Genomic DNA, 50,235 nt, shown 5'->3' with positions numbered 1-50,235 from the left:
GGACCACGTCGGCGCCGACATCATGGACGCCAGCCCGCAAATGGCCTTGGCGGCGGAGTAGGGAGAGCCCTCATCCGGCCTTCGGCCACCTTCTCCCATCCTTCGGACGGGAGAAGGCAAAACCTTTAGAAATTATCGCCTTCTCCCGTGGCTCTTGGGCCATGGGAGAAGGTGCCCGACAGGGCGGATGAGGGCATCTTAACTGTGCGCGATGCAGATCAGCTGCAACTCGGCGCTCGATAGTCCCGCATCAAAATATGTGCAGCCGTGTGGACCCCGCACATCACCTTCGCGGAAATAGCGGCAGGTGGGGCAGGTGCCGAAGCTCGGCTGCTCGCGCCGTTTCAGCTCTGTTTCCAGCAGGTCGGCCAGGCCCTTCGCCAGCCGCCGCCGGTTCTTACCGCTCAAATCATCCAGCGATTTGGAAAACTCCGCCAATGGATCATTCTTTAACGCCTCGCTGCCCTTGGGCGTCAGGCTGAGATTGATCGAGCGCCCCTCATTTTCCCGCGGGGCCTTGGCGATGAAGCCCTTGCGCTCCAGCGCTTTGATGGTTTGCGAAATCGTGCCCTTGGTGGAGCCGAGAAAGCGCGTGAGCGCGATGGGGGAATTGGAAAAGCGGTTGGCCCGCGAGAGATAGCGCAGCGCCTCCCACTGCGCCGGGTTCAAGCCGCCCTCGTGTTCGCCCGCCCGCATCAACCGTGTGAGTCGCTCAAGGGGCCATGCAATGCTCGCGTTATCTATCTTGTCCTTTGCCATTGCCCCGCCTAATGCGCCTCGTCCCAGTTCATCGCGGCCAGCGCATCGACCTGCAGGGGAACTGTCAGCTTCACCGCCGGCTCCGGCGCCTTTTCCATGACGTGCTTCACCACCTTCATCGTCGCCTCGATTTCCGCATCGCGGGTTTCGAAAATCAATTCGTCATGCACCTGCAGCAGCATCTTGGCCGAAAGCTTCGCTGTATCAAGGGCCTCCTGCATGCGGATCATGGCGCGGCGGATAATGTCGGCCGCCGCCCCTTGGATGGGCGCGTTGATGGCGGCCCGCTCCATGAAGGCGCGCTCCGAGGCGTTGGGAGAATTGATCCGGGCGAAATGGCAGCGCCTGCCGAAGATGGTTTCCACATAGCCCTTGTCGCGGGCAAATTTCTTGGTTTCATCCATATAGGTTTTGATGCCAGGGAATCGGCTGAAATAGGTCTTGATATAGTCGCCCGCTTCCTCGCGGCTGATCGACAATTGGTTGGCCAGGCCAAAGGCCGAAATGCCATAGATGATACCGAAATTGATCGCCTTGGCCCGCCGCCGCACGGCGGGATCCATGCCTTTGACCGGCACGCCGAACATTTCGCTTGCCGTCATTGCATGAATATCAAGCCCGTCGGCAAAGGCCTTTTTGAGTTGCGGAATATCCGCCACATGGGCCAGCACGCGAAGCTCGATCTGGCTGTAGTCGGCGCTGATCAGCTTGGTGCCGGGCGGGGCGATGAAGGCAGTGCGGATGCGGCGGCCTTCCTCGGTGCGCACCGGAATATTCTGCAAATTGGGATCGGACGATGAGAGCCGCCCCGTGGAGGTGGCCGCCATCGCATAGCTCGTGTGCACCCGGCCTGTGGTGGGGTTGATGTAGTTGGGCAGCGCATCGGTGTAGGTGGAACGCAACTTGGCAAGCTGCCGCCAGTCCACCACGCGACGCGCCAGCTCAATGCCCTGCGCCGCCAGGTCCTCCAACGCATCTGAATCCGTGCTCCACGCGCCCGTGGCCGTCTTGCGCCCGCCCGGCAGGGCCATCTTGCCAAACAGGATATCACCCAACTGCTTGGGCGAGCCGATGTTGAACGGCCCGCCGGCCTCCTGGAAAATCTGCGCCTCCAGCTCCGTGATGTAGCCCTGCAGCTCGGCCGAGTACTCGTTCATGGCCCCCGAGTCGATGCGCACACCCTCGTACTCAATGCTGCTCAGCACCGGCACCAGCGGGTTTTCCACATCATTCAGCAGGCCCAGCAGGCCCAGCTCTTGCAGCATGGGCTCGAAGACGTGCTTGAGCTGCAGGGTCACGTCGGCGTCCTCGCAGGCGTAGTCCTTCACCTCGGCGGGCGGCACGTCGGCCATCGTAATCTGCTTCTTGCCCTTGGGACCGATGAGGTCCAGAATCGACACCGGCGAGTAGTGCAGGTAGGTTTCGGCCAGCACGTCCATGTTGTGGCGCATGTCGGGCTCGATGAGGTAGTGGGCCAGCATGGTGTCGAACAGCGGCCCGCCCACCTCCACCCCGTAGTGGCGCAGAATGGTGAGGTCGTACTTCACGTTCTGGCCGATTTTCAGGATGCCTTCGGCTTCGAAAAACGGGCAGAACTCGTCCACGATGGCCTGGGTGGCGGCCTGGTCGTCGGCCGGTACGGGCACGTAGTAGGCCTCGCCGGGCAGCCAGCAGAAGCTCAGCCCCACCAGCCGCGCCGTCATGATGTCCAGGCCCGTGGTTTCGGTGTCGAAGCTGACCTCGGCCTGCTGTACCAGGAACGAGAGCAGCGCCTGGCGCAGCGCCGGCGTGTCCATCAGGTGGTACTGGTAGGGCACGTCGGCTAGGCGCTTGCGCGGGCCGGCCGGAGCGCCGTACTGCCCATTTTCCCCCTCTTCAGCGCCGCTGGCCACGGCCCCGTCGCCGGGGTTGCCGAAGAGCGAGGCCTGGCCGCCGGCCGCCGCGCGGGGCCGCCGCGCGCCGGTGGTGCCGGGCTTGGCCACGCCGGCGGGCGTGCGCGCGGGGCCGCCGCTCAGCACGCGGGCCGCCAGCTGCCGGAACTCCAGCTCGTCGAACAGCGCGCGCAGGGTGGCCTCGTCGGGGGCGTCGAGCACCAGCTGGTCGGCCTCAAAGTCCAGCGGCACGTTCACGTGGATGGTGGCCAGCTCCTTGCTCATCAGGCCCTGCTCGGCAAAATTGCGCACGTTTTCCTGCTGCTTGCCCTTGAGCTGGTCAGCGTTGGCAATCAGGTTCTCCACCGAGCCGAACTGCTTAATCAGCGCCTTGGCCGTCTTGTCGCCGATGCCGGGGATGCCGGGAATGTTGTCGGAAGCGTCGCCCTGCAGCCCCAGGATGTCAATCACCTGCTCCACCCGCTCAATCTCGAAGCGGGCCAGCACGTGGGCCACGTCCAGAATTTCGGCCGCGTTTCCCATGAAGGCGGGGCGGTAGATTTTGATGTTTTCCGTCACCAGCTGGCAGTAGTCCTTGTCCGGCGTCATCATGAACACCTCGAAGCCTTCCTTCTCCGCCTTCTGGGCCAGCGTCCCAATCACGTCGTCGGCCTCGAAGCCGTCCATCATCAAAATGGGGATGTGGAAACCCTGGATGATTTTCTTAATGTAGGGAATGGCCACGCCGATGTCCTCCGGCATGGCCTGGCGCTGGGCCTTATAGGCCGCAAACTGCTCGTGCCGGAACGTCTTCTTCGGTCCATCGAAGCACACGCCGATGTGCGTCGGCTTTTCCTTTTGCAGCACCTCCACCAGCGTGTTGGTGAAGCCGAGCACGGCCCCGGTGTTCATGCCCTTGGAGTTGATGCGCGGGTTTTTGCTGAAGGCGAAGTGCGAGCGGTAAATCAGGGCAAAGGCGTCGAGCAGGAAGAGCTTCTTCGCGGGAGCGGTGGGCGCGGTGGTGTCGGTCATGATGGGCGAAAGTACGGTAGCGGAGGATACGTCAACTACCCGCTCACCGCCGGGCGGTTCGGTTGCCGATTGGCTGTTGGCGCCATTGACCCGTTGGGTGGGTTCGCGCTAGGAATGCCCTCTGGCGGTCCAGCATTCTCGGCACCCCGCTTCTGCGTACACCCGGCCATGCGCTACGTCTCCCTCGACCTCGAAACCTCCGGCCCCAACCCGCACCGCCACCAAGTGCTGGAGCTGGCCGCCGTGATTGAAGACTCGCGCCGCCCGCTGCCGCTGGCCGAGCTGCCCGCCTTCCGGCGCGTGGTGCGCCACCCCGAGTACGTGGGCACGGCCGGCGCGCTGGCCCTCAACGCCCGTCTGCTGCAAGAGCTGGCCCTCAAAGAGCCCAACCCCGAGCTGTGCGCCCCCGACGAGCTGGTGCCCCAGCTCCGCGAGTTTTTGCTGGCCCACGGCTTTCGCCTCAACCCCAAGGGTTGCGTGGCCGTGACCATGGCCGGCAAAAACATTGCCTCCTACGACCTCGGCTTTCTCAAGGAACTGCCCGGCTACGGCACCCTGGTGCGCGCCGAGCCCGCCATGCTCGACCCGGCCGCCTTCTACCTCAACTGGCACAAGGACTCGCGCCTCCCCAGCATGAGCATCTGCAAGGCCCGCGCCCGCTTTGCCGATCGCGACGTGGCCCACGAAGCCCTGGCCGACGCCCTGGACGTGGTACGCCTGCTGCGCCCGTTCTACGAGCTGCCGGCCTACCAGCAGGTCCGCGCAGCCTCCCCCGGTTCCTAAATTCGCTGCAAGCTTTTGTAAAAGCCTTCCTGGTACGACTTGCCGATGGGCACGAAGTGGCCGCCGTGCAGGTTGGCCGTGTTGTCCTCAATGGACTCGATGTGCTGGGTGTTGAGCAGGTAGCTGCGGTGCACCCGGATGAAGTTCGGAAACGGCCCCAGGCGGGTTTCCAGCGCTTTGAGCGTGGTGTACACGATGTACTTGTGCTTGGGCGTGACGATGTTCACGTAGTCGGACAGGGCCTCCACGTATAGCACGTCGTCGAAATTGATGCGCACCATGCGGCTGTTGACCTTCACGAACAGGTCGGCGTTGACGGGGCCTTCGGCGGGGGCCGGGGCGCCCGGGGCGGGGCGGGGGCGGGGCTGCACCCGCTGCACGGCCTGCGTGAAACGGGCAAAGTCGAAGGGCTTCACCAAGTAGTCGGTCACGCGCAGCTCAAACGCATCAACGGCAAAATCCTGGCGGGCGGTGGTGATGATGACCTCGGGCGGGTCGGTGAGCACCCGCAGCAGCTCCAGGCCGCTCAGGTGGGGCATCTCAATGTCCAGAAACAGCACGTCAACCTTGTGGCCTTCGCGGAAGAACGTGAGCCCGGCAATGCCATCGGCCAGTGAGGCCACGAGCTTGAGGTTGGGGCTCAGCCCAACGTAGTGTTCGAGGGTCAACCGATTAATCTCGTCGTCGTCAATAATGGCACAAGTCATCATGGGAAAGAAGGACACAAGGTAGAGCGCAAAGATGGTGACCAGCGGGTTTATTCATTCACCGACATAAAGTAACTACCCGCGCAGCAAAAGGCGACAACCACGCGCCGGCAGAAAATAAATAAACAGCCAACGCAGAGCGGTTCGGTGGGGTGCGGGGATGGCCCCGCACCCCCCAAGCGGCCCGGACACCAACCGGCAACCGCTCTAATAAACTTGGAGCGGTGCAAGTGCGCCGCCAGCGGGGCCGCTTTGGTCGGCTCCCCTTGCTTTTTTGGGTGTACGGTGTCGGCCCGTCTTCTCTCCGTGGGGGTGCTTGTGCTGGTGGCCAGTTCGGCGGCGCAGGCCAGCCTCCCCAGTCCCCGCCGCCCCCGGCTTCTCCGGGCCAGTGCGCGAAGCCTCCTGCCGGTCGGCAGCTCGCCGCCCCCGTTCGGTCCTCCACGGCACCGCGCTGACCGTTTAGTGCTAGCGGCCAGCGCTGCGCGGGAAGTTGCTGATGCACAGGTCTCCCATTGCTGACAGCTGACAACTAAAAATCAGCCATTTCCCGCTGCACCAGCGCCTGTACGGCCGGCTGGTCAAAATCGGCTTCGGCGCGGATGTGGGGCATGAGGCGGGCCATGATGGCATCCTGCCGCTGGCCGGCGGCCCAGGCCTCGGCGTAGGGCGTGTGCGAAAACGTGACCTGGGAGTAGAGCGGCGTCCAGCGGCCGGGGAACTGGGCGGCAAGTTTGCCCTCGATTTTCTTTTGCAGCAGGAAGCGCGGGTCGGCCACCCGGTCGCGCATTTCGGTGAAGTTGTACAGGGCCAGGTCGGCCATGGCGTCGGCGTTGGGCTTGCGCTGGGCCTGAAAGGCGCCGAAAATGGCGGGCCAGGCGGCGTCGCCGTGCTGGTCCAGCAGCTCGTTGAGCACGCGGCAATCTTCGAAGCCGGCATTCATGCCCTGGCCGTAAAAAGGCACGATGGCGTGGGAGGCATCCCCGAGCAGCAGCACGTCGTCGGCGTGCTTCCACGGGTAGCAGCGGATGGTCACCAGCGAGCTGGTGGGGTTGTGGAAGTACTCAGTGGCCAGCTGCGGCATCAGGGGCAGGGCATCGGGGAAAACCCGCCCGAAAAAAGCCACCACCTCCGCGGGGGTCCGCAGGGCGGCAAAGCTTTCGGCCCCCTCAAAGGGAAAGTACAGCGTGCCGTTGAACGAGCCGTCGAGGTTGGGCAGCGCAATCATCATGAACTGCCCGCGGGGCCAGATGTGCAGCGCATTTTTTTCCAGCTGCCAGGCGCCCGCGGGGCCGGCCGCAATGGTCAGCTCCTTGTAGCCGTATTCGAGGTAGTCCTGCGAGTAGTCGTAGCGGTCGGTGCGCTGCAAGGCCCCGCGCACCGCCGAAAAAGCGCCGTCGGTGCCAAACAGGCGGGTGTAGGGCTCGCTGTGCGCGTGCTGGGTGGCCGTGTCGAGCAGGTCGAGGCGCTGGTTCTTCAAGTCGATGCCCAGGCACTGCTGGCCGAAGCGCAGGCGCACGTTGGGCCGGGCCTCGGCCAGGTCGAGCAGCCGGCGGTTGAGGTGGCCGCGGTTCACGGAGTAGATGGCCTGGCCATCCTGCCCGTAAGGCTGCCGCGTAAGGGCACCGTGCGCGTCGTGCATCACGCGGCCAGTCATCGGAATGCCCACCTGGCGGATGTCATCGGCCACGCCCACGCCCTCCAGAGCGCGCCAGCCGCGGTCCGAAAGCGCCAGGTTGATGGACCGGCCTTCCTGAAAGCCCGCCCGGCGCGGGTCGGCCCGCCGCTCAAACACCTGCACGGGATGCCCCCGCCGGGCCAGGTACAGGGACAACAAGGAGCCCACCAGCCCGGCGCCCATCACGGTAAGGGGCTCGGCGGGGGAAAATGCGGGGGCAGCGGACGACATAAACGGCGTGGAAAAGGGTGGGGTGGCACCGCGAAGCTACTGCCAGCGCCGCGCCGGGCCCGGAGGCATCCGGGGCGGCGCCGGTAGCAGAACAATCGAACGGGCCTTTGCTACAGTTGAACCGGAAAGCAGTCAAGTTGGTCGGAAAATTCTGGGGCCGCTCAACTGCCGCATGAAAGTTGAGCAATTCCAATCAGTAGAATTAAACTACTTTTCGGTATGATGCATTTTCGTTTTTGGCATAAGCGCATGGGCTACTTTAGGTGGCGCTGCCGCGCGGCTCGCCGCCGGGCGCTCTTTTTGGCTGCTCGCGCGCAGGCCGCGGCCGGGCGCATGCCAGGCGTGGCCGGGCGGCGGCGCCGCAGGGCCGCGGCCGCAACGCCGCCCGCGGCTACGGCCTTGCGCGTGGGAGAGTACCTCGTGAGCGCGGAGGGCGACCCGCAGCTGTTGGGGCACCCCGGCATCAGATACTAGCTGATTTTTACCGGAATAATTTGAATTATAAATTTATAGCAGGCATACCCCATTGATAATGCGCAAAGTGCAAAAAGAAAATGGTAGGTTTACGGCCTCATTTCTTTAATTCCCCTATATGCGTCGAATTTACTTTTACATTGTTTTATGCCTGTTGCTGCCGCTTAGCGGGTGGTCCCAAGCCTCAAGCATCGGCGGTACTGTGCAAACGGAAGCCGGCACGCCCCTGCCCGGGGCGACGGTTATTTTCAAAGGCACCTACACGGGCGGCAGCACCAACGAAGAAGGCCTGTTTCAGCTGAAAGCCGACTTTTCCAAAGGGCCTTTGACGTTGTCGGTGTCCTTCATCGGGTACGAAACCCAGGAGTTGCCGCTGAGCGAGTCTGACAACGCCCTGACGGTCATTCTGCGGCCCAGCGCCGTGCTCGACCAGGTGGTGGTGGCCGCGTCCCGCGTGGAAGAAAGCATTGGCCAGGTGCCGGTGACGGTGGAAAAGCTCGACCAGCGCCAGGTGGAGCAAATCACCACCCCCGACCTGGTGGCCGGCCTGGGCCGCTTCAAGGGCATCGACGTGAGCAGCTCCAGCCTGCTCACCACCAGCTTCAGCACCCGGGGCTTCAACTCCTCTCGCGCCGAGCGGGTCATTCAGCTGGCCGACTACATGGACACCCAGATACCAAGTCTGAGCTCCAACTTCGGCAACCTGCTGGGTATGCCGGTGCTGGACGTGGCCAGCGTGGAAATCGTGCACGGCCCGGCTTCGGCCCTCTACGGTGCCAACGCCTTCAATGGCGTGCTGCTCACCAACTCCAAAGACCCCTTCCTGGACCCCGGCCTGACGGTGCGCGTGCGCGGCGGCACCCGCAACCTGCTCGACGGCCAGTTGCGCTACGCCGTGAAGCTGGGCGAGCGGGTGGCCTTTAAAATCTCGGGGGGGGCCACGGTGGCTGACGACTTTATTGCCAACAACCAAGAAGCCACTTCCGCTTTAATTGAGCCCAGCAACAACCCCGTCGGTTCGGCCGCCGGTTACGATGCGGTGAACCGCTACGGCGACGTGGGCGCCATCACCTTCGGGTCGACGCTTATCAATCCGGCCACTGGGGTGTCGTATAAGGACCGGAACGGCGCGCCCATTGCGACGCCGGCCGCTTTAGTGGGCAAAACCCTATTCTTGCCCGGCTATTCGGAGCGTGAGCTGTTAGCGGGCGACGAGAAAACAAATTCATACAAAGTGGCTCCCAGCCTGGCCGTGTTGCTCAGCAACCGGGTAAAAGCCACACTCGATTACAAGTACACCCAAGCCAACACCACTTACCAGAGTGCCAGCCGCTACCGCTTTTTGAACGGCGGCGCCCACCAAGGCCGTGTGCAGCTGGAAGGCCGCAACTGGTTTGTGCGGGCCTTTAGCACGCACGACCTTTCGGGAAAGCGTGACGCGCAAGGGGACGGCTCTTACAACTTGGGTTTCCTGGGAGGCTTTCTGCAAAACCAGTTGGTGCCCGGCTCCGCCGTCACTTACGGCCAGCGCTACGTGGGCACCTACCTGGGTACCCTAGCCAATGGCCTGAGGGATGGCCAAGGCGCCGACGCCTCGATTCAGGCTGCGGTCAACGCCGCGGCGCCAACTCAACTGCAGCCCGGCACCCCGGAGTTTAACGACGCCCGCAACCGCATCATCCACGACCCGACGCCCGGCCAGGGCGCCCGGCTGGTCATCCGCTCCGTGCTCAACGAGGGCAGCGGGCAGTACACGCTTAAAAACAGTTTCGCCGACCTGACCGTGGGCGGGGCCTACCGGCAGTTTTTGCTGGGCTCCGACGGCAGCTTGTTCGAGGACACGAAGGACGGCGAGCGGATTACCAACTACGAGTTCGGCGCCTACGCCCAGGCCAGCAAAACCCTGTTTGACGAGCACCTGAAGCTGGCCGCCGCCGGCCGCGTCGACCGGTTCCAGAACTTCGGCACGGCGTTTTCGCCCCGCGCCTCGGCGGTGTACTCGCTGGGGTCGGACAAGCTGCAGAACTTCCGCGTCAGCTACAGCCGCGCCTTCCGCGCGCCCACCCAGAACGACCAGTACATCAAGCTCGACGTGGGCCGGGCCATTTTGCTGGGCAACGTGCGCAACGGCTTCGAGGGCTACACCACCGGGCTGACGAGGCAGCTGCCGGGCATCCTGGCCCCCGCCCGCGCCGCCGAGCTGGCCGCTTTCGAGTACAGCGGCCCGGCGCTCAAGCTCGAAGAAGTGAACAGCTACGAAGTGGGCTACCGCGCCCAGCTAGCCAAGAAGCTGTACGTCGACGTGGATTATTTCTACAACACGTACAATGACTTCATCGCCACCCAAAACTTCATCGGCAACACCGACGGCAGCCGGCCCACCGCGGCCCAAATAGCCACCGGGGCCAGTGTGCGCTTCCAGAGCCCGGTGCTGGCCAGCGGTGCGGCCAACGACACCCGCATCATCCAGATTGCGGCCAACGTGGACCAGCGCGTGGAGAGCCAGGGCGCGGGCCTCACGCTGAGCTACGCCTTCGCCCCGGCCCTGACCCTGAGCGGCAACTACAGTTACAACGACCTTATCACCAAGGATTTCAAAGCGGGGACGCAGTCGTTTTTCAACACGCCGCGCCACAAGTTCAACCTGGGCCTGGATGGCCAGGCCCTGGACCGCCAGCTGAGCTACAACGTCAACTACCGCTGGGCCGACGCCTACCTGTACGAGTCGACTTTTGCCACCGGGACCGTGCCCGTGGCCCAGACCCTGGACGCGCAGGTGGGCTACACCATTAAGAGCCTGCGCACGACTTTGCAAGCCGGCGGCTCCAACCTGCTGGCTGCGCCCAACCTGCAGGTGTACGGCGCGCCCAGCATCGGCCGCATCGGCTACGTTGGGCTGCTGTTTGACCTTTAGTAGCTGGCGGAATTACGCGCAAAAAGCCCCACCCTGTGCAGAAACGGTTGGGGCTTTTTTGCGCGGCTGTCCCGGCTTCCTAGCCGTTTCCCAAAATGGGTAAAAAAGGGTGGTGGGAGGCCGCAGAATAGGCCGAGAGTGCCGTAAGAAAGCCGTTTTTCAGCTTGGTACACTCCTTGATACGCGGCGGCAGCGCCTGATTAAATTGCGCTGGTTAGCGTCCAATTATTCTGTTATTGATTACTCTCTACTCGGATGTCCCGTTCCACTTCTGCCCGGCGCCCCAAGCGGCTGCCTGTTCTACCGTTGGCCAGCCCTTTCGCGGCGGCCCTCTCTAATCTCACCGAGGCATTGCCGCCCGGGCCGGAGCCCGTTCCCCCGGGAGCTTTGCGGCTGGGCGACTACGTGATAGGCGAAGGGCTGTACGCCAACGTGAGCGGCCACCCCGGAATTCGCTACTAGCCCGGGGCCCGCGGCGTTTCCGGGCCCGCCACCCACCGAAAGGTCAGGTTGAGGCGCGAGCCCAGCGCGCGGGCCGTCTTGGGCAACGTGTGCTGCCAGCGCTGCTGGGTGGGGCCGCGCATGAGCAGCAAGCTGCCGCTGGGCAAGTCGAGGCCAATGGGGGCGTGGGCCAGTCCGGGCCGGGCCCGCAGGCGGAAGCGGCGCGTGGCTCCCAGGCTCAGGGACGCGATGGCCGGGGCCGGGCCCAGCTCGGGCTCGTCGTCCGAATGCCAGCCCATGCTGTCGCGGCCGTCGCGGTACAGGTTGAGCAGCACGCTGTTGAAGCGGGTCGCGGTGGCGGCTTCCACGCGCCCGCGCAGGGCCAGCAGGGCGGCGGTCCAGGGCCGGGGCTCCCAGGTCAGGCCCGAGTAGGTGTAGCGCGCGGCCGGGTCGCCGTACCAGGCCGTAAGCCGGGGCTGGGGCACCTGCTGCCCAAACAGGCGAATGGACCGCTGCTCCCAGGCCACTTCGGCGGTGAGCTGCGCCAGCAAAGTGGCGGCCTCGGCCGCCGGGAGAAAGGCAGCGTCAAAAAACAGTTCGGCGTCGGGTAGCAGCAGTGGCGACAACGGCATGGGCAGGCAGAAGGAGCAGGTGAGGGCCGGGTGGCTCGGCTCGGCAAGCGGTGAGGGTTAAACTGGCTACTTCGGCATCATGCGTTCCAGCTGCTGCTGCACTTCTTTGGGTTGCTTTTGGATGAGGTAGTTGTTCAGCCTCTGCAAGCCAAAGACCACCGCAAAACACACCGCCAACGGCACCAGCCAGCCCCGGCTCCGGTAGTTCACCACCCCCACGTGCCGCGGCCAAAACCACAGCACGTACGCCAGCACGGCGGGCAGGTTGAACAGGGGCCCGTACCACGGGCTCAGCCCGTAGCGGGGCAGGGCCCAGCTCAAAGCCACCGCTCCCGCCGCACAGTATGCCAACACGAAGAGCACCAGCCCGAGCAGCGCCCGCTTGCGGTCGAGCCGCCACAGGTTGATGCCCAGCAAAGTGCCGCCGGCCAGCAGCGTGAAGGGTATCGAAAACAAGACGATGGTAACCGGCGAGTACAGCGCCGGGCTGGCGGGGTCGTCGTCCGCCGCCGCCGCGGTGGGGTTGGCCGCTGCGGTGGCTTGCCAGCGCTGGGCTTCGGCGGCCTCGTCGACGGTTTGCTGGGCGGCGGCGGCCACTTCCAGGCCGGGGCGCAGGGCCGCTTCTTCGGGGGCCGGCTGCCCGCGGCGGCGCAACTCGGCCAGGGCGGCCAGCACGGCGGCCTCCCGGTACTGGGCATGGCCGGTCACGTACTCGCGCAGGGCCGCGTCGGTTTTGAGCAGCATCTTGGCGGCGTAATCTTCCATGGGAATCAATGAGCAGTTAACAATGAGCAGTTAACAATAAGTAATGAACAATTTGTGATGAACCACGGGCAACCGCCAACGAAGTTTCGGCCAGCAATTGCTCACTGTTCATTGTTCATTGTGAATTGCCTTATCGCAACCCCCGCCCGGTGCACATCGGCAAACGAATTATACAGCGGTACGGGAGCCAGGCGGATGACGTTGGGCTCGCGCCAGTCGGCGATGATGCCCCGCGCCGCCAGGTAGTCGAACAGCTCGCGCCCGTGCTCGGGCACCAGCACCGAAAGCTGGCAGCCGCGCTGGGCCGGGTCGGCCGGGGTGATAATTTCAAGCTGCGACCCGGGCAGTTCCAACTCCTGAATCAGGCGTTCGAGGTAACCGGTGAGCTGCTCGCTCTTGCGGCGCAGCGCGGCCATGCCGCCGGCCCGGTCCACGAGGTCGAGGCTGGCGCGGTGGATGGCCATCGGGAAAATCTGGGCGTTGGAGAGCTGCCAGCCGGCGGCCCCGGGCATGGGCCGGAAGCCTTTCTTCATCTCGAACCGGTCGGCCGGGTCGTGGCCCCACCAGCCGGCCAGGCGCACGAGGTCGGGCCGGTGGGCAAACCGCTCGTGCACGAACACGCCCGAGGTGCCGCCGGGCCCCGAGTTGAGGTACTTATAGGTGCACCAGCAGGCGAAGTCCACGTCCCAGTCGTGCAGGTGCATCTCCAGGTTGCCGGCCGCATGGGCCAGGTCGAAGCCCACGAGGGCGCCCACGGCGTGGCCGGCCCGCGTGATGGCGGCCATATCGAAGGCCTGCCCGGTGTAGTAGTTCACGCCCCCGATGAGCACGGTGGCCAGCGAGGTGCCCAGCTCCTGGATTTTGGCCTCGATGTCGGCGGTGCGCAGGGTGTGCTCGCCGGGCCGGGGCAGCAGCTCCACGATGACGTCGGCGGGGTCAAGGCCGTGCAGGCGGGCCTGGCTTTCGATAGCGTACTGGTCGGAGGGGAAGGCGCCGCCTTCCATCAGAATCTTGTAGCGAGTGGCCGTGGGGCGGTAGAACGACACCAGCAGCAGGTGCAGGTTCACGGTCAGGTTGTTCATCACCACCACTTCCAAGGGCCGGGCGCCCACCAGGCGGGCGGTGGCGGCCGTCAGGGTTTCGTGATAGTGCAGCCAGGGCGCGGTGCCGTGGAAGTGGCCCTCCACGCCCCGCTGCTCCCAGGCCGCAAACTCCTGCTCCACGGCGGCGCGGGCGGCCTTAGGCTGCAGGCCCAGCGAGTTGCCGCACAGGTAGGCGCAGGGCCGCCCGTCGGGGCCGGGCGGCAGGTGAAACTCCCGGCGGAAAGCGGCCAGCGGGTCGGCCGCGTCGAGGGCGGCGGCAGAAAGTGAGGCAGTGACGTAGGTCATGGAAGGGCAAATATCAGGCACCGGGCGCGGGCTTAGCGCCGGGCTTGTGCGGCGGGCGCGGCCACGAACTGCTCGCGGGCCAGCCCCAGCCAGTCCAGCGCGTTCTGGCCCAGCATCTGGGCCTTGACCTCGGCGGGGTACGGCATGGAATTGATGAGCTGGCCCGGCGCCAGCTCGCCCAGCGGGAAGGGGTAGTCGGAGCCGAGGGTGATTTTGTCGGCCCCGAGCGTCTTCACCAGGTAGTCCAGCATCAGCGGGTCGTGCACCAGGGAGTCAACCCAAAACCTGCCCAGGTAGTTGCGCGGGTTGTGGGGGTTGTCGACGGCGCACAGGTCGGGCCGCACCTGCCAGCCGTGCTCGATGCGGCCAATGGTGCTGGCGAAGGTGCCCCCGCCGTGGGCCACGGCCACGCGCAGGTGCGGCAGGCGCTCCAACACGCCACCGAATACCAGGGAGCAGAGCGCCAGGGTGCTTTCGGCGGGCATGCCCACCAGCCAGGGCAGCCAGTATTTGGGCATTTTCTGCTGGGCCATCATGTCCCAGGGGTGCACGAACACGCAGGCGCCCAGCTCGGCCGCGGCGGCAAACACCTCGAACAGCTCCGGGGCGTCGAGGTTCCAGTCGTTGACGTGCGAGCCAATCTGCACGCCGGCCAAGCCGAGGCTCAGGCACCGCTCCAGTTCCTTCACGGCCAGGCCCGGCGCCTGCATCGGCAGGGTGCCCAGGCCCACGTAGCGGGTGGGGTAGCGCCGCACCACGTCGGCGATGTGGTCGTTGAGCCGCTGGCTCAGGTCGAGGCAGTCCAGCGGCTGGGCCCAGTAGCTGAACATCACCGGCACGGTGCTCAGCACCTGCACCTGCACCCCAAATTGGTCGTACTCGCGCAGGCGCACGGCGGGGTCCCAGCAGTTGTCCTGCACCTCGCGGAAGAACTTGTCGTCCTGCATCATGCGGGCGCAGCAGAGCTTGTGGTGCTCCAACCGAATGAACCCGCCGTAGCCGTAGCGCTCCGCCAAATCGGGCCAGCGCTCGGGCAGAATGTGGGTGTGAATGTCGATGGAAAGCATGTTTCTTGAGCTGTTAGCTGCTGGCTATTCGCTGTTAGCTGTCGTTCAATAAAAGCTAACAGCCAGCAGCTAATAGCTAACGGCTACTTAGCTGGGGCTTCCATGTAGGTGCCGCAGTTGGCGCAGGTGCGCAGCGCCTCCGAGGCCCAGAACCGGTTCATGATGGGCGGGAGCTGGGCCACGATGTCGGTGATGGCGGCAAACTCCTCGTGCAGCTTGGTGCCGCAGTTTTCGCAGTACCACTGGAAGCCGTCGAGCTCGCCGGCCTCGCGGTAGCGCTCCAGCACGAGGCCCACCGTGCCGGCCGGGCGGCGCGGCGAGTGGGGCACGTTGGGCGGCAGCAGAAACATCTCGCCGGGCCCGATGGTGATGTCGACCGGCTGTCCGTCCTCCATAATCTTGACGGTCATCGTGCCTTCCACCTGCCAAAACAGCTCCTCGCCGGCGTCGACGTGGTAGTCTTTGCGGGCGTTGGGGCCGCCCACCACCATCACGATAAAGTCTTTGTTGTCCTTGAATACCTGCTGGTTGCCCACCGGGGGCTTGAGCAGGTGGCGGTGTTCATCAATCCAGAGCTGAACGTTGAAGGGGCGGGCTACCATTGCTAATAAAAAGATTAAAAATTTAATAATGCGCTGGGTCGCGGCCAGCCGTTACGCTTGCTGCTGTGGCATCGCCGCGGCTGGCTGCTCCGTTGGGTAGGCGATGAAATAATAGTTTAGCCCCTGCTCAAACTGCTGCACCAGCTCGGCGCGACCGAACGGGGGCCGGCCCACCAGCCAGCGGGCCATGGTGGAGATGTGCATGTTTTGCGGGGCGCTGGTCAGCAGGTCGTAGAGGTGCTCCGGGCGGGTGCCGTAGTAGTCCGAAGCGCCCAGCCCGTGCTCGAACACGATGACCGGGCGGCTAGCCGCAATGAGGGCCGTGGCCCCTCGCAGCACCTCCAGCTCGGCTCCTTCCACGTCAATCTTAATCAGGGCGACGGGGGTGCCGGCGGGCAGCACGGCATCGAGGCGCTCCTTGCGCACGGTGATGAGCGTGTCCTGCTCGTCGGCCCGGTCGTACTTGCGCTTCACGAAGCCGCTGTAGGCCGGGTTGCTCACCACGTAGTTGAAGGAGGCTTCGCCGGGAGCGTCGCTCAGGCCCAGCTGGTAGAAGTGACAGTTGGGCCGGTCGGCGAAGGTCGTTGTGAGATGTTCAAACAGCGCCGGGATGGGCTCGAAGCCGTAGTGCTGGCCCTGCGGCGCGTAGCGGAGCATCAGCTCCAGCACCTCGCCCTTGTGGCAGCCCACGTCCACGCAACTAGCGCCGGGGCGTAGCACCCGTTGCAGCACCCGCCGGGTATCGCGGTCGTACTGCTGGTTCTTGGTGAAGGCAACGGGCAGGCGCTTGAGCAATTTTTTGAGGAGTTCCTTCATGCAATTTTTGGGCGTGTATTGATTCGGTTGAGCAGCACTAAGCTTCACGCGCTGGTTCGTGCAGCGGTACCGCGCCCGGTTTGCCCACCGAGCAGCGCCAAGCGAAAAAAGCTCGTGGGCCACTTGGAGCGCAGGCATTTGGCTTCGCGCACCCACGCTGGGCGGCTCACGTGTTTCATAACGGGTTGATTACGCGCTTCATCTTCACACTTCTTGTTCTAGCTTTCCGTATCCTTAACAAACACACGACCCAAATCTTAAACTAGGCCGCCCGGAGCGCGACTGGCGGGATGGCACGGCACCCCGCGAACGGACCCAACAAGGCCGGCAAATATACCAACCGCCCCCGCCCGTGGCCTGCCCCGGCCCGCCGCTCTTGAACGGGGCGGCTACTTTTAGCCCATGAACCTTTCCCTCGCTCCCTACCGCGCCCTGGTGGGCGGCAGCACCCAGGGCATCGGCCGTGCCGTGGCCCAGGCCCTGGCCGAAGACGGCTGCGCCGTCACGCTGCTGGCCCGCAACGAACCCCGCTTGCGCGAAACCGCCGCCGCCCTGCCCGCGCCCACCAACCACACGCACGACTACCTGGTGGCCGATTTCGACGACCCGGACCACCTGGCACAAGTGGTGCGCAATTACTTGAGCCAGCATCCCGGCGGCTTCCATATTTTGGTCAATAACACCGGCGGCCCCCCCAGCGGCCCGTTGCTGGATGCGCCGGTGGCCGCGCTGCAGCTCGCCTTCAACCAGCACGTGGTGTGCAACCACCTGCTGGCCCAGGCCGTGGTGCCGGCCATGCGGGCCGCCGGCTTCGGGCGCATCATCAATGTGGTGAGCACGTCGGTCAAAATCCCGCTGCCGGGCCTGGGCGTGAGCAACACCGTCCGCGGGGCCGTGGCCAGCTGGGCCAAAACCCTGGCCACCGAGTTGGGCCCGCACGGCATCACGGTGAACAACGTGCTGCCCGGCGCCACCCTCACCCGGCGCCACGCCTCGCTCATCGAGAAAACGGCCGCCCAAACCGGCCGGTCCGCCGAAGCCATCGAGGCCGAGATGCTCCAACTGATTCCGGCCCGGCGCTTCGGGCTGGCGGCGGAAGTGGCCGCCGCCGTGGCCTTCCTGGCCTCGCCGGCCGCGGGCTACATCACCGGCACCAGCGTGCCCGTGGACGGTGGCCGTACGGGCAGCCTGTGAGGTGCTACTAGTTGTCAGTTGTTCGTTGGCAGTTGTCAGCAATGTTCTGGAATCAATGCCGGCTGGTCGGCCAGCCGACTGCCAACTGCCGACTGCCGACTGCCGACTAACAACTAAATTTGCCCGCCCTAAGCCCTTCTTGTATTTTGGTAAAATTCGACACGCTCTCCATCGTTATTCCGGTCTACAACGAAGCCCGCACCATCCACCAGATTCTGGATTTGCTGCGCGAGCTGAAGCTGGTCAACAACATCGGCAAGGAAATTATCCTCGTCAACGACTGCTCCACCGACGGCTCGGCCGACACCATCCGGGCCTACGCGGCCCGTTACCCGGAGCTGGGCCTGCGCCTGCTGGAGCACGCCGTGAACCAGGGCAAAGGCGCCGCCCTGCACACCGGCATCCGCGAGGCCACCGGCGACTACGTCATCATTCAGGACGCCGACCTGGAGTACGACCCCGAAGAATACAACCTGCTGATCAAGCCTATTCTCAAGGGCTTTGCCGACGTCGTGTTTGGCTCGCGCTTCATGGGCGGCAACCCCCACCGCATCCTGTTCTTCTGGCACAGCATCGGCAACTCGGTGCTCACCTTTCTCTCCAACATGTGCACCGACCTGAACCTGACGGACATGGAGACGTGCTACAAGCTGTTCCGGCGCGACATCATCCAAGGCCTGATGCTGGAGGAAAACCGCTTCGGCTTCGAGCCCGAGGTAACGGCCAAAGTAGCCCGCGTGAAGGACGTGCGCATCTACGAAGTGGGCATCAGCTACTACGGCCGCACCTACGCCGAGGGCAAGAAAATCGGCTGGCGCGACGGGTTTCGGGCCATCTTCTGCATCGTGAAGTACGGGCTGCTGGGACAGTAGATGAAAAGCGCTACTCCGAGGGCACCGTGCGGAATGCTACGTTGGCGCGCCTGAACAGTGACCGAGCTATGGTAGGGCCTTCGTTGATAGCGGCCAGAACGGCCATAAATGGCAATAACCAAGCTACTCGTCCTTGCAGCCGGTCCAGTACGTTGGCCAACGCTCCAGTGACGAAGGCATTTGCTACTAAATATAATCCGACTATCAGCAGCAGGAGTACGAATTTATCATCACCGTATAGGACTAGTGATGTAGAATTGGCCGCACCCGTCGAGTTTGGTTTCCAGAACCGCATCATTAAGCTGCCTAGTACCAGCAGCGCCAGCAGTTGAGCCCCGTACGTACGTTCGTTGAGTGAAGCAAAGGAAAGCTGTCCCCGGTTTTGCTGTGACGATAGGTACTCCTTCAATTCGTACCCGGCAAAGTTCTGCACTTTCCAATACGGGTTGGTATTTTCGCGAAATGGAACCAGTCCGTCGCCATGTCCGACGTGCGTTAACTGCCGCAAAGTAGCCTGCACACTTTCACTAACCAAGTAAGGATAGTAGCGGGGAGTGGTTAAGATATTGCTGATAATCTGCCGGTATTCTGTCAAATTAGCTTCCAGGCCACCCGTCTGGTTATACGGGCTGTTGCCATCCCACATGAACCCGATGGCATCGTTTGGCAATTTATCCCGAAACGCACAAAGCTTATAATTCGTCTCGGGGTTGCAGTTGCGGGCCAGATAATTGTCGAGCACTCCCATTTCGCAAAGTCGGGCCATCAAAAAAGCGGGCGAGGCCCTCGAAATTGTGAACCCACCCCCAAACCCTGCGTGGATGGCGGGAAGCACCAGCCAACTGCTCAGTACCACGGCCGTGACCGCTAGCCACTGGCCCCGGCCCACCAGTCCCCGGCTGAACAAGCGCTGCCTGAAGGCGACGAGCCCGAACCCCAACACCACCATCGTATGAATGAGTGGGTGTGAGTTGTGGACCAGCGAAGCCAGCAGCAATAAGGCCAACAGCCCCAGTTGCTCACTCCGTGACCGAAACCGGCCCAGCAGCAGCAAGCCCAAGCACAGCATGCCAATGGCAGCAAAGATATCCGGCATGAGTTGGCTGCAGTACCAAGACAGGCCCGTGAGCCAGGTCGTAAACCCCACCACGGCCAATCTCCCAAAGTTAGATGCAACGCGAGGCGCAAACACCGCCACGTAGCGCAATAGTAGCCAGGCCAGCAGTATGCCTTGAACGAAAATGACCAACCACAGCGAAAATTTCAGGCCCGTTGCCCGGATGAACAGTCCGTACACGATGGGCCGGTCAGCCGGGACGGTGTACTCAAGAGCGCTATTGATGTAAGTGCCACTGTCGGACGTTACCAGGGGAAACCCGTTGTAGAGGCCTGCGCTGATGGCAATAAGACAGCCCACCATCAAGGTGAGCGGAGCGGCTAGGCGCTGGCGTGAGGGTAAGGCCATGAAGTAATGCTAGTGTGCAATGCAGCCGTTAGGCGCTAGTGCGGATGCATGGTGCAACACACCGATTTCGAGGCTTAAATCCATCGCCACCGGAGCAGGCCAACGTTGCTTGTAGTTGCCTAAGGGGGTGCCGGGTGCCCTAGCGCAGTGCCGTCAGTTGAATGTCGTCAACGTAAGCTGGCCCCGTGGACCCCGCCCTCCACAAGAACATTACGATTTGAGAAGAATAGCCAGCAGAAGCCGGGAAGTTAACTTCTTTGCTAATTTTCACCCATTTGCCGTACTCCTTCACTTGGCTGCCCAGCTCAATCCCATCCCCCAAAATATCCTTTCCCCCAGCGGCCTCTTTCAAGATAAAGCCGAGCTTGGCCGTTGCTTCCTTGTTGGGCATGTAGGCCCACGCGTCCATTTTAATACCGCGGATGCGGGTGCTGCTCAATTGACCCAAGATAACCGAATAGCTCAGGCTGAACTCGTGATTCTGGTCAACTTTGAGGCTGTAGAGCCCCGAGTGTGCCTTCTCTTTGGTAATCGTACTCGGGTCGGGCACCCATCCTACCAGCGATTCAAAGTCGGTGGTTAAGATGGCGTCCTTACTGGGAGCGGTCGAATCATCATTGCCGCAGGCAGCTAGTGCCGCCATAGGCAGCGCAAAAAACAGGTTTTTCATGTAATGCATAAAGAAGGGTCCCGGCAATCAGCAATAACGGCTGCTGCGGAATAAAAGTAATGTTGCGGACACAAACGGCAACTGCTAACCTGTTGGGCAATCAGCCCACTCACCAATGCCCAGGGGCGTCATTCCGCTTTAATAACACGAACCGACTATTGCTTACGATTTCCGTGAAAGCGGGCAGTAAATCGGGATGAGCCTGGGATAAGGTCTGGAATTCCTCCCGGCGCATAACTAAGTGGTCGAGGCCGGCGTCGGCCATCTTGTCCAACAACTCGGCCGAAGGCATTCGATTAATATCCGGCCTCCAGACCAAGCCGCGGCGGTCGAAATACACTAAACTGAGGTTGGGGGCCACCTCGCCCAGTACCAGCAGCGTGGCAGTGGCAGGTACCTCAGCGGCGTTCATTGCGGCGGCGCCGCCTTCCATCCAGCGATAGGTGTCATCGTTGCTAAAAGGAGGGTACGAGTCGCTCATCCGGGCCCGGTAGCGCGGCAGGGCCAAGACCAACAAAGCCAGCAGCGCGGACCCAAATACTGCGTGGTGTGCGAGCCGGAGAAATTGGCGCCAACGGAAGCTCGCAGCCTGCCAATTAGCAGCTTGTACGGTAGCCAGCGCCACCAAAAGAGTCAGGCCCGGCCAGTAGGGTGCCAGTACGTAATAATCGTGGTCGGCAAATTGCCGGCCCATTAATTTAAAGAAGGCCCAGCCGCCGACGGCAGCCAAAAATAACTGAATGGCCCAAAGCCAGTCGGTGCGCACGATACGAGGTAAGCGTAGCAGGCAAATGAGGGCGCTGGCTTGCAGGATGAAGTAGTGAGCTTTGGTGAAGTACTCCTTTATCCATACATCGTTGATGCGGGTCATCACCATCTCGTACTCTTGCTCCGACTCAATGGGCATAGCCTGGGCTAAGAAAGAGGTAGAATCGTATAGTTCATTGAGATAACGATTATACAGGGCGTACCCAATAACGACTGCTAAGCTTACCAGGCAAAGAGCAATAAATCCTAGTTTCTGCCGCAGGCGCAAGACCGAAGGCTGCAGGTAGGTCCAGAGCACGACCGAGCTCATGGCGGCAATTAGGTAGATAGCAGCCGACGTTTTAATTAGGCTAGCCAGCGTGAACCAACCGATGGCCCAGCCCAAGTCGCGAAATTGTTGCCGGAGTGCATAGCGTAGCAAGTAGTAAGAGGCCACCAAGGTCAGCGCGGCCCCGACCGGGTCGGGAACAAAGTTGCCTGCGTAATAGGCAAAGACAGGCGATGTAGCCAGGAATACGCCCGGCAACAACGCCGCCACAAAGTGTTGGGTACGCTCGAATACCAACCGGAACAAAAAATAATAGCTTAGCCAAGCCGTGCTAGCGGTAAGCCCGCGGTACCATAAAACCAAGCTGTCTCTGCCCGTCAACTTAGCACCCAATGCGGCTAAGTAAGGTATCAGGGGAAACTCTACTCCCGTGACGCCGTCAATGGATGAGAGGTTCTGAGTCTGTGGCCGGAAGAAATGCAGCCCGTTGTCGTAAAAGCCAATGGCTAACGAGAGGCGGTCAGACTGTGCCCAGGCGTGGATGCCCCGGGGTAGCAAGCCTATCGAAGGAACATAGAAAAACAACGTTAAGACGAGAAAAAGCGAACCCCCAGCCAGTAAACAAACACGATTTCTGAACTCTTCGGATTGCCCAGCGGCCGTAAAGAAGGTGGGCACAGCGAAAAAAATGAAATGTTTCAGACGCAATGCAAGGGTAAAAACGAGGTTCTCATCGATAGGACAACCAAAATTAGTCAACAACCAGCGGATTGAGCTGGCCCATCAATTTATTTTGATTCCACATGAACGGACGGTTTGAGAAGCGGCAGGCACACCTACTATCTTTGCTTTAGCGAAAATTTGAAAATGCCCATTCTACGCATGCCATTCATGGCTCACGTGCTGGATTCGCATGATGACTGGCTGTTAAAATTTAGAGAATAATCATTAAGGTATCAAAATACTTGTTCCATTCTGTCAACTTTCGGCGCTGGTTTTTTCAATTCGAAAATCAGTTGCTGTTGGTGTTATTGCTAGCTGCATTTCCACTTTATTACGAGTTGGGTCGAAATCCAGTACAGCTGTGGGACGAGTCGCGCGAGGCCGTTAACGCCGTCGAAATGGCCAGCAGTGGCCATTGGCTAGTCCCACACTTTGGGGGCCACCCCGACCATTGGAATACCAAGCCGCCACTACTTATTTGGTTGGAAGCTCTCAGCTTCAAAATCTTTGGGTATTCAACCTGGGCCCTACGCTTGCCAATTTTACTGGCTACACTAGGCACCGTAGTGTTAATATTCCGTTTCGCTGCCAAGGTGTTGCGCCGACCCTTGGGTGGCTTATTTGCCGGCATGGTATTGGTCACTTGTTCGGGCTACGTTCGGCTGCACGTGGCGCGCACCGGCGAATACGACGCAATGCTTGCTTTTTGGCAGGTGTTGATATGGATTAGTTTTTTTCAGTACGTGGAGCTAGGCAGCCGACGCAGTGTTTACTGGCTGACGCTTGGCTTGGTCGCGGCGGTCCTCACAAAGGGGCCCGCTGGCTTGATGGGGCTGCCCGGTTTACTGGTGTATGCTATTGCACGGGGTAAAATACTGTGGCTGCTGCGCAAGCCAAGTATTTATATAACGGCTGGTATTTGGATTACGGTAGTGGCGGGGTATTTTCTACTTCGGGAGGCCATCGACCCCGGTTATTGGCACGCCGTGCAATTTAATGATTTAGGCGGGCGTTTTTTAACCGACCACGGCGGTTCAAAGGAGTGGAATTACTACTTGTTAAACATTAAAAATAAATTTTTTAGCGTTTGGTTCTGGGCAATCGGACCAGCACTGCTGGTGGGACTGCTTCAGCCTACTGGCCTTGTGAAACGGGCTTTCTTATTGCTAACATCATTCATATTGGGCTGGTTAGTGGTCATCAGTGTGGCGGAGAGCGGTCTGGAATGGTACGATGCCCCGATTTATCCTGCTCTCGCATTAGTTGTGGGCGTTGGGCTAAGCATCATGTATGAAGACCTGATGGGATTGTATTTACCTCAACTGAGCCGACGCCCAGCGTGAGTGGTGCGTGTGACAGTGGTGCTGGCGGTATTCTATGTTCCCTATCGCACCATTGTTAATCAGCTAATTAGTGAGCGCGGGAGCGATTATGGGGTGGGGTCGGATGCTCACTTAGGGCGTTACCTTACCAAACTTGTGCTTGCCCAACCCCATATTGACAAGTTAACACTGCTATGTCAAGGCGGGTACAGCCCTGTTTTGATGTATTACAAAACAAAGCAGAATTTGAGCAGAAACCGGGGCGAAATTTGCAATTTATTGCGGGCAGCACGGCTCGCAGTTTGCAACCGGGAGCCGTAGTGATGATTTGCAACCCGACCTATCTGCTGCAACTCGACTCTGCTTTCCGCTTGGTCGAACTGCACCAAGATAGCCCCTGCCAAACGCTGCTGCTTTTACCGCGTCAGCAATAGTCTATAAGTGCTGGGAGAAATTTGTTGCTGTCCGGCGCATCGACAAATGAAGCGCTTTCTTCTTCACAGAATGCTCGGTTCAGCCGCATTGAGTTGCGACGTCATGTTATTGTAGTCGATGCGCTATTTTTTGGTGCGATAACCGTTGGCTGCCAACTAAAGCAGAACGGCGAGCGTGTTATTGGATTAGTGGAAGTGGTGTGTATAATTCTTAAAATCCTGCTCCCGCGATTACTGCTGATGGCCCTTGCGCTGCTGTCGCACGAAAACATGGCGCAGGCTGTTCGATTCACGTCGCTGGTTCTTTCTGGTTCAACCGCGCGTCACTGTCTGGCGAAAGCGCTGACACCATAGGAAGCTGGCTCGTTATCGGTAACCGAATGCCAGACGCTTTTTCGTTGGGCTGAAGGCATTTGAATGCGCTCTGCTGGACGTATCGGCGGTTTCTGATTCACTCCTCGCACGGTGGGCGAAGAGCAAGCCTCCTTCGACACCACGCGCCGCATTGCTGCCAAGCTGCACGCCCAGCAGCCCGCCATGGTAGTGCAGGAAGTCTTATTTGAAATCGTTTATGCCCACGCGAATAGCTTACTGATGCTCAACCGCATGTGGGCCAATTTTGGGGAGGATACGTTGGCTGTGCCGACTCACTTGTTCCGCTTCGCTGACATGATGGACCCGGGCTACTTCAGCACCACCGACAGCGCGCTACCGTTGGGATTCGCGGCCACCCAGCCAGGCACCGGGTACGCCTGACATGAGCCAGCTCGAAACGCAGTTGTGGTTTTATACCCTATCTGACCGGCAAATCGAGGCGGGCTGTGAGGCCCTGCATTTTGGCCAAGCGGCACCACATCAATCCGAAAGCCGTGGCCAAATGGCGCAAGCGCCGCGCCACACACAACGGATGCGCTGATGGCTCCCAAGCCGGCCTCGGCGCTGCTCTCGACGACGAAAAAGGCCGCTGCCTTGGCGTTTCGCCAGTACACCCTGCGGGATACTGTTCCACCCCTGCCGCGCTCGGCCTTGCACCGCTGTTTTCAACGCCACGGCGTCAGTCGGCTGCTTCTCACTGACGAAAGCCAGGCCGTTCCGAAAAAAAGTTCAAGGACTACCCCATCGGCTACCTGCCCATCGACTTTGCCGAAGTACAAACCGAAGAAAACCTCTGGTACCTCTTCGTGGCCATAGACCATACTAGCAAAGTCGCCTTTGCCGAGCTGCAGCCGCATGCTACGCGTATGGCAGCCGCTAACTTTCTGCGTCGAGTATTGAGAACGCGGCCTTTTCAGGCGCGTATCGTACTGAGCAGCGACGGTGTGCCGTTCACGCTCCAGCTCCACCAGTGGTTTCCAGGCGGGCACGGTTTTGCCCGCATCCGTCGGGCCTTCGGCGTGGAGCACCGCCTGACCCAACCGACTCACCCCCAGACCAACGGCTAGGTCGAGCGCTTCAACCGTACGCTGAAAAAGGCCACCTTCCCAGCGGTATTACTACCAAACCACGGCCCAACTCAACGAACATTTGCAAGCCTTTGTGCTAGCTGTATAGTCCCAGGATGTAGTGGTGTGGTCTTTACACCCGAACTTCGCCAGCACTTATGGGACGAGTACTTCACGGCAGCGCCCGGACAACTCCGGCAGTACGGCGCCTTATCCAACAAAGTCCGGAAAGCCTACAAAGCTTAGCTACCCGCCATGGGGTCAACCCCAAAACGGTGGCCAAGTGGCGCAGCCGCGCCACCACAGCCGATGCCCCGATGGGGCCCAAACCGGCCTCGACGGTGCTCACGGCCGAGGAGGAAGCCATCGCCGTGGCCTTCCGCCAGCACACCCAGTTGCCCCTGGATGACTGCCTGTACGCCTTGCAGGAAACGATTCCGCACCTCTCCCGCTCGGCCCTGCACCGCCTCTTGCAACGTCATGGCATCAGTCGCCTGCCCGCCCCGGGGCCGGCGGGGAAGAGAAAAAAGTTCAAGGATTACCCCATCGGCTACCTGCACGTGGATTTTGCCGAAGTCCACACCGAAGAGGGCCGGGGCTACTTATTTGTCGCCATCGACCGCACCAGCAAGCTGGCCTTCGCCGAACTACAGCCCCGGGCGACGAAAATGCTGGCCGCCGATTTCCTGCGCCGGGTGCTGGCGGCCATCCCCTACAAAGTGCATAAGGTGCTGACCGATAACGGGACGCAGTTTGGCAACACGCCCCACCAGGTCTACGCCTGGCGGCACATTTTCGACCGCGTGTGCGACGAGCACGGCATCGAGCACCGCTTCACCAAGCCCGCCCACCCCTGGACCAACGGCCAGGTCGAGCGCTTCAACCGGACCTTGAAAGAGGCGACGGTGCAGCGCTATCACTACCAGACGATGACCCAGCTCAACGACCACCTGCAAGCTTTTTTGCTGGCTTACAACCACGGCAAGCGCCTCAAGCGCCTGCGCGGCGGAACACCGCACGAATTCATCTGCCAGCAGTGGCAACTCAGCCCTGCTGTTTTTATCCGCGACCCCACCCAGCTCACCCTGGGACTATACACTTTAGCGCATAACCACGCCAGGCGCCTGCGCGGTTTGACACCATATGAATTTGTCTGCGCCCAGTAGCTAAAGAGTCCTGCTATTTTTACTCGTGTCCCGACCCAGAGCTCCAAACTTATGCCGCTGGCTTGGGCCGCCACCGGCTCCCACCTACGGCCAGCACCAAAAAAGCAGAAATAAATAAGGTTAATGAAATGAGGTAAGGGTAAGGAATTTGAATAAACAGGTAAAATACAGTAAGGTATGACTGCAACGCTACCAAGGCCAACAGCCGATAATTGAGGCGGTGCCGCAGGCGCCAGTAGAGCGCAGCAAAGCCCAATACCGTGGCGGCACTGGCTAGCACTTGAGCGCGTTGCAGCCAAGAAATTTTGTGGGACAAATCGCCGGGTGCGTACAAGGAAAACCACGGGGCTATGCCCAAGCCATTGAATATGTGACCAATGTTACCACCGGGGCCGTCCGAACGGCTCCATTCTCCTAGTGTCGCAATGCGATACTCGCTCAAGGCATGGGTGAAAATAGTCCAGTCCTTGGACAAAAAAGGCCCGACGTATATGACCAGAACTCCCATTAAAGTGAGGGCAGCTACTTTCAACGTGTGTGAGCGGCCGGCTCCATGCCATAACATCCAAAAATATAAGGGTACCCACAGCACTAACGAATAGCGCGACAACAAGCACAGCACCAACGCGACTGCCTGGGCCAGCACGGAGCGCGACAGGACACTAGCAGCCAGTACGCAGTAGTACGCGATGATGGTGGGCTCCAGCACCTGCGCGTAGAGGTATGAGTCATGGCGGATGATGCGCACCAGCAAGTAAGCCGGCAGCAAGGCTTTAAGAGCAAATTCGACTCCTCCAATAGGCTGATTGGCCAAAACCACTTGCCATGCCCCAAACCCCAACAGCAGTAGCAGTCCCAGGCCCCACCACCGGTAGTCCAAGCCCAGTTGGTCGGGGAGTAAATAGGGTAACCACTGCAACGGTAAGTGATTTGGGAACAGCGGATAAGGCAAGTTGGTGATGTAGCGGTATACGACCTCACCGCTTTGGAAACGAGCCACGTAATTCTGCAGAATGGGAATTACATCGGAAGCGCGTACATCTATGGGATTGTTTAAAATGGCAGGAGCCTGGTAGTACAGTGCCCAGGTGCCGCCCAGCAGCATCGCCAGCCCGCCCCAAACCAAGCGCGTGGCGGCCCTCGGAGGCGAGGTAGCCTGGAGCGGTGGGCGGTGCAAAAAGTGCAACAGGGCAAATACACTAAGTAAGCCCGCGGCGGCCGCCAACAGCAGGGGGTGGGCGTAAGGGCCGTAGTAGCCGCGGAGTTCGAACAGGCGCACTTGGACCGCAAAAGCAGCGTAAGCGCCCATTTGCCAAACAACCGGGCGGGCTAAGCGCCAGCGCGCCAAGAGGGAAGGAGAGAGCATAAGCACCAAACAGTAGCTACCATTCCCGGGCTTTCACCCGGATGTCGTCGAGGTAAACAGGGTCCGCACTGCTGCCCCTTTTCAGGTACAGGCGCAAGTGCGTACTGCCTGGCAAGCCCCCGGGCAAGTGAAAAATATGCGTCACCTCGGTCCAGCGTTTGAATACCTCGACCTGCGAGCGTAATGGAAATTCTTCGCGATAAGGAGGTGTGTTCGGGCTCCCACCATCGGCCACGGTTTCTGCCTGCAACGTCGCGTCAGCTCTGTTGTTGGGCAGATATACCCACGCCGTTACTTCCACCGCCTGTAGCGAGTGCACGCTGGCCTCATACAGCGGTAAGTCAAACATAAGACCGGTTTCGTGAGTGGAGTCAACCACCACGGCATAACGACCAGAATGGGCATGGTCCCGGGTAAGGGTTGACCGGTCTGCTGCGCCCCATCCGGCCACGGTCTCAAAGTCGTTGTGAGTGACCTCATCGCCAACCCACGTGCCGTCGGCTGGGTCTCCTGAACAGGCTACTCCCGCAATGCTCAGCCAAGTTAGGCTCAAGCTGCTGGTGATAGATAACGTTAGCCTTTTATTAAACATAGCAGCAAAAGGGAGCATGTAGTGCGGTGTCAACAGCCTAAGATGGGCAATATCGCCCCTGAAAAAACGCCGGGCAGGGTTGGTCAAAGCCCCAAAAATAAAAGTTAAAGCTACGGGCGCAATCGCCGAAAAGCTGGCTCGGTAACGCTTATGGTCCGGGGGGCCGGAAAGCCACGCCGCATTGGGAGCAACGGTTTGGAGCCAATCCGTTTACATAAAAGGAGTACTATACTATACACTGGCTACCCTGGTCGGAATGCACGATGAGCCCGGCCAGGGGCCGGCGCTGGGCTTCGCTGACCAGGTCTTCCGGCATGGCCTCGCGCACGTTCCAGCCGACAACTTTGCGCGCGCAGCAGTCCAGCCACACGGCCGGGTACAACCAGCCCCCGCCTTGGCGCGGCAAGCACGTGAGGTCCCCCACCCCCACCCGGTTGGGGGCGGTGGGGACCGGCGGGCCCAACCGGGTGGAGGCGGCGCGCACGGCCGGGTCTAAGTCGGTGGTACGTGGCACGAACGGGGCTGCTGGGTGCGCAGGCCACGGGAGGTGAGCGCGCGGCGGATGCGCAAATGGCCCACCCGCTGAGCGCTTAAACGCCTCGTTGTATCTACGCCGTTTATCGGGCGACGGCCCGCTTGATTTTGCTGCCCTAACAAAAGAACTATACGTCCTTCTTCTGTCCGTCATGCCCGGAGCATCTCATGCTGTGAAGGCGCAAGCCCGCGGACGTAAGTGGCGACGAAGCCGCGCTCACCGGGCAGGCTAACGCCCAGCCGCTTACTTTTGCCCGGCATGGACCTGACCTACGAAGCCAAATATCATCAGTTAGAAGAACAGCACTGGTGGTTTGCCAGCCGCCGCGACGTGGTCTATGACCTCATCCGGAGCTTGCGCCTGCCCGTGTCGGCGGCCATTCTGGAAATTGGCTGCTCGGGTGGGCCGCTGATGCAGCGGCTAAGCGCGGCCGGCTACTCTGACCTGACGGGTATTGACGTAAGCGTGCCCGCCATTGAGCTGGCCCAGGCCCGGGGCGTCCCCCACGTGTCGGTGATGGACGGCGCCGCGCTGGCGTTTGGCGACGCCCGGTTCGATGTCGTCATTGCTTCCGATGTGCTTGAGCACATTGAGGACGAAGCCCAAGCGCTGCGCGAATGGGCCCGGGTGCTCAAGCCCGGGGGGCAGCTGCTGGTGTTCGTGCCGGCCCACGCTCACCTGTGGAGCGAGCACGACGTGGTGAACCACCACTTCCGCCGCTACTCCCGCCCCGGGCTGCTGGCCGCCCTGGAGCGCGCGGGCCTGCGCGCCCAACGCAGCTCGTTCTGGAACGCGGCGCTGTATCTGCCCACGGCGGTCCTGCGCCTGGGGCGACGAGCGCTGTCCGGCCCGGTGTCGCCAATCAAACGGCCCGGTGCCACCGGCGACTTGCACCATTTTGCCCGGCCAGCCAATCGCTTCTTGTTGAGCTTATTGAAGGCTGAGAACCGCCTGCTGCGCCGCTTCAATCTGCCACTGGGAGTAAGCGTGTTTGCCCTGGCCCAAAAGCCCGCCTGATTTTTTCTTCTTTTCGAGCCTGACCCCTGCCCGCGTGGAGCTATCCATCATCATTCCCATCTACAACGAGGAAGCCAACATCGGCGAACTGCACCGACGCCTGCTGGGCGTGCTGGAGCCCATGGCTTTGCCCGGCGGCTTCGAGCTGATTTTCATCAACGACGGCTCACGCGACCAATCCATGCCACTACTGCTGGCCTTGGCCGCTCGCGACGAGCGGGTGCGCTACATTGACTTCAGTCGCAACTTCGGGCACCAGATTGCCGTCACGGCCGGCCTCGACCGGGCCGCGGGCGAGGCCGTGGTCATCATCGACGCCGACCTGCAGGACCCGCCCGAGCTGATTCCGCTGCTCTATGAGAAGATGCGTACCGGCTACGAGGTGATCTACGCCAAACGGCGTTCGCGCCAGGGCGACAGCGCCGCCAAAAAGCTCACGGCCCGGCTGTTCTACCGGTTGCTGGCCAGCATCACGCACGTTTCTATTCCCGTTGACACCGGCGACTTCCGCATCATTTCGCGCAAGGTGGTGGAGGGGCTGCGGCTCATGCCCGAGCAGAACAAGTTCCTGCGGGGCCAGATTTCCTGGATTGGCTACCGGCAGACGTTCATTGAGTACGATCGGGCCGAGCGCGCCGGGGGCGAAACCGGCTACACCTACCGCAAAATGATACGCCTGGCCCTGGACGGCATCACGGCTTTCTCCGACGTGCCCCTGAAAGCGGCCACGGTGAGCGGGTTCGTGGTATCCGGATTGGCTTTCATAGTGGGCTTGTACACGCTCTATTCGCGCTTTGTGAGCCACGATTACCAGCCCGGCTGGCCGTCGCTCATGGTCAGCATTCTGTTCTTGGGCGGGGTGCAGCTTATTTCGGTAGGCATCATCGGCGAGTACATGGCCCGGCTTTCGGCCAACGTGCGCCAACGCCCGCTCTACCTGATTTCGGACACCAATTTGCCCGTGCCACCGGTGCAGAACAAGTAGACAAAGCAGCCGGACCCCGGGGTGGCTAGCTTTGCGCCCACCGCCTTTCCCGCATGTTGCACATTCTTAACTACCTCAACGGCCAGCTCACGCCGCCCCTGGCCGGCCGCTACCTCGACAACGTGGAGCCCGCCACCGGCCGGGTGTACGGCCAACTGCCCGACTCCGGCCCCGAGGACGTGGCCGCTGCCGTGGCCGCCGCCGAAGCGGCCCTGCCCGCCTGGCGCCGCTTGCCGGCTGAGGAGCGGGGCCGCTTCCTGATGAGGATTGCTGAGTTGATTGACGCCAACCTGGAGCGGCTGGCGCAAGCCGAAAGCCAGGACAACGGCAAGCCCCTGAGCCTGGCGCGCGCAATGGACATTCCGCGGGCCGCCAGCAACTTCCACTTCTTTGGTACCGCCGCGGGGCATTTCGCTACCGAAGCCCACGTGCAGGACGGCGTGGCCCTGAACTACACCGTGTGCCACCCGGTGGGCGTGGTGGGCTGCATCTCGCCCTGGAACCTGCCGCTGTACCTGTTTACCTGGAAAATTGCGCCGGCCCTGGCCGTGGGCTGCTGCGTGGTGGCCAAGCCGTCGGAAATTACGCCGGCCACGGCGTTTTTGCTCAGTGAGTTGTGTATCGAGGCGGGCCTGCCGCCGGGGGTGCTCAACGTCGTGCACGGCACCGGGCCCGGCTGCGGGCAGGCCCTCGTGGCGCACCCGGGCATTAGGGCCATCAGCTTCACGGGGGGCACGGCCACCGGGCGGCACCTGGCCGCCACCGCCGCGCCCCTGTTCAAAAAACTGAGTCTGGAGTTGGGGGGCAAAAACCCCAACCTCGTGTTTGCCGACTGCGACCTGGCCGCGGCCGTGGCCACCAGCATCCGCAGCAGCTTTGCCAACCAGGGCCAGATTTGCCTGTGCGGCTCCCGTATCTTCGTCGAGCGGCCCATCTACGAGGCCTTCAAAGCCGCGTTTTTGCAGCAGCTGCAGGCGCAAAAAATCGGTGACCCGCTGGCGGCCGAAACCACGCAAGGGGCCTTGGTGAGCGAAGCGCATCTGCACAAGGTGCTGGGCTACATCAGGCTGGCGCACGAGGAAGGCGGGCGCCTGCTCGCGGGCGGGCACCGCGTCACGGTTCCAGGCCGCTGCGAAAGCGGGTACTTCCTCGAACCCACCGTGTTTGAAAACCTGCCGCCCGACTGCCGCACCAACCAGGAGGAGATTTTCGGTCCCGTGGTCACGCTCACGCCCTTCGACACCGAGGAAGAGGCCCTGACCTGGGCCAACAGCACCGACTACGGCCTGTCGGCCACCATCTGGACGCGCGACCTGACCCGCGCCCACCGCGTGGCCCAGGCCCTGCACAGCGGCGTGGTGTGGGTGAATACCTGGCTGCACCGCGACCTGCGCACGCCCTTCGGCGGCATGAAAAATTCCGGCGTCGGCCGCGAAGGCGGGCTGGAAGCGCTGCGGTTTTTCACCGAGGCCCAGAACGTGTGCGTTAAACTTTAATCACGGATTTGTGCGGATTTTTTGGATTTCACGGATTTTGTAGTCGGCTGTTGCACAGGTAGGCGGCTGTTGCAGAGTAAGTACAGCAGCACAGAAACCCGCTCGGTTGCAAGGCGTTTGGTGTTGATGGACGCTTACTGGGGTCCTGAGCCATCCACAAAATCCGAAAAACCCGCACAAATCCGCACAAATCCGTGATTCAGATAATCCCCGCATACACCTCCGCCAGCGGCACCCGGCAGCCCACGCTGTCCAAATCGAGCACCGCGGCTAGGTCGCGGGTTTCCACAAAGAGCCAGCTGCCGTTGGGCTGCCGCGTGTAGAGCTCGGCCAGGGCGGCGCGGGAGTCCAGCATCAGGTACTGCTGCAGGCTGGGAATCTGGCGGTAGAGCATGAACTTCTCGCTGCGGTCCTTGTCGGCCGTCGACTCGGACAGCACTTCCACCAGCAGGGTGGGGTTGAGCAGCGTTTCCGGCCGGCGAGTTTCGTTGAAGCTCGGCGGGCCGCACACCACGGTCACGTCGGGGTACACGTAGGCGCTGCCGCTCAGAATCTGCAGGCGCTGGTCGCTGCCCACCACGGCGCAGCTTTTACCGCGAAGTTGACCGCCAAGGGCAACCGTCATGTTGGCGCAAACGCGGTTGTGGGCGTAGCTAGCCCCGGCCATGGCGCGCACTTCGCCGTAGTAATACTCGTGCTTTTCCACGGCCTCGCCCTCCAGGCGGAGGTAGTCGTCGGGCGAAACGCGGGGCAAAGCTTCGGGTAAAGAAGTGGACGGGCTCATAATGCGGGGGAAACAAGGCGCTTAGCCAAAAGTACGAAGCCAACCCCGGCCTTCGCCTTACCTTTGCGGGCCGAACCGCCCGCCTGCCCGAATGCCCCATTCTGCCTCCGATTCCTACGCCCACCCCACGGCCATCCTCGACGAAGGCTGCCAAGTGGGCCGGGGCAGCCGCATCTGGCACTTCTGTCACGTGTGCGCCGGGGCCGACATCGGCGAAGATTGCAACCTGGGCCAGAACGTGTTCGTGGCCGACGGCGTGACCCTGGGCCGCAACGTGAAGGTGCAGAACAACGTGAGCCTCTACGGCGGCGTGGTGTGCGAGGACGACGTTTTTCTGGGCCCCTCGGTGGTATTCACCAACGTGAAGAACCCGCGCAGCGCCGTGCCCCGCAAGGGCGCCGGCCAGTACCAGCCCACCCACCTGGAGCGGGGCGTGACGGTGGGCGCCAACGCCACCATCGTGTGCGGCGTGCGGCTGGGGCGCTACGCCTTCGTGGGCGCGGGCAGCGTGGTCACGCACGACGTGCCGGCCTACGCCCTCGTATACGGCACGCCCGCCCGGGCGCAGGGCTGGATGAGCGCCTACGGGCACCGCTTGGCCTTCGACGCCAGCCGCCGCGCCACCTGCCCCGAAAGCGGCGAGCACTACGAGCTGAGCCCGGACGAGCAGTCGGTGCGCCCCGTGGCGCAGAGCCAGAGTGCGGCCAAACGACCCCGGACGAACTCCTGATTCATAACGCAAAATTCATAATCCTAGCAGTGTACGACCAACTATTGCGCAAAGAGGCCACCCTGGCCGTCATCGGCCTCGGTTACGTGGGCTTGCCCATTGCCCTCGAATTCGCCAAGCAGCTCCGGGTCATCGGCTTCGACATCAACGCCGGCCGGGTGGCCCAGATGAAGCAGGGCATCGACCCCAGCGGCGAGCTGAACAAGCAGGATTTTGAGGGCTGCGACATCACCTTCACCGACTCGCTGGACGTGCTGCGGCAGGCGCAATTTTACATCGTGGCCGTGCCCACGCCCATCGACGAGCACGCCCAGCCCGACCTGAAACCGCTGCTCGGCGCGGCGACCTCGATGGGCAAGGTGCTGAAGCCGGGCGACTACGTGGTGTTCGAAAGCACCGTGTACCCGGGCTGCACCGAGGAAGACTGCATTCCGGTGATGGAGCGGCTCTCGGGCCTGAAATTTCCCCACGACTTCAAGGTGGGCTACTCGCCCGAGCGCATCAACCCCGGCGACAAGGAGCACACGCTGGCGACCATCGTGAAGGTGGTGGCCGGCTGCGATGCCGAGTCGCTCGACGTGGTGGCCAAGGTGTACGAGTTGGTGGTGACGGCCGGCGTGCACCGGGCCAGCAGCATCCGGGTGGCCGAGGCCGCCAAAATCATCGAGAACACCCAGCGCGACGTCAACATTGCCCTGATGAACGAGCTGTCGATGATTTTCGACCGCATGAACATCAACACCTACGAGGTGCTCGAAGCCGCCGGCACCAAGTGGAACTTCCTCAAGTTCTCGCCCGGCCTGGTGGGCGGCCACTGCATCGGCGTCGACCCGTACTACCTCACCTACAAGGCCAAGGAGTTGGGCTACGACGCCAAAGTCATTCTTTCGGGCCGCACCACCAACGACAACATGGGCGCCTATATCGCCCGCAAAACGGTGCAGATGATGATTAAGAAGGGCAAGGACGTGGCCAAAAGCCGCGTGCTCGTGATGGGCGCCACCTTCAAGGAAAACGTGGAGGACATCCGCAACTCCAAGGTGGCCGACGTGATTCAGGAGCTGAAAAACTTCTCGGTGAACGTGGACATCGTGGACCCGCACGCCAACTCGAACGAGCTGCACCACGAGTACGGCTTCCGCCTGACCCACGACGACGACGTGCGCACCGACTACGATGCCGTGATTGTGGCCGTGAGCCACCGGCCCTACGCCGCCAGGGACGAGGCTTACTTCCAGTCCATCATGGGCGAGCACGGCGTGCTGGTCGACATCAAGGGCCTCTACCGGGGCAAAATGAAGGAGCTGCAGTACTGGAGCCTGTGATTCAGTGGTTAGTGGTTAACAATTAGTGATTAGTTTATACTGATGTACTGGTTCGCCACTAACCACTAATCGTTAACCACTAACCACTATGAAAAAGATTCTCGTTACCGGCGGGGCCGGCTACATTGGTTCGCACGCCGTGGTGGAGCTGTACCAGGCCGGCTACCAGCCCGTCATCGTCGACGATTTCAGCAACTCGCAGGAGTCGGTGCTGGCGGGCATCGAAGCCATCCTGGGCACGGCCGTGCCCTTTTACCGCGTTGACTGCGCCGACGAGGCCGCCCTGCGCGGGGTGTTTGCCGCCGAAGCCGGCATCGCGGGCGTCATCCACTTCGCGGCGTTCAAGGCTGTGGGCGAGTCGGTGCTGAAGCCGCTGGCCTACTACCGCAACAACCTCGACTCGCTGCTGGCGCTGCTGGCCGTGATGCCGGAGTTCGGGGTGAAAAGCCTGGTATTCTCGTCGTCGTGCACCGTGTACGGCATCCCCGACGCGCTGCCCGTGACCGAGGCCACGCCCACCAAAAAGGCCACCTCGCCCTACGGCGCCACCAAGCAAATGGCCGAGGACATCCTCACCGACGTAGCCGCCGCGGGTGGGCCGCGCACCATTCTGCTGCGCTACTTCAACCCCATCGGGGCCCACGCTTCGGCCAGGATTGGCGAGCTGCCGCTGGGCGTGCCCAACAACCTAGTGCCCTTCATCACCCAAACGGCGGCCGGCATCCGCGAAAAGCTCACCATCAACGGCAGCGACTACGACACGGTGGACGGCACCAACGTGCGCGACTACATTCACGTGGTGGACCTGGCCAAGGCCCACGTGGTGGCCGTGCGCCGCCTGCTCGACGCCGTGGGCGCCGACCAAGTAGAAACCTTCAACGTGGGTACCGGCCACGGCAATTCGGTGCTCGAAGTGGTGCACGCCTTCGAGCAGGCCAGCGGCCAGAAGCTCAACTACAGCCTGGGCCCGCGCCGCGCCGGCGACGTGCCGGCCATCTACGCCGACGCCACCAAGGCCGCCAACGTGCTGGGCTTCAAAACCGAAACCTCGCTGGCCGACTCGCTGGCCAGCGCCTGGAAGTGGCAGCAGACGCTGACCGATAAAAAGTAACTAGAACGTCATGCCGAGCGCAGCCGAGGCATCTCGCTCGCGCGAGTAATTAATTACCATTGCACGCGAGATGCCTCGGCTGCGCTCGGCATGACAAACGATTAAAACAATTAAGACTATGAAAATCCTCATCACTGGCGGCGCCGGCTTCATTGGCTCCCACGTCGTACGGCTGTTCGTCACGAAGTACCCCGAGCACCAGATTCTGAACCTCGACGCGCTGACTTACGCCGGTAACCTGGAGAACCTGCGCGACGTGGAAACCGCGCCGAATTACCGGTTCATCAAAGGCGATATCTCCGACCAGTCGTTTGTCGACCAGCTGTTTGCCCACGAGGAGCCCGACGCCGTGATTCACCTCGCGGCCGAGTCGCACGTCGACCGCAGCATCACCGACCCCATGGCGTTCGTGAAAACCAACGTCATCGGCACCGTGAATTTGCTGAACGCGGCCCGCCACCTGTGGCAGCCCGGCGGCTACGAGGGCCACGTGTTCTACCACGTGAGCACCGACGAGGTGTACGGCTCGCTGGACTTCGGCCCCGAGCTGTTCACCGAGGAAACCAGCTACGACCCGCGCTCGCCGTACTCGGCCTCCAAGGCTAGTTCCGACCATTTTGTGCGCGCCTGGCACCACACCTACGGCCTGCCCATCAAGCTGAGTAACTGCTCGAACAACTACGGCCCCAACCACTTCCCCGAGAAGCTCATTCCGCTGGCCATCCACCGCCTGCGCACCGGCCAGCCGGTGCCGGTGTACGGCAAAGGCGAGAACGTGCGCGACTGGCTGTTTGTGAAAGACCACGCCACGGCCATCGACGTGGTGTTTCACCACGGCCACAACGGCGCAACTTACAACATCGGCGGCGTGAACGAGTGGCAGAACCTCAAGCTCATCGAGCTGCTCTGCGACGTGGTGGACGAGAAGACCGGCCAGGCCCAAGGCACCTCGCGCAAGCTCATCAAGTTCGTGACCGACCGCGCCGGCCACGACATGCGCTACGCCATCGACAGCCGCAAAATCATGCACGAGCTGGGCTGGCAGCCGAGCGTGACCTTCGAGATAGGCCTGGCCCAAACCGTGGACTGGTATCTTGAAAACGAGGAATGGCTGAAAAACGTGACCAGCGGCGCCTACCAGGAGTATAATAAGCAGCAGTACGGTGGCGCTGCGCGCAATTAAAAATTAAGAATTAAAAATGCGCCTGCCATTCTTCGTGGCCAGTTTCGTGCATTTGAAACGAGCATTTTTTAATTTTTAATTGATAAAATGTACCAAACTCCTTTCCACGAGCGGCCGCTGGACAATCTTACGTTTCTCGTCACGGGCGGCGCGGGGTTCATTGGCTCCAACATCGTGGAGTATTTGCTGAAGTACGGCGTGAAGCAGGTGCGCACGCTGGACGACTACTCCAACGGTTTCCGCAAGAACCTGGCGCTGTTTGCCGGCGACGCCCGGCTGGAAATCCTGAACGGCGACATCCGTGACGCGGCGGCTTGCGCCGCGGCCTGCGCGGGCGTGGACGTGGTGCTGCACGAGGCTGCCCTGGGCTCGGTGCCGCGCTCCATCAAGGACCCGGTGCTGACCAACGACGTGAACGTGGGCGGCTTCGTGCAGATGCTGACGGCGGCCAAAAACGCGGGCGTGCAGCGCTTCGTGTACGCGGCCTCGTCCAGCACCTACGGCGACCACCCCGGCCTGCCCAAGGTGGAAGACCGCATCGGCAAGCCACTTTCGCCCTACGCCGTCACAAAGTACGCCAACGAGCTGTACGCCGACGTGTTTGCCCGCACCTACAGCCTGGAAATCATCGGCCTGCGCTACTTCAACATCTTCGGCCCGCGCCAGGACCCGGGCGGGGCTTACGCGGCCGTGATTCCGCTCTTCATCGACGCTATTCTGCAGAACACGCCGCCCACGCTCAACGGCGACGGCGGCCAGACCCGCGATTTCACCTTCGTGGAAAACTGCGTGCAGGCCAACATCCGCGCCGCGCTGGTGCAAAGCCCCGAGGCCCTGGGCCAGGTCTACAACATCGCCGTGGGCGACCGCACCTCGCTGGTCGAGATGTATAACATTCTGCGCGAGGAAGCCGGCTCCGACCTGGCACCCACCTTCGGTCCCGACCGTGCCGGCGACATCCGCGACTCGCTGGCCGATATTTCCAAAGCCCGAATGCTGCTCAGCTACGACCCGCAAGTCCGCATTCGCGAGGGCTTGCGGCAGACGCTGGCGTGGTTCCGGGCCAACCAGGAGTTTATCGCCGAACGCAATTGAGCGCAAGGTTTCGCGAAGTTTAAAAATTTAAGTCTCGCGAAGTCCGTAGTTCAGAATCTTTGCGAAACGTTATTTTAAAACTTAGCGAAACCTTGCGCTCATGAAAGGCATCATCCTCGCCGGCGGCTCCGGCACCCGCTTGCACCCGCTCACGCTGGCCGTGAGCAAGCAGCTCATGCCCGTGTACGACAAGCCGATGATTTACTACCCGCTGTCGATTCTGCTGTCGGCCGGCATCCGGGAAGTGCTCATCATCACCACGCCCCACGACCAGGCGCAGTTTAAAAAGCTGCTCGGCGACGGCCGGAACCTGGGTTGCGACTTCCAGTACGTGGTGCAGGAAGTGCCCAACGGCCTGGCCCAGGCCTTCGTGCTCGGGGCTGATTTTATCGGTCATGATAAAGTCGCGTTGGTGCTCGGCGACAACATTTTCTACGGTGCGGGCCTGGAAGAATTGCTCAAGGCCAACAACGACCCCACCGGCGGCGTGGTCTTCGCCTACCACGTGCACGACCCCGAGCGCTACGGCGTGGTGGAATTCGACGCCGACAAAAAAGCCCTCAGCATCGAAGAAAAGCCGGCCCAACCCAAGAGCAACTACGCCGTGCCCGGCCTGTATTTCTACGACAACGACGTGGTGGAAATTGCCAAACACCTGGAGATGAGCCCGCGCGGCGAGTACGAAATCACCGACGTGAACCGCGAATACCTGCGCCGGGGCACGCTCAAAGTGGGCATCCTGGGCCGCGGCACCGCCTGGCTCGATACCGGCACCTTCGAAAGCCTGATGCAGGCTGGCGAGTTCGTCAAAGTCATCGAGCAGCGCCAGGGCCTGAAGGTGGGCGCCATCGAGGAGGTAGCCTACCGCCAGGGCTTCATCACCGCCGACCAGCTCCGCGCCTTAGCCGAGCCGCTGCGCAAAAGCGGCTACGGCGACTACCTCCTGCACCTGCCCGAGCAGTTGGTGATGGGAGAGGGAGCGTAGGAGTCGTTCCGGTGGGGCCCTCACCCCCTGACCCCCTCTCCAAAAGAGAGGGGGCACCGGCGTTGCCCTTATTTTAAGCTCCAACAAAAAGGTTATTGTAAAGTAGCTTTTTCGATTGTTGAAGTTTATGTACACAGAACCGGTGCCCCCTCTCTTTTGGAGAGGGGGTCAGGGGGTGAGGCCCCCACCGGAACGACCCATTAGTTTATTCGTCCAGGTACTGGTGCACAAACTTGATGGCCATGCTGCCCTCGCCCACGGCCGAGGCCACGCGGGCCATGGCGCCGGCGCGGCTGTCGCCGGCGGCGAAGATGCCGGGCACGCAGGTTTCGAGTAGGTAGGGCTCGCGCTGCTTTTTCCAAAGTTCGGGGTAGCGCGGGTCGGTCACCAGGTCGCGGCCGGTGAGCAGGAAGCCTTTGCTGTCGCAGGCCACCAGGTCGCACACCCACTCGGTGCTGGGCTTGGCGCCGATGAACACGAAGAGGGCGCGGGCGGGCCGTTTTTCCACCGTGCCGTTGAGGTCGAGCATCACGGCTTCGAGGTGGTCCTGGCCGCACACTTCTTTCACCTGCGAAAAGGGCAGCAGCTCGATGTTAGGCGTGGTCCGAATCTGCTCGATGAGGTAGGCCGACATGCTGGCCGCCAGGTCGGCGCCGCGGATGACGATGAACACCCGGCGGGCGTAGGTGGCCAGGTACATGGCCGCCTGCCCGGCCGAGTTGCCGCCGCCCACGATGTACACGTCCTGCTGGTCGCAGTTGCGCGCTTCGGTGCGGGCCGCGCCGTAGTACACGCCCGCGCCGCTGAGGCGGTCCATGCCCGGCACGTCGAGCGTGCGGTAGCTCACGCCGGTGGTCAGCACAATGGCTTTGGTGCTGATTTCGCTGCCGTCGACCAGGGTGAGCACCTTGTAGCCGTCCTGCACGCAGAGCTTGGTGACTTCCTGCGGGGCCAGGAACTCGGCGCCGAGGCGTACGGCCTGGGCCCAGGCGCGGTGGGCCAGCTCGGCCCCGCTCAGGCCGGTGGGAAAGCCCAGATAGTTTTCGATGCGCGAGCTGGTGCCGGCCTGGCCGCCGGGCGTCTGGCGCTCGATGATGAGGGTTTTGAGGCCTTCGCTGGCGCCGTACACCGCCGCGGCCAGCCCGCTGGGGCCGGCGCCCACCACCACCACGTCGTACATCTCCTGCGTGGCCTGCTGCGTGAGGCCCAGGCGCGCCGCCACGGCCGTGGGCGTAGGCTTGCCCAGGCTGCTGCCGTCCTGAAAAATCACCACCGGCAAATCCGTCGGGGCAAACCCTTTGGCGGCCAGCAGCTCCTGGGCTTCGGGGCTGGTCTCAAAATCCAGCCACTGGTAGCCCACCATGTAGCCGCTGAGAAAATCTTTAAGCTCGTGCGAGAGCGGCGACCATTGAAAGCCAATGAGGCGCACGCCGTCGAACTTGGGCTTGTGCTCGCGCTGCCAGGCATCAAGCAAGTCGTGCAGGGTGGGGTAAAGCAAGTTTTCGGGCGGGTCCCAGGGCTTCATCAGGTAATGGTCGAGCCGGGCCGAGTTGATGGCGCGCACCGCCGCTTCGGTGTCGGCATAGGCCGTGAGCAGCACGCGCTTGGCGTCCGGGAACAGCCCGCGGGCGGCGGTGAGCAGCTCCACGCCTTCCAGCTCGGGCATGCGCTGGTCGGCCACAATCAGGGCCAGCGCCTCCTCCTTGGCGTGCAGCTCCTGGATGGTGGTCAGCGCCTCGGGTCCGGAATTGATGCGCACGATGCGGTAGTCCTGGCTGAATTCCTGGCGCAGGTCACGGGCAATAGCGGCCAGCACTTGTGTGTCGTCGTCGACGGCGAGGATAATGGGTTTTTTAGCGGCCATGGGCTGATGTATAAAAATAGAACGTCATGCTGAGCTTGCCGAAGCATCTCGCTCGCTTCGTATTCACGATTGGGTTACTACCCCACGCGAGATGCTTCGGCAAGCTCAGCATGACGTTCCATTATTGTGATGCCTTGTTGTTTAAAACCAGCACGCTCACGCCAGCGGCGCGGTTACCGGCAACCAGGCGCAAAACTCGGTGTGGCCCGGTCGGGAGCTGACTTCCAGCCGTCCGTCGTGCTGCTTGATGATGCGCTGGGCAATGTCGAGCCCCAGGCCCGAGCCGGCGCCGGCCTGCTTGGTGGTGTAGAACGGCTCAAAAATATGCGGCAGCACCTCCGCCGGGATGCCCGTGCCGTTATCAATTAAAAAAACGCGCACAAAATCATTCTCCCGGCGAACGCGCAGCGTAATTTCGCCGCCCTGGTCGGGCAAGGCGTCGATGGCGTTGTCCAGCAAATTGGTCCACACCTGGTTGAGGCTGCTGACCTGGCCGCGAATCTGGGGCAGGTCAGGGGCGTAGTCGCGGGTGAGGCGCACCTTTTTCTGGCGCAGCTGGAAGCCCAGCATGTTCAGGGTGCTGTTGAGGCCGGTGGTAACGTCGAGCAGCTCAAAGCCACCGGCGCGGTCCATGTGCGAGTAGGTTTTCACGTCGGCCACCAGCTTGCTGATGCGGCTGCCGGCTTCTTGCACGTCGCGGATGAGCTGCAAAGTGCTTTGCTGAGTCTCCAGCCAGGCAAAGGCCGCCGGGCGCGCCGCTGGCGGCAGCACCTGCGCCGCCGCGGCCAGTATTTCCTCCGTCAGGCCGGTTTCGAGCAAGCCCGGGGCGAGCCGAAACCCGTCGGGCACGCCCTGGCCCGCCAGCCAATCGGCCAATTCGTCTTCGCGCGCCGACTGCTCCATCGGCGACAGGTGCGGGGCGGCGGGGTCGGCGGCCGCCACGGGCACGGCCAGCGCCGCGAAGGCGCACAGCGCGGCCGGGTCGGGGCACTGCGCTAGCAATTCCTGCAGCAACTGGGGTTTGGCGGCGGCGCGGACGGCCAGGGCCTGGGCGGCGCGGGCAATGGCCGCGGCGGGGTTGTTCAGCTCGTGGGCCAGGCCGGCCGAGAGCTTGCCCAGCGCCCGCAGCTTGTCGTCGCGCTCCTGGCTGCGCACCTGGTCGCGGCTGCGGTCGTTCATCACGGCCACCAGGCGCTGCACCAGCTCGGGGCTGGCCTGCTCCAGGGCCGGAAACTGGTCGCGGTGCAGCAGGTAAAACAGCGACTCGCCCACGGCCACGCCCTGGCCGCCGACGACGCGCAGCCGCGAGTAGGGCAGCACGCCGGTCACCTGCCCGGTTTCGACCCGGAACACGAAGTCGCGCTGTGCTCCTTTGATGTTATAGAACTGCAGGCCGCCGCGCACCACGGCCAGCATCAGCTCGGCCGGCGCGCCGGGCTCGAATACCACTTCGCCGTCGGCATACGCGCGGGTTTCGCCGTGGTCCAGCAGCCAGTCCAGCGCCTCGGTGGGCAAACCGGCAAAAACGGTGACGGTGGCCAGCTCGGCGGGGGTGAGAGCGGGGGTTGTGGGGAGAAGCATGGGACGTAATGCTACGCCCAACCCAACGGTTAGGGCGGGGGTGCTAACTTGCGAGGGCCCATTCGGGCCACTTTCATCGAGCCTCACTAAAGGACGTATTGATGGTTGAATTTACTTTAAATACAAGCTTTTTACGGGTAGTGGCGCTCCGGGCCGCCGCGGGTGCCGGCGTGTGCATGGCGCTGGGAACGGCCGTCCAGGCACAACAGCGCCCGCGGGTGGCCACCCGCATCGATTCGCTGCGAGCGGCCCGCGACGGCACCCCAACGTATTTTCCGGCGCAGGTCACCCTCACCTCGGGCAAGCAGGTACGGGCCTATTTGCCCAGCTACACCACGTGCTTCCTGGAACGGGTGGAATGCTACGAGACCTCGCCGGAACACCTGCCGCGCCCGGCACTCAAAGCCCTGGACGTGGCCCGGGTCAAGGAAATGACCGTGGACGGGCACCGCTACGAGTCGTTGTCGCTCAAAGGCAAGCCCTTGGGCTTGCTGGCCGAGAACCTGACCGCGCCCGGCCCGGTGGAGCTGTTCGGCTACGCCAAAACCAAGAACGACATGCTCATTCCCATTCCGCTGCCCGTTGGCGCCGTCTTTGTTTCGACCGGGACGCACGAGAAGTACTACTGGTACGTGCGCCCCAGCCCCGGCGCGGCGTTGCGCGAAGTGCCCCGCGGCGGCGGCGACTTCGCCAAAACCATGAGCGTTTTCTTCGCGGCGGATGACGCCCTGGCTGCCCGCGTCCGGCAGCAGGAAAAGGGCGCGCGCGTTGAAAATATGCCGGAGCTGGTGCGGGCCTACAATGCGCACTCAGGCGGTAAATAGTCTTGTTTGCTGGCTTTTTGGGCAACTTTTTAATCCTCGCACGCCTTATCATTGGCTGACCCACCAGGGCCGGCACCTTTGCATTTCATGGCCAAAGCCAGAACCGTTTATTTCTGCCAGTCCTGCGGCGCGCAGTCGGCCAAGTGGATAGGCCGCTGCCCGGTGTGCGGCGAGTGGAACACCTACGTCGAGGAAGTCATCCAGAAGGAAACCGTGGCCACCACCACCGGCCAGTGGAAGCCCGCCAGCACCGTGCCCGGCGGCAGCAAAACCAAGGCCGCCAAGTCGGTGCCCCTGAATGATATTCTGGCCGAGGACGAGCCCCGCATCCTCACCCCCGACGCCGAGCTGAACCGCGTGCTGGGCGGCGGCCTCGTGCCGGGCTCCATCGTGCTCATCGGCGGCGAGCCGGGCATCGGCAAGAGCACGCTGATGCTCCAGATTGCTTTGAGCCTGCGCCAGATGAAGGTGCTCTACGTGAGCGGCGAGGAAAGCGAGGCCCAAATCAAGATGCGGGCCGAGCGCCTGGCCGACGGCCAGCACCCGGGCTGCTACATCCTCACCGAAACCAACACCCAGAACATCTTCCGGCAGATTGACCAGGTGCAGCCCAATCTGCTCGTCATCGACTCCATCCAGACCATGCACTCCACGCTGGTGGAGAGCGGCGCCGGCAGCGTGAGTCAGGTGCGCGAATGCACCGCCGAGTTCCTGAAATTTGCCAAGGAAACCAGCACGCCGGTGCTGCTCATCGGCCACATCACCAAGGACGGCAGCATCGCGGGGCCCAAAATCCTGGAGCATATGGTCGACACCGTGCTGCAATTTGAGGGCGACCGGCACCTGAGCTACCGCATTCTGCGCACCACCAAGAACCGCTTCGGCAGCACCTCTGAGCTGGGCATCTACGAGATGCAGGGCGACGGGCTGCGCCAGGTGAGCAACCCCTCCGAAATCCTGCTCTCGCAGCGCGGCGAGAGCCTGAGCGGCATGGCCATCGGGGCCACGCTGGAGGGCAACCGCCCGCTGCTGGTGGAAGTGCAGGCCCTGGTCACGGCCTCGACCTACGGCACGCCGCAGCGCAGCAGCACGGGCTTCGACACCAAGCGTCTGCAAATGCTGCTGGCCGTGCTGGAGAAGCGCGCCGGCCTGCGCCTGGGCCAGCAAGACGTGTTCCTGAACATCGCCGGGGGCCTGCGCCTCGACGACCCGGCCCTGGACCTGGCCGTGTGCGCGGCCGTGGTGTCGTCGCTCAACGACGTGCCCATTCCCGGCCACGTGTGCCTGGCAGCGGAAGTTGGGCTGAGCGGCGAAATCCGGGCGGTGTCGCGCCTCGACCAGCGCCTGGCCGAGGCCGAGAAGTTAGGCTTTCGTGAAATGTACGTGTCCCAATTCAACGGCAAGGGCTTGGACCTGGCCCGCTTTGGCTTGAAAGTGCACGCCGTGAGCCGCCTCGATGAGGTGCTGAACGGCCTGTTTAACTGATGGAAAAGCGCGCTGATAATCAGCCGGTGGCCGCCGTAAGGCGCAGCAACCCTTTAGCTGCCCGCCCGAGCGCCGCCTAAAATGTTTAGGGCGTCGATTGGATTTTATAAATCAAAACCCCGTATCTTCGGAGTGCTGATAGGCTTTTCCCGTGAAATTGATGGAAAAAGCCGAATAGCCCTGGCATTTGTTTAGTCGATAGTTGGCAACCAGTGGTGGTTGCCGGCTCTATGTTTTTTCGTGCTATGATATCATCTTTTACTATTTGTGCGCGCCGGCTGCTGGGTGCGGTGCTGCTGCTGGCTCCTTTGTGGGGCCGCGGGCAGGCCAAGACGGGCCCGAGCAAGTCTGCCGCGGCCGAGTCCGCTGGCACGGCCATCCTGACCGGCCACGTGAGCGGAACGGACTCCGATTCGGTAGCGGTTTCGCTTCGCGAGAACCCGCTCGACCCCAAGGAGAAGCTATTCCGCGTTGCGCTGAGCGGCAAGGGAGATTTCCGGCTGGTGGTGCCGGTGGGCGGCCCGACCAAGGCCGACCTGGTGTACGGCGATGACGTGGCGCCACTATTTCTGGACCCCGGCACCGACATAGACGTGCGTTTTAAAGGCAGCGACATGTCGGGCACCCTCAAGTTCAAGGCCAACGGCGTGCCCACGGGCCTGGCCACCAAGCTGCGCAACCGGCAGAACCTCACCGACGAGCAGCACCACCGCCAGCAAGCTGCCAACGCCAACAACTACCTGGTGGAAGCCGACGAGCAATTTGTGGAAAACGACGGCTTTCAGGTGTTGCCCGACAATATTCAACTCTACGAAGCGCCGTTTCTGTCCTTTCTGGACTACCGCCGCAAGAATCAATTTGAGTTTCTGGACGACCACGCCGCCAAGCAGTCGTTCACCCAGGACTTTTACAACTACGCCAAGGCCGAAGTGACCTACGCCTATGCCAATGACCGCCTGACCTACCAAGACCTGCGCGAACAAGTGGTAAACACCGAAGGCCGGCTGAAAATGGGCGCTGACTACTACAGCTTTCTGCGCGAGCCCGGCCTGCTGAACGAGCCCACGGCCGCCCAGAGCGAGCTGTACCACGAATTCCTCATCAACTACGTGCATTTTGCGGTGGGGCAGGAAAAGCACCAGCGCACCGACCCGGACTTTTATACGGCGTCCTATGCCTTTGCCAGCAAGAAGCTGACCGGTCCCATCCGCGCCATCATTCTGGGGCGCGTGTTGCAGGAATCGTTCCGGTTTGGGCACGTGAAGCAGTCGTCGGCCATGCTGGCCGATTTCCGCAACTACGACCTGAAGAATCAGTACTACCCCACCTTGCAGGCCGACTTCAATCAGCACAAGGACTTTGCCATTGGGGCGCCCGCGCCCGACTTCAAGCTGCCTTCGGCCAAAGGCGACACCGTGCGGCTGCATGATTTCGCGGGCAAGCTGGTTTACATCAATTTTTGGAAAACCACCAACGGCCTGTGCCTGCGCGATTTGGCGTACGCCCAGGAGCTGATGCGCAAGTTTGAAGGCAAGAATATTACTTTCATCAACATCGCGCTGGACGAGAATGAACAGGCATGGAAGCAGCTGGTAACCGTGAAGAAGCTGCCCGGCATACAGGTGCGCATGCCCGGCGGCCTGCGCTCGGCCGTGGCCCAGGCCTACGCCCTGCAGGAAGTGCCCACGTACTTGCTGGTGGGCGAAGACGGCACCTTTCTCAACACCAAGCCCAAGCGCCTAAGCAGCCGCGCGGCCGTGGACGAAATCAACCAGTCGTTCGGCAAGGCCAGCACCTACACCAGCGCCATCGAGTTTCAGGCCACCAAGAAGTAGCACGACCCCCGCCGCAACCGCAGCAGCGCGAACTTTGTGGCTCGCGCTACTGCGGTTGTCCCTTTTCATGTCTCAGCTTACCGACAGCCTCAACGTTTTATCGAAGGCTACCCCGCTCCGCGTGTGGAACACACTGCAAATCGTGGGTTCCTACGTGTTGAGCAAGCTCACCGGCAGGGCGCGGCTGCGGGGCCTGCCCATGGCCCTGAGCTTCGAGCCCACCACCAGCTGCAACCTGCGGTGCCCGGAGTGCCCCAGCGGGCTGCGCTCGTTCACCCGGCCCACGGGCATGTTGCCGGAGGACTTGTTTAAGCGGACCATCGACGAGGTAGCCAGCCGGCTCTGGTACCTCATCTTCTACTTTCAGGGCGAACCGTACCTGCACCCGCAGTTTCTGGACCTGGTGAAGTACGCGGCCGACAAGGGCATTTACACCGCCACCAGCACCAACGCCCATTACCTAAGCGACCAAAACGCCCGCCGCACCGTGGAAAGCGGCCTCGATCGCCTCATCATCTCCCTCGACGGCACCACCCAGGACGTGTACGAGCAGTACCGCGTGGGCGGCAAGTTGGAAAAAGTGCTGGAAGGGACCCGCAACGTGGTACGCTGGCGCCGAGAACTCAAATCGAGCACGCCGCGCATCATCTTCCAGTTCCTGGTGGTGCGGCCCAACGAGCACCAGGTAGCCGACGCCCGGCAACTGGCCGACGCGCTGGGCGTGGACGACGTGTGGTTCAAGACCGCGCAGATTTACGACCACCAGCATGGCTCGCCGCTCATCCCGACTATCGACTACTACTCGCGGTACCAAAACAACGGCAATGGCACCTGGAGCCTGAAAAATACCCTGCTCAACCACTGCTGGAAAATGTGGCATTCCTGCGTCATCACCTGGGACGGCCTGGTGGTACCCTGCTGCTTCGACAAAGACGCCGAATACCGCCAGGGCGACCTCAAAACCGAAACCTTCCGCCAGCTTTGGCGCGGCCCCAACTACCAGCAGTTTCGCGGTAGCCTGCTCAAAGGCCGCGACCAAATTGAGATGTGCCGCAACTGCTCCGAAGGCACCAAGGTGTGGGGGTGATTTCAATTAACAGTTAACAGTGAGCAATTAACAATTGGGTTAAATCCAGTCAAACTCTATTGTTAATTGCTCACTGTTAACTGTTAATTGAAATCACTTGTGTCCCTTCTTTAAATTCTTGCCGAGGTCTTCGACTTGCTTGAGGAAGTCGTCGGTGTCGGTGTCGGCGTAGACGCCGTAGGCGGAGGCGATGGTGCCCTTCACGCCGTCGGTGGCCTCAATGGCGTAGAGAATGGACGTGTCGTCGGGGTTGCTCTCGCCTTCGAAGCGGTAAAAATCCACGATGGTTACTTCGTCGGGCGCGTAGCTTTTGGGCGAGCGGGGGTCGAGGGTGTGCAGGCGGCCATCGGTCACTTTGAAATCCTGAGTGAAGCCGTCCTTGGTCAGCATGTTCTCGACGTTGACGAGCGACCGTTCTTCTTCTTTGTCCTGCATGGCGGTGGGGTGTTTGGGTAAAAACGCGCGGAATGGGTGGGGGCAGACGCCGCCCGCCCCCGCTTCGGCTATACGGGGCCGGGGCGGGGGCGGGTTATGTGAACAAGAGAAAACGGCGGATGCCCGGTCAGCGGCCGGCGGCAGTGCGCGCCTCAATGGTTTGCTGCAGCCGGTCCACGTCGAGCGAGCCGCAAGCCCCGCCGCAGCCTTTGGCACAGCCGGCCGCCGTCTTGCTGAAGAAAGCCCGCCAAAAAATCCGGCCCACGTAAAAGGCCGCCGCCGCAAAGAGCGCAGCAATCAGAAAATACTGGATTTCGACGGAAGTGAGGGCGAGCAGCATCATGCTAGGTAAACTGCGCTTGAAAAAGAATGGTTTACAAAGCTAATAAATGGCCCCGCGGCCGGCGCGGCTACGACCAGAACTTCCGGATGGTTTGCTGCATCTCGCCGTGCACGTGGCCGTTGCTGGCCACCACCTCGCGGCCAAAGAGCGGGTCGCCATCTTCCAGAAACGCGGTGACGTGCCCGCCCGCCTCGCGTACCAGCAGGATGCCCGCCGCCACGTCGTAAGCGTTGAGGTTGAACTCGAAGAAGCTTTCGCAGCGCCCGGCGGCCACGTAGGCCAGGTCCACCGCCGCGGAGCCGAGGCGACGCACGCCGTGGCTGCGGCTCATGAAAGCGCCCAGCACCTGCAGGTAGGCGCTCATTTTGCCGAAGTCCTTGTAAGGGAAACCGGTGGCGATGAGGGCGCTGTTCAGGTCGGGGATGTCGCTCACGCGAATGGGCTGCTCGTTGCAAAATGCGCCGCCGCCCTGCACGGCCCGGAAGCTCTCGTCGCGGTTTACCTCGTGCACCACGCCCACCACCAGCTCCTGGTGGTGCAGCAGCGCCACGCTGATGGAGTACACCGGCAGGCCGTGCACGAAGTTGGTGGTGCCGTCGAGCGGGTCGATTATCCAGGTAAATTTCTCGGTGTGCGTGTCGGGGCCGGTGGTGCCTTCTTCGGTGATGAAGCCGGCGGCGGGCAGCAGCTGGCGCAGGCCGGCCACGAGCCGGCGCTCGGTTTCCTGGTCCACGTAGCTCACCAAGTCGTGCACGCCCTTGTGCTCAACTTTGCTCCGGTCGAAGGTGGCCGCCTCCTGGCGGATAAATTCGGCCGTGGTGCGGCACAGGGCCGCCAGGTCGTGGGAGAGTTGGGGAAAGTCCATAGCGCGAAGTTTCACGAGGTTTAAAGTAGGTTTCGCAAAGGTCCGCCCATTGGCAAAGGTCCGCCCAATTGAATAATCAGGTCTGGTCTGCTAGGGCGTGTTCTCAATTTAGCCAGAGGGTGATGGCGCGTAGTTGGACAAAAGCCGCGTAGGTAGCGGCGAGCTTGTCGTAGCGAGTGGCCACGCGCCGGAACTGCTTGAGGCGGTTGATGAGCCGCTCGACCTGGTTGC

The 50,235-nt window shown here is 62.1% G+C and carries 45 protein-coding genes and 1 pseudogene; 23 read left to right on the top strand and 23 right to left on the bottom strand.

Annotation, left to right across the window (positions count from 1 at the left end):
* Positions 1 to 198: 198 nt before the first annotated feature.
* Both RMO51_RS15730 and polA read right to left on the bottom strand, forming a co-directional pair.
* The gene (locus tag RMO51_RS15730) at positions 199 to 759 is read right to left on the bottom strand and encodes a MarR family transcriptional regulator (RefSeq protein ID WP_310396201.1); all 561 of its coding nucleotides are present in this window, start codon (positions 757 to 759) and stop codon (positions 199 to 201) included.
* Between the two features lie 8 nt (positions 760 to 767).
* Positions 768 to 3,662 carry a DNA polymerase I gene (gene polA / locus RMO51_RS15725; protein WP_310396200.1) on the bottom strand — a complete coding sequence of 965 codons (2,895 nt, stop codon included), beginning with the start codon at positions 3,660 to 3,662 and terminating at the stop codon, positions 768 to 770.
* A 168-nt stretch (positions 3,663 to 3,830) separates the two neighbouring features.
* Between polA and RMO51_RS15720 the strand changes: the two genes are divergently transcribed.
* Positions 3,831 to 4,445, top strand: coding sequence for a hypothetical protein (locus RMO51_RS15720; RefSeq protein ID WP_310396199.1), 615 nt, complete (start codon positions 3,831 to 3,833; stop codon positions 4,443 to 4,445).
* Here RMO51_RS15720 and RMO51_RS15715 read toward each other — a convergent pair.
* Together RMO51_RS15715 and RMO51_RS15710 are read right to left on the bottom strand one after the other, a co-directional pair.
* On the bottom strand, positions 4,442 to 5,155 hold the full coding sequence (locus RMO51_RS15715) for a LytTR family DNA-binding domain-containing protein (RefSeq protein ID WP_310396197.1): 714 nt from the start codon (positions 5,153 to 5,155) through the stop codon (positions 4,442 to 4,444). The two genes, RMO51_RS15720 and RMO51_RS15715, sit on opposite strands and share 4 nt — an antisense overlap.
* A 526-nt stretch (positions 5,156 to 5,681) precedes the next feature.
* Positions 5,682 to 7,058, bottom strand: coding sequence for an NAD(P)/FAD-dependent oxidoreductase (locus RMO51_RS15710; RefSeq protein WP_310396195.1), 1,377 nt, complete (start codon positions 7,056 to 7,058; stop codon positions 5,682 to 5,684).
* Between the two features lie 592 nt (positions 7,059 to 7,650).
* Here RMO51_RS15710 and RMO51_RS15705 point away from each other — a divergent pair.
* Both RMO51_RS15705 and RMO51_RS15700 read left to right on the top strand, forming a co-directional pair.
* Positions 7,651 to 10,446 (top strand): TonB-dependent receptor, encoded by a 2,796-nt coding sequence (locus RMO51_RS15705; protein ID WP_310396193.1) that lies wholly within the window; start codon positions 7,651 to 7,653, stop codon positions 10,444 to 10,446.
* Positions 10,447 to 10,701: 255 nt separating this feature from the next.
* Complete coding sequence (locus tag RMO51_RS15700) at positions 10,702 to 10,908, top strand: hypothetical protein (protein ID WP_310396191.1); 207 nt, start codon at positions 10,702 to 10,704, stop codon at positions 10,906 to 10,908.
* Here RMO51_RS15700 and RMO51_RS15695 read toward each other — a convergent pair.
* From RMO51_RS15695 to RMO51_RS15670, 6 genes are all read right to left on the bottom strand, one after another.
* On the bottom strand, positions 10,905 to 11,519 hold the full coding sequence (locus tag RMO51_RS15695; protein WP_310396190.1) for an alpha-ketoglutarate-dependent dioxygenase AlkB: 615 nt from the start codon (positions 11,517 to 11,519) through the stop codon (positions 10,905 to 10,907). The genes RMO51_RS15700 and RMO51_RS15695 overlap by 4 nt on opposite strands.
* Before the next feature lie 66 nt (positions 11,520 to 11,585).
* Positions 11,586 to 12,284 carry a hypothetical protein gene (locus RMO51_RS15690; RefSeq protein WP_310396188.1) on the bottom strand — a complete coding sequence of 233 codons (699 nt, stop codon included), beginning with the start codon at positions 12,282 to 12,284 and terminating at the stop codon, positions 11,586 to 11,588.
* A 101-nt stretch (positions 12,285 to 12,385) separates the two neighbouring features.
* Complete coding sequence (gene kynU, locus RMO51_RS15685; RefSeq protein ID WP_310396186.1) at positions 12,386 to 13,672, bottom strand: kynureninase; 1,287 nt, start codon at positions 13,670 to 13,672, stop codon at positions 12,386 to 12,388.
* 32 nt (positions 13,673 to 13,704) lie between these two features.
* Complete coding sequence (locus RMO51_RS15680) at positions 13,705 to 14,739, bottom strand: amidohydrolase family protein (protein ID WP_310396184.1); 1,035 nt, start codon at positions 14,737 to 14,739, stop codon at positions 13,705 to 13,707.
* Positions 14,740 to 14,822: 83 nt separating this feature from the next.
* Positions 14,823 to 15,341: a 3-hydroxyanthranilate 3,4-dioxygenase gene (locus RMO51_RS15675; protein ID WP_310396182.1), complete on the bottom strand. Its 519-nt coding sequence runs from the start codon at positions 15,339 to 15,341 to the stop codon at positions 14,823 to 14,825.
* A 51-nt stretch (positions 15,342 to 15,392) separates the two neighbouring features.
* Complete coding sequence (locus tag RMO51_RS15670) at positions 15,393 to 16,157, bottom strand: FkbM family methyltransferase (protein WP_310396180.1); 765 nt, start codon at positions 16,155 to 16,157, stop codon at positions 15,393 to 15,395.
* Positions 16,158 to 16,559: 402 nt separating this feature from the next.
* Here RMO51_RS15670 and RMO51_RS15665 point away from each other — a divergent pair, with 402 nt between their 5' ends.
* Entirely contained in the window at positions 16,560 to 17,351 is a 792-nt protein-coding gene (locus RMO51_RS15665; RefSeq protein WP_310396178.1) for an SDR family oxidoreductase, read from the top strand.
* 146 nt (positions 17,352 to 17,497) lie between these two features.
* Positions 17,498 to 18,223, top strand: coding sequence for a glycosyltransferase family 2 protein (locus RMO51_RS15660; protein ID WP_310396176.1), 726 nt, complete (start codon positions 17,498 to 17,500; stop codon positions 18,221 to 18,223).
* Positions 18,224 to 18,233: 10 nt separating this feature from the next.
* On the opposite strand, the gene RMO51_RS15655 is transcribed toward RMO51_RS15660, so the two are convergent.
* The 3 genes from RMO51_RS15655 to RMO51_RS15645 all read right to left on the bottom strand — a co-directional run bounded on the left by RMO51_RS15655 (position 18,234) and on the right by RMO51_RS15645 (position 22,072).
* Entirely contained in the window at positions 18,234 to 19,688 is a 1,455-nt protein-coding gene (locus RMO51_RS15655) for a hypothetical protein (RefSeq protein WP_310396174.1), read from the bottom strand.
* Between the two features lie 139 nt (positions 19,689 to 19,827).
* The gene (locus RMO51_RS15650; protein ID WP_310396172.1) at positions 19,828 to 20,358 is read right to left on the bottom strand and encodes a hypothetical protein; all 531 of its coding nucleotides are present in this window, start codon (positions 20,356 to 20,358) and stop codon (positions 19,828 to 19,830) included.
* Positions 20,359 to 20,467: 109 nt separating this feature from the next.
* On the bottom strand, positions 20,468 to 22,072 hold the full coding sequence (locus RMO51_RS15645; RefSeq protein ID WP_310396171.1) for a glycosyltransferase family 39 protein: 1,605 nt from the start codon (positions 22,070 to 22,072) through the stop codon (positions 20,468 to 20,470).
* Positions 22,073 to 22,359: 287 nt separating this feature from the next.
* Between RMO51_RS15645 and RMO51_RS15640 the strand changes: the two genes are divergently transcribed.
* The 5 genes from RMO51_RS15640 to RMO51_RS15620 all read left to right on the top strand — a co-directional run bounded on the left by RMO51_RS15640 (position 22,360) and on the right by RMO51_RS15620 (position 26,481).
* Entirely contained in the window at positions 22,360 to 23,460 is a 1,101-nt protein-coding gene (locus tag RMO51_RS15640) for a glycosyltransferase family 39 protein (protein WP_310396169.1), read from the top strand.
* Positions 23,461 to 23,894: 434 nt separating this feature from the next.
* Complete coding sequence (locus tag RMO51_RS15635; RefSeq protein WP_310396168.1) at positions 23,895 to 24,227, top strand: hypothetical protein; 333 nt, start codon at positions 23,895 to 23,897, stop codon at positions 24,225 to 24,227.
* 111 nt (positions 24,228 to 24,338) lie between these two features.
* Positions 24,339 to 24,629 (top strand): hypothetical protein, encoded by a 291-nt coding sequence (locus tag RMO51_RS15630; RefSeq protein WP_310396166.1) that lies wholly within the window; start codon positions 24,339 to 24,341, stop codon positions 24,627 to 24,629.
* Between the two features lie 563 nt (positions 24,630 to 25,192).
* On the top strand, positions 25,193 to 25,315 hold the full coding sequence (locus RMO51_RS15625; protein ID WP_310396164.1) for a hypothetical protein: 123 nt from the start codon (positions 25,193 to 25,195) through the stop codon (positions 25,313 to 25,315).
* 158 nt (positions 25,316 to 25,473) lie between these two features.
* A complete protein-coding gene (locus RMO51_RS15620; RefSeq protein WP_310396161.1) occupies positions 25,474 to 26,481 on the top strand; it encodes an IS481 family transposase in 1,008 nt (335 codons plus the stop codon).
* Positions 26,482 to 26,530: 49 nt separating this feature from the next.
* On the opposite strand, the gene RMO51_RS15615 is transcribed toward RMO51_RS15620, so the two are convergent.
* From RMO51_RS15615 to RMO51_RS15605, 3 genes are all read right to left on the bottom strand, one after another.
* A complete protein-coding gene (locus tag RMO51_RS15615) occupies positions 26,531 to 27,847 on the bottom strand; it encodes a hypothetical protein (RefSeq protein ID WP_310396158.1) in 1,317 nt (438 codons plus the stop codon).
* Between the two features lie 16 nt (positions 27,848 to 27,863).
* A complete protein-coding gene (locus tag RMO51_RS15610; protein WP_310396157.1) occupies positions 27,864 to 28,526 on the bottom strand; it encodes a hypothetical protein in 663 nt (220 codons plus the stop codon).
* Between the two features lie 139 nt (positions 28,527 to 28,665).
* Positions 28,666 to 28,953: a DDE-type integrase/transposase/recombinase gene (locus RMO51_RS15605; RefSeq protein ID WP_310396153.1), complete on the bottom strand. Its 288-nt coding sequence runs from the start codon at positions 28,951 to 28,953 to the stop codon at positions 28,666 to 28,668.
* Positions 28,954 to 29,232: 279 nt separating this feature from the next.
* Between RMO51_RS15605 and RMO51_RS15600 the strand changes: the two genes are divergently transcribed.
* Genes RMO51_RS15600 through RMO51_RS15590 form a run of 3 tightly spaced genes read left to right on the top strand, consistent with a single transcriptional unit; the run spans position 29,233 to position 32,472 of the window.
* On the top strand, positions 29,233 to 29,991 hold the full coding sequence (locus RMO51_RS15600; protein WP_310396150.1) for a class I SAM-dependent methyltransferase: 759 nt from the start codon (positions 29,233 to 29,235) through the stop codon (positions 29,989 to 29,991).
* 34 nt (positions 29,992 to 30,025) lie between these two features.
* Complete coding sequence (locus tag RMO51_RS15595; RefSeq protein ID WP_310396148.1) at positions 30,026 to 30,976, top strand: glycosyltransferase family 2 protein; 951 nt, start codon at positions 30,026 to 30,028, stop codon at positions 30,974 to 30,976.
* A gap of 53 nt (positions 30,977 to 31,029) precedes the next feature.
* Positions 31,030 to 32,472 carry an aldehyde dehydrogenase gene (locus RMO51_RS15590; RefSeq protein WP_310396141.1) on the top strand — a complete coding sequence of 481 codons (1,443 nt, stop codon included), beginning with the start codon at positions 31,030 to 31,032 and terminating at the stop codon, positions 32,470 to 32,472.
* 199 nt (positions 32,473 to 32,671) lie between these two features.
* Here RMO51_RS15590 and RMO51_RS15585 read toward each other — a convergent pair whose 3' ends face one another.
* Entirely contained in the window at positions 32,672 to 33,256 is a 585-nt protein-coding gene (locus RMO51_RS15585) for a Uma2 family endonuclease (RefSeq protein ID WP_310396140.1), read from the bottom strand.
* Between the two features lie 91 nt (positions 33,257 to 33,347).
* On the opposite strand from RMO51_RS15585, the gene RMO51_RS15580 reads away from it, so the two are divergent.
* From RMO51_RS15580 to rfbA, 6 genes are all read left to right on the top strand, one after another.
* Positions 33,348 to 33,986 (top strand): acyltransferase, encoded by a 639-nt coding sequence (locus RMO51_RS15580; RefSeq protein ID WP_310396137.1) that lies wholly within the window; start codon positions 33,348 to 33,350, stop codon positions 33,984 to 33,986.
* A 29-nt stretch (positions 33,987 to 34,015) separates the two neighbouring features.
* Positions 34,016 to 35,311: a nucleotide sugar dehydrogenase gene (locus RMO51_RS15575; protein ID WP_310396133.1), complete on the top strand. Its 1,296-nt coding sequence runs from the start codon at positions 34,016 to 34,018 to the stop codon at positions 35,309 to 35,311.
* A gap of 88 nt (positions 35,312 to 35,399) precedes the next feature.
* Positions 35,400 to 36,422, top strand: a complete 1,023-nt coding sequence (gene galE, locus RMO51_RS15570) for a UDP-glucose 4-epimerase GalE (RefSeq protein ID WP_310396130.1) — start codon at positions 35,400 to 35,402, stop codon at positions 36,420 to 36,422.
* Positions 36,423 to 36,540: 118 nt separating this feature from the next.
* A complete protein-coding gene (gene rfbB, locus RMO51_RS15565) occupies positions 36,541 to 37,605 on the top strand; it encodes a dTDP-glucose 4,6-dehydratase (protein WP_310396128.1) in 1,065 nt (354 codons plus the stop codon).
* Positions 37,606 to 37,692: 87 nt separating this feature from the next.
* Positions 37,693 to 38,700 (top strand): SDR family oxidoreductase, encoded by a 1,008-nt coding sequence (locus RMO51_RS15560; protein WP_310396125.1) that lies wholly within the window; start codon positions 37,693 to 37,695, stop codon positions 38,698 to 38,700.
* A gap of 100 nt (positions 38,701 to 38,800) precedes the next feature.
* A complete protein-coding gene (rfbA, locus tag RMO51_RS15555; RefSeq protein WP_310396122.1) occupies positions 38,801 to 39,685 on the top strand; it encodes a glucose-1-phosphate thymidylyltransferase RfbA in 885 nt (294 codons plus the stop codon).
* A gap of 205 nt (positions 39,686 to 39,890) precedes the next feature.
* Here the strand turns inward: rfbA and RMO51_RS15550 are convergent, their stop codons facing one another.
* Complete coding sequence (locus RMO51_RS15550; protein WP_310396120.1) at positions 39,891 to 41,549, bottom strand: FAD-dependent oxidoreductase; 1,659 nt, start codon at positions 41,547 to 41,549, stop codon at positions 39,891 to 39,893.
* Positions 41,550 to 41,705: 156 nt separating this feature from the next.
* Positions 41,706 to 43,130 carry an ATP-binding protein gene (locus RMO51_RS15545; protein ID WP_310396117.1) on the bottom strand — a complete coding sequence of 475 codons (1,425 nt, stop codon included), beginning with the start codon at positions 43,128 to 43,130 and terminating at the stop codon, positions 41,706 to 41,708.
* Between the two features lie 101 nt (positions 43,131 to 43,231).
* Here RMO51_RS15545 and RMO51_RS15540 point away from each other — a divergent pair, with 101 nt between their 5' ends.
* From RMO51_RS15540 to RMO51_RS15525, 4 genes are all read left to right on the top strand, one after another.
* Entirely contained in the window at positions 43,232 to 43,954 is a 723-nt protein-coding gene (locus RMO51_RS15540) for a hypothetical protein (RefSeq protein WP_310396115.1), read from the top strand.
* Between the two features lie 87 nt (positions 43,955 to 44,041).
* On the top strand, positions 44,042 to 45,439 hold the full coding sequence (gene radA / locus RMO51_RS15535; RefSeq protein WP_310396112.1) for a DNA repair protein RadA: 1,398 nt from the start codon (positions 44,042 to 44,044) through the stop codon (positions 45,437 to 45,439).
* A 245-nt stretch (positions 45,440 to 45,684) separates the two neighbouring features.
* Positions 45,685 to 47,274: a TlpA disulfide reductase family protein gene (locus RMO51_RS15530; protein WP_310396110.1), complete on the top strand. Its 1,590-nt coding sequence runs from the start codon at positions 45,685 to 45,687 to the stop codon at positions 47,272 to 47,274.
* A gap of 67 nt (positions 47,275 to 47,341) precedes the next feature.
* Positions 47,342 to 48,361: an SPASM domain-containing protein gene (locus RMO51_RS15525; RefSeq protein WP_310396107.1), complete on the top strand. Its 1,020-nt coding sequence runs from the start codon at positions 47,342 to 47,344 to the stop codon at positions 48,359 to 48,361.
* 93 nt (positions 48,362 to 48,454) lie between these two features.
* Here RMO51_RS15525 and RMO51_RS15520 read toward each other — a convergent pair whose 3' ends face one another.
* The 4 genes and pseudogenes from RMO51_RS15520 to RMO51_RS15505 form a co-directional block, all read right to left on the bottom strand.
* Positions 48,455 to 48,796, bottom strand: coding sequence for a hypothetical protein (locus RMO51_RS15520; protein WP_310396104.1), 342 nt, complete (start codon positions 48,794 to 48,796; stop codon positions 48,455 to 48,457).
* Between the two features lie 127 nt (positions 48,797 to 48,923).
* On the bottom strand, positions 48,924 to 49,139 hold the full coding sequence (locus RMO51_RS15515) for a hypothetical protein (protein ID WP_310396102.1): 216 nt from the start codon (positions 49,137 to 49,139) through the stop codon (positions 48,924 to 48,926).
* Between the two features lie 67 nt (positions 49,140 to 49,206).
* Entirely contained in the window at positions 49,207 to 50,004 is a 798-nt protein-coding gene (locus RMO51_RS15510; protein WP_310396099.1) for an inositol monophosphatase family protein, read from the bottom strand.
* 103 nt (positions 50,005 to 50,107) lie between these two features.
* A pseudogene (locus tag RMO51_RS15505) lies at positions 50,108 to 50,235 on the bottom strand (IS5/IS1182 family transposase); the annotation flags it as partial.

Source organism: Hymenobacter sp. (assembly GCF_031398885.1).
Classification (GTDB): domain Bacteria; phylum Bacteroidota; class Bacteroidia; order Cytophagales; family Hymenobacteraceae; genus Hymenobacter.
This window is presented reverse-complemented; position numbering and strand designations above follow the sequence as displayed.

Excerpts from the sequence above, each read along its gene's own strand:
- RMO51_RS15675 (WP_310396182.1), bottom strand. The coding sequence starts at position 15,341 with ATGGTAGCCCGCCCCTTCAACGTTCAGCTCTGGATTGATGAACACCGC.
- RMO51_RS15650 (WP_310396172.1), bottom strand. The coding sequence starts at position 20,358 with ATGAAAAACCTGTTTTTTGCGCTGCCTATGGCGGCACTAGCTGCCTGC.
- rfbA (WP_310396122.1), top strand. The coding sequence starts at position 38,801 with ATGAAAGGCATCATCCTCGCCGGCGGCTCCGGCACCCGCTTGCACCCG.
- RMO51_RS15585 (WP_310396140.1), bottom strand. The coding sequence starts at position 33,256 with ATGAGCCCGTCCACTTCTTTACCCGAAGCTTTGCCCCGCGTTTCGCCC.
- RMO51_RS15520 (WP_310396104.1), bottom strand. The coding sequence starts at position 48,796 with ATGCAGGACAAAGAAGAAGAACGGTCGCTCGTCAACGTCGAGAACATG.
- RMO51_RS15730 (WP_310396201.1), bottom strand. The coding sequence starts at position 759 with ATGGCAAAGGACAAGATAGATAACGCGAGCATTGCATGGCCCCTTGAG.
- RMO51_RS15525 (WP_310396107.1), top strand. The coding sequence starts at position 47,342 with ATGTCTCAGCTTACCGACAGCCTCAACGTTTTATCGAAGGCTACCCCG.
- RMO51_RS15695 (WP_310396190.1), bottom strand. The coding sequence starts at position 11,519 with ATGCCGTTGTCGCCACTGCTGCTACCCGACGCCGAACTGTTTTTTGAC.
- RMO51_RS15620 (WP_310396161.1), top strand. The coding sequence starts at position 25,474 with ATGGGACGAGTACTTCACGGCAGCGCCCGGACAACTCCGGCAGTACGG.
- RMO51_RS15540 (WP_310396115.1), top strand. The coding sequence starts at position 43,232 with ATGGTTGAATTTACTTTAAATACAAGCTTTTTACGGGTAGTGGCGCTC.
- RMO51_RS15550 (WP_310396120.1), bottom strand. The coding sequence starts at position 41,549 with ATGGCCGCTAAAAAACCCATTATCCTCGCCGTCGACGACGACACACAA.
- RMO51_RS15670 (WP_310396180.1), bottom strand. The coding sequence starts at position 16,157 with ATGAAGGAACTCCTCAAAAAATTGCTCAAGCGCCTGCCCGTTGCCTTC.
- radA (WP_310396112.1), top strand. The coding sequence starts at position 44,042 with ATGGCCAAAGCCAGAACCGTTTATTTCTGCCAGTCCTGCGGCGCGCAG.
- RMO51_RS15710 (WP_310396195.1), bottom strand. The coding sequence starts at position 7,058 with ATGTCGTCCGCTGCCCCCGCATTTTCCCCCGCCGAGCCCCTTACCGTG.
- RMO51_RS15705 (WP_310396193.1), top strand. The coding sequence starts at position 7,651 with ATGCGTCGAATTTACTTTTACATTGTTTTATGCCTGTTGCTGCCGCTT.
- RMO51_RS15680 (WP_310396184.1), bottom strand. The coding sequence starts at position 14,739 with ATGCTTTCCATCGACATTCACACCCACATTCTGCCCGAGCGCTGGCCC.
- kynU (WP_310396186.1), bottom strand. The coding sequence starts at position 13,672 with ATGACCTACGTCACTGCCTCACTTTCTGCCGCCGCCCTCGACGCGGCC.
- RMO51_RS15665 (WP_310396178.1), top strand. The coding sequence starts at position 16,560 with ATGAACCTTTCCCTCGCTCCCTACCGCGCCCTGGTGGGCGGCAGCACC.
- RMO51_RS15720 (WP_310396199.1), top strand. The coding sequence starts at position 3,831 with ATGCGCTACGTCTCCCTCGACCTCGAAACCTCCGGCCCCAACCCGCAC.
- RMO51_RS15600 (WP_310396150.1), top strand. The coding sequence starts at position 29,233 with ATGGACCTGACCTACGAAGCCAAATATCATCAGTTAGAAGAACAGCAC.
- RMO51_RS15510 (WP_310396099.1), bottom strand. The coding sequence starts at position 50,004 with ATGGACTTTCCCCAACTCTCCCACGACCTGGCGGCCCTGTGCCGCACC.
- RMO51_RS15615 (WP_310396158.1), bottom strand. The coding sequence starts at position 27,847 with ATGCTCTCTCCTTCCCTCTTGGCGCGCTGGCGCTTAGCCCGCCCGGTT.
- galE (WP_310396130.1), top strand. The coding sequence starts at position 35,400 with ATGAAAAAGATTCTCGTTACCGGCGGGGCCGGCTACATTGGTTCGCAC.
- RMO51_RS15700 (WP_310396191.1), top strand. The coding sequence starts at position 10,702 with ATGTCCCGTTCCACTTCTGCCCGGCGCCCCAAGCGGCTGCCTGTTCTA.
- RMO51_RS15530 (WP_310396110.1), top strand. The coding sequence starts at position 45,685 with ATGATATCATCTTTTACTATTTGTGCGCGCCGGCTGCTGGGTGCGGTG.
- RMO51_RS15690 (WP_310396188.1), bottom strand. The coding sequence starts at position 12,284 with ATGGAAGATTACGCCGCCAAGATGCTGCTCAAAACCGACGCGGCCCTG.
- RMO51_RS15560 (WP_310396125.1), top strand. The coding sequence starts at position 37,693 with ATGTACCAAACTCCTTTCCACGAGCGGCCGCTGGACAATCTTACGTTT.
- RMO51_RS15545 (WP_310396117.1), bottom strand. The coding sequence starts at position 43,130 with ATGCTTCTCCCCACAACCCCCGCTCTCACCCCCGCCGAGCTGGCCACC.
- RMO51_RS15715 (WP_310396197.1), bottom strand. The coding sequence starts at position 5,155 with ATGATGACTTGTGCCATTATTGACGACGACGAGATTAATCGGTTGACC.
- RMO51_RS15655 (WP_310396174.1), bottom strand. The coding sequence starts at position 19,688 with ATGGCCTTACCCTCACGCCAGCGCCTAGCCGCTCCGCTCACCTTGATG.
- RMO51_RS15590 (WP_310396141.1), top strand. The coding sequence starts at position 31,030 with ATGTTGCACATTCTTAACTACCTCAACGGCCAGCTCACGCCGCCCCTG.
- rfbB (WP_310396128.1), top strand. The coding sequence starts at position 36,541 with ATGAAAATCCTCATCACTGGCGGCGCCGGCTTCATTGGCTCCCACGTC.
- polA (WP_310396200.1), bottom strand. The coding sequence starts at position 3,662 with ATGACCGACACCACCGCGCCCACCGCTCCCGCGAAGAAGCTCTTCCTG.
- RMO51_RS15515 (WP_310396102.1), bottom strand. The coding sequence starts at position 49,139 with ATGATGCTGCTCGCCCTCACTTCCGTCGAAATCCAGTATTTTCTGATT.
- RMO51_RS15580 (WP_310396137.1), top strand. The coding sequence starts at position 33,348 with ATGCCCCATTCTGCCTCCGATTCCTACGCCCACCCCACGGCCATCCTC.